Source organism: Shinella yambaruensis (genome assembly GCF_050859155.1).
Taxonomy (GTDB): Bacteria; Pseudomonadota; Alphaproteobacteria; order Rhizobiales; family Rhizobiaceae; genus Shinella; species Shinella yambaruensis.
The window spans coordinates 586463-642976 of sequence record NZ_CP150638.1; the positions used below are offsets into that span (position 1 = coordinate 586463).

Sequence of the window (56514 nt, forward strand, 5' to 3'; positions counted from 1 at the left end):
GGCGGTGGTCACGACGGACCTTCGCCTCAACGAGCCGCGCTATGCCTCGCTGCCGAACATCATGAAGGCGAAGAAGAAGCCGCTCGACAGGAAGACGCCCGGCGACTTCGGCGTCGACACCACCCCGCGCCTGAAGGTGCTGAAGACCGAGGAGCCGTCGGGCCGCAAGGCGGGCGTCAAGGTCAAGAGCGTCGCCGAGCTGGTCGACAAGCTCAAGACCGAAGCCGGCGTGCTTTGATCGGCGAGATTTGAGGAGATTACGAACATGGCCATTCTTCTTCTGGCAGACCACGACAACGCACACCTTTCCGACCAGACCGCCAAGGCGCTGACGGCAGCGAGCAAGATCGGCCCCGACGTGCATGTGCTCGTCGCCGGCAGCAATGCGAAGGCTGCGGCCGAACAGGCGGCGAAGCTGTCGGGCGTGACGAAGGTGCTCGTCGCCGACGACCAGACCCTCGCCAACAACCTCGCCGAGCCGCTGGCCGCGCTCATCGTGTCGCTCGCCGGCAGCTATGACGCCATCGTCTCGGCCGCGACCTCGGTCGGCAAGAACGTCCTGCCGCGCGTTGCCGCCCTGCTCGACGTGGCGCAGGTCTCGGAGATCGTCGAGGTCGTTTCCCCCGACACGTTCAAGCGTCCGATCTATGCGGGCAATGCCATCCAGACCGTGCAGTCCACCGATGCGAAGAAGGTGATCACGGTGCGCACGGCGTCCTTTGCCGCGGCAGGCGAAGGCGGCAGCGCCGCGATCGAGACGGTCTCGGCTGCTGCGAACCCCGGCCTTTCCACCCATGTCTCCGACGCCCTCTCCTCGTCGGATCGTCCGGAGCTGACATCCGCCAAGATCATCATCTCGGGCGGGCGGGCGCTCGGCTCTTCGGAGAAGTTCCAGGAGGTGATCCTTCCGGTCGCCGACAAGCTCGGCGCGGCAGTCGGCGCAAGCCGCGCTGCGGTCGATGCGGGCTATGCGCCGAACGACTGGCAGGTCGGCCAGACGGGCAAGGTGGTCGCGCCGCAGCTCTATATCGCCTGCGGCATCTCGGGTGCGATCCAGCACCTTGCCGGCATGAAGGACAGTAAGGTGATCGTTGCGATCAACAAGGACGAGGAGGCGCCGATCTTCCAGGTCGCAGACTACGGCCTCGTCGCAGACCTCTTCGACGCCCTGCCCGAACTCGAAAAGGCGCTTTGACCGGATGGCGGCGATGGCGGAAGACCTCCCCGAACGCGAGAGCATGGAATTCGACGTTGTGATCGTGGGTGCGGGTCCGGCGGGCCTTTCCGCGGCGATCCGGCTGAAGCAGGTGAACCCGGAGCTCTCCGTCGTCGTGCTGGAGAAGGGCGCGGAAGTCGGCGCGCATATCCTGTCGGGCGCCGTCGTCGATCCCATCGGCATCGACCGCTTGCTGCCCGGCTGGCGCGAGGACGCCGACCATCCCTTCAAGACCGAGGTGACGGACGACCATTTCCTGTTCCTCGGCCCGGCCGGCTCGATCCGCCTGCCGAACGCCTTCATGCCGCCGCTGATGAACAACCACGGCAACTACATCGTCTCGCTCGGAAACGTCTGTCGGTGGCTGGCGACCAAGGCGGAAGAGCTCGGCGTCGAGATCTATCCCGGCTTTGCCGCAACCGAAGTGCTCTACAACGACGAGGGCGCCGTCATCGGCGTCGCCACCGGCGACATGGGCATCGAGCGCAGCGGCGAGCCCGGCCCGAACTATACCCGCGGCATGGCCCTTCTCGGCAAGTACACGCTGATCTCGGAAGGCGTGCGCGGCTCGCTCGCCAAGCAGCTGATCCAGAAATTCGATCTCCAGAAGGACCGCGAGCCGCAGAAATTCGGCATCGGCCTCAAGGAGCTCTGGCAGGTGAAGCCGGAGAACCACAGGCCCGGCCTCGTGCAGCACTCCTTCGGCTGGCCGCTCGGCATGAAGACCGGCGGCGGTTCCTTCCTCTATCACCTGGAGGACAACCTCGTCGCCGTCGGCTTCGTGGTGCATCTCAACTACAAGAACCCCTATCTCTATCCCTTCGAGGAATTCCAGCGCTTCAAGACGCACCCTGCCATCAGGGGCACCTTCGAGGGCGGCAAGCGCCTCTCCTACGGCGCGCGTGCCATCACCGAAGGCGGCTGGCAGTCGGTGCCGAAGCTGTCGTTCCCGGGCGGCGCGCTGATCGGCTGCTCGGCCGGCTTCGTCAACGTGCCGCGTATCAAGGGCAGCCACAATGCGGTGCTCTCCGGCATCCTCGCCGCCGAGAAGCTGGCGGATGCCATCGCGGCCGGCCGGGCCAATGACGAGCCCATTGAAATAGAACAGGGCTGGCGCGACAGCGCCATCGGCTCGGACCTGAAGAAGGTGCGAAACGTCAAGCCGCTGTGGTCGCAGTTCGGCACGGCGATCGGCGTCGCCCTCGGCGGCCTCGACATGTGGACGAACACCCTGTTCGGCTTCTCCGTCTTCGGCACGCTGAAGCACGGCAAGACGGACGCGCAGAGCCTGGAGCCGGCGGCAAAGCACAACAAGATCGACTACCCGAAGCCGGACGGGGTGCTCACCTTCGACCGCCTCTCCTCGGTGTTCCTGTCGAACACCAACCACGAGGAGGACCAGCCGATCCACCTCCAGCTCAAGAACCCGGAGCTGCAGAAGACCTCCGAGCTCGACGTCTATGCCGGCCCGTCCACCCGCTACTGTCCCGCCGGCGTCTACGAATGGGTCGAGAAGGACGGCAAGGACGTCTTCGTCATCAACGCGCAGAACTGCGTCCACTGCAAGACATGCGACATCAAGGACCCAAACCAGAACATCAACTGGGTCCCACCCCAAGGCGGAGAGGGGCCTGTCTATCCGAATATGTGAGGCGTGGGGGCTGGATCACGGGGACGCTTGTGTTCATGTTCCTCGGCGCCGTCGCCGGGCTGCGGGAGAGCTGTTGACAGCGCGAGACGGAACATATAGTGAACATTCATGAAGAAATCGCTACAGGATCGGTTGGCCATCCTGGCGGATGCCGCCAAATACGACGCGTCATGCGCCTCCAGCGGGACAGAGAAACGGGATTCGCTCAGGTCCAACGGCCTTGGCTCCACGGAAGGTGCGGGGATCTGCCATGCATATGCGCCCGATGGGCGGTGCATTTCACTTCTGAAGATCCTGCTCACCAATTTCTGCATCTTCGACTGTGCCTATTGCATCAACCGGTCCTCAAGCAATGTGGAGCGTGCGCGTTTCACGCCGGACGAGGTGGTCTGGCTGACGCTGGAATTCTATCGGCGCAATTATATCGAGGGGCTTTTCCTGTCGTCCGGGATCATCCGCTCGTCGGATCATACGATGGGCGAGATGGTCCGCGTGGCGCGGGACCTGCGCACAATGCACGGCTTCCGCGGTTATATTCACCTCAAGTCGATCCCCGATGCCGCTCCGGAGCTGATCGAGGAGGCGGGGCTCTATGCGGACCGCCTGTCGCTCAACATCGAACTGCCGACGGACGCGGGCATCGGGCGTCTTGCGCCCGAGAAGCGGCCGGACGGCATTCGTCGTGCCATGGGCGATTTGCGCCGCAAGATCGAGGCGGCGGACGAGCCGACCTTGCAGACCAAGCGCCGCAAGCGTTTCGTGCCGGGCGGGCAGAGCACACAGATGATCGTTGGCGCCGATGGAGCCGACGATGCGACGATCCTGAGGACGAGCGCCCGGCTCTACGGCAGCTACGGCCTGAAACGCGTCTATTATTCCGCCTTCAGTCCTATTCCCGACGCCTCCCGCGCGCTGCCGCTCATCAAGCCGCCGCTGGTGCGCGAACATCGGCTCTATCAGGCTGACTGGCTTTATCGCTTTTACGGTTTCGGTGTGGACGAGATCACGGCATCGACAGGCGGCATGCTCGATCTGGACATGGACCCCAAGCTTGCCTGGGCGCTAACCCAACGTCAGACCTTTCCTGTGAACGTCAACCGTGCGGAGCGCGAAACCCTGTTGCGGGTACCGGGGTTCGGCCTGAAGACGGTGGATGCGATCCTGTCCAGCCGCCGCTTTCGCCGCCTGCGGTTGGAGGATCTGGCACGGCTCGGCGTTTCCCTGCGCAAGGTGCGCGCCTTCATCGAGGCCGAGGGATGGACACCCCGGCGTCTTGCCGACCGTGCAGATCTCAAGACGCTCTTTGCCCCGAAACCGGAACAGCTTTCGCTGCTCTGATGCATACGATCCCCCTGCTCGGCCGCGGTGATTTTTCCGAATGGCGGGATGCGGCGCGGGCGCTGGCGGCTGCCGGTATTTCGCCGCGCGACGTGGACTGGCGCATTCAGGGCGATATAGGCCTCTTCGAGGCGAGCGCCCCACCCGACCTGCCGGCGCCCGATGCCGCCGCGCCGCCGGTCGTCGTGCCGCCGTCCTTCCTGCCGCTCGCCGAAGCCGTCGCGTGCCACACCGAGCCGGGGCGCTTTCATCTGCTTTATCGGCTGCTCTGGCGGCTGCAATCTGACCGTCGCCTGCTGGAGCTGACGTCGGACAAGGATGTCGCCTGGGCGCGGCTTCTGGCCAGGAACGTCGCGCGCGACAGCCACAAGATGACGGCCTTCGTCCGCTTCAAGGAAATCGCAGGGGAGGCCGGAGGCCGCCGGCGGTTCTTCGCCTGGTTCGAGCCGACGCATTTCGTCGTCGCCCGAACCGCGCCGTTCTTCCGCCGCCGCTTTGCCGATATGGACTGGATCATCGCCACGCCGAAGGGCACGGCGAGCTGGGACGGCGAAACCCTGATCGCCGACACGCGGCCGGGTGATGATCCCGGGCACGGCGACCCGACGGACGAGCTCTGGCGCACCTATTATGCCAGCATCTTCAATCCCGCGCGACTCAAGATCAGGGCCATGCAGGCGGAGATGCCGAAGAAATACTGGCGCAACCTGCCGGAAGCCGCGCTGATCCCCGAACTGATCGCCAATGCGGAGGCCAATGTGCGCGCGATGGCCGAACGCGCCGCCAGCAACCCGCCGGCCTTTCACTATCGGCTGAAGGAAGCCGCGCAGGCCATCGCCGAACCGGGATTGGCGGAAGCCGGCACGCTGGAGGCGCTGCGCGCAGAGGCCCGCCATTGCACGCGCTGCCCGCTGCATTGCACGGCCACGCAGACCGTCTTCGGAGAAGGGCCGCAGGATGCGCGCCTCATGATGGTCGGCGAGCAGCCGGGTGACCAGGAAGACCTGAGCGGCCGCCCGTTCGTCGGCCCGGCGGGAAGGGTGTTCGACGCGGCGCTGAAGGAAGCCGGCATTGCCCGCGATACGCTCTATCTGACCAATGCGGTCAAACACTTCAAATATGAGCCGCGCGGCAAGCGCCGCATTCACCAGAAGCCAAACCAGGGTGAGATCCAACATTGCCGCTGGTGGCTGGCCAGGGAGGTGGAACTCGTGAAGCCGAAGCTGATCGTGGCGCTCGGTGCGACCGCGATCTACGCGCTGAGCGGCGAGCGCACGCCGCTGAGCCAGCTTCGCAGCAGGCCGATCGCCATGCAGGGCGATGTCGTCCTGTACCCGACCATCCATCCGTCCTTCCTGCTGCGCCTGCCGGACAAGATGGAGCGCCAACGCCAGCATGCCCTCTTTGTTGAGGACTTACGGTCGGTTCGAGCGCTTGCGTCCAGTGCAGGATGACGGATTTTCCGCCAATCGATGTGGTTGCTTATGCCTGCAGGCCTCCATGGGCTCAGGCCTCCGCAACCGGATGAGGACCCCCGCGGCACACGCCGCATCGCTCAAGAGCGGCCTTTCCGCACAAGCCCTCTTGCCGAAAGCCGCGTGGGCGCGGCAAATGCGCGCCGGTCGGCGAAAAATTGTATTGAACGTGGTAGAAGCGGCGCCGTCGATCGTCTTATCTCATGAACACAATGCCAATACCGAAAGCGCGCCTGCCGATGTCTGCCCTTCTGAAGCGTTTTGCGTCCTACTATCGCCCGCACCGCGGCCTGTTCGCGCTGGACTTTTCCTCGGCCGTCGTCGCCGGCCTCCTGGAGCTCGCCTTTCCCGTCGCCGTGACGCTGTTCATCGACCGCCTGCTGCCGACCGGCCGCCTCGACCTCGTCGCGCTCGCCGCCCTCGGCCTCTTCCTCATCTACCTCGTCAATGCCGGCCTGCAGGTCATCGTCACCTATTGGGGCCACATGCTCGGCGTGCGCATCGAGGCGGAGATGCGCCGCAAGGCCTTCGACCACCTGCAGAAGCTCTCCTTCGGCTTCTTCGACAACCAGAAGACCGGCCATCTCGTGGCCCGGCTGACCAAGGATCTCGAGGAGATCGGCGAGGTCGCCCATCACGGGCCGGAAGACCTCTTCATCGCCGTCATGACGCTCGTCGGCGCCTTCGTGCTGATGCTGTGGGTGCATGTGCCGCTCGCGCTCATCACCGCCGTCATCGTGCCGCTGACGGCCTTCGTCACCACCCATTACGGCGCGCGCATGACCACGACCTGGCATGCGCTCTACGGCCGCGTCGCCGATTTCAACGCCCGCATCGAGGAGAATGTCGGCGGCATCCGCGTCGTGCAGGCCTTCGCCAACGAGGACCACGAGCGTAAGCTGTTTGCCGAGAGCAACCGGAACTATCTCGTCACCAAGCTCCAGGCCTACAGGGTGATGGCGGCCTCCATATCGCTCTCCTACCTTTCCATGCGCTTCGTGCAGGTGGTGGTGATGCTGGCCGGCGCCTGGTTCGTGACGCGCGGCGAGCTTTCGGCCGGCGGCTTCGTCGGCTTCCTGCTCCTGGTCGGCGTGTTCTTCCGGCCGATCGACAAGATCAACGCGATCATCGAGACCTATCCCAAGGGCATCGCCGGCTTCACGCGCTACACGCAGTTCCTCGACACGGAGCCGGACATCCGGGACCGCGAGGGTGCCAGGGATGTCGGGCGCCTTGCCGGCGATATCGAATATCGCGCCGTCAGCTTCGGCTATGGTGCCGACCGGCCGGTCTTCGGCGGGCTGAACGTCTCGATCGGAGCGGGCGAGACGATCGCCTTCGTCGGTCCGTCCGGCGCCGGCAAGACGACGATCTGCTCGCTGCTGCCGCGCTTCTACGAGGTCGCATCGGGCGCGATCACCATAGACGGCATCGACATCCGCGACATGACGCTGCGGTCGCTGCGCTCGAACATCGGCATCGTGCAGCAGGACGTGTTCCTGTTCGCCGGCACGATCCGCGAGAACATCGCCTATGGAAGGCTGGAGGCCAGCGAGGCGGAGATCCTCGATGCGGCGCGCCGGGCGCGCCTCGACGACGTGATCGCCAACCTCGCCGACGGTCTCGACACGGTCGTCGGCGAGCGCGGCGTCAAGCTCTCGGGCGGGCAGAAGCAGCGCCTCGCCATCGCCCGCATCTTCCTGAAGAACCCGCCGATCCTGATCCTCGACGAGGCGACCTCGGCGCTCGATACACAGACGGAGCGGGCGATCCAGCAGTCGCTCGCCGAGCTCTCGGCCGGCCGCACCACGCTGGTCATCGCCCATCGCCTGGCCACAATCGCCAATGCCGACCGCATCCTCGTCGTCGACGACGGCCGCATCGTCGAGCAGGGAAGCCACAGCGACCTCATCGAACGACGCGACGGACGATACCGCAACCTCCACGCTGCGCAGACGCAGACCGACGGCTCCTCCCTCCATTTCATGAAAGGCAAACGGTAGGGCGGCGCCCCGGTTCCGCCCGGCTTGATGCTCGAAGCCGGCCTCCGATGCCTGGGCTGTGGGGGTCGAACCCGCATTGTCCAGCGCAGCGTGGTCGATGGCCGAATGTCCCGTTTTCTTCCGCTCTCATCGCAAGTCCATGGGTGAACGCCTGGGACAAGGTCGGGATTCAGCCCTTTTCCAAACTTATGTAAAATAACATACATAAGTTGATTGACTTATGGATACTGGTGTTGAATTTATTCGCCAAGGGAGAAGGGCGCGACGCGTAGGCGACGGCGCTTGGAAGAGACGGGTGGATGAAAATGCCTGAGACAAGCACGCCGGTTCAGCCGGAAGACGGCGCAAACGCGATTCAGGCGCTTTCGATGGATGCCGTCGAGCCCGCCGTGGCCGCAACGGTGCGCAGTTTCCCCGCTGGCGTCCGCAGGAAAAGGTTGACGGTATGAGCCGCAGCTATGTGATCGGGCTGGACTATGGTTCGGAATCCGCGCGCGGGGTCATCCTCGATGCGGTGACCGGCGAGCAGATCGACAGTCATGTCCACGCCTATCGTCACGGCATCCTGACCGGCGCGCTTCCCGGCGGAGTGGTGCTGCCGCGGGGATGGGCCTTGCAGAATGCCGCGGACTATGTCGAGGCGGCAGAGGAGATTCTCGGCCGTCTCGGACGGAACCGGAGGGTGCTGTCGATCGGCATCGGCTTCACGGCGAGTTCGCCGATGCCGGCGACGGGCGAGGGTGCCGCGCTATCGGATATCCACCCGAACGATCCGCATGCCTATGTCAAATTGTGGAAACACGGCGCCGCGCAACCCTATGCCGACGCGATCAACCGGAAGGGGGGCGACTTCCTCGACAATTTCGGCGGCAAGCTGTCCGGGGAATGGCTGCTTCCCAAGGCCGCGCAGATCGCGCAGGAAGCCCCCCATATCTGGGAGGCGGCGGCCCGCTTCATGGAAGGCGGGGATTGGCTGGTCTGGCAGCTCTGCGGAACGGAGGCGCGCAGCCTCGGCCTTGCGGCCTACAAGGCGCAGTATTCGCGCGTCTCCGGCTATCCGAAAGGCATCGTGCCGGGTCTTGAGGGCAAGCTGTCGCAACCGCTTCCCGTGGGGTCGGCGGCGGGCAGCCTCTTGCCCGCCTGGCATGCGCGTACGGGCATCGAGGGGCCTACGACCATCGCGGTCGCGGTCATCGACTCGCATGTCGTTCTGCCGGCCATCGGCGCCGTTTCGTCCGGATGCTTTGTCGGCGCGCTCGGCACGTCGGCGGCCTATCTCTATCTCGGCGCGGACTATCGCCCCCTGCCTGCGGGCATCGAAGGCGTGGCTATCGACGGCGCCGTGCGGGATCTCTGGTGCTACGAGGCCGGGCAGGCCAGCTTCGGCGACATGCTCGCCTGGTTCGTCAAGGCCTTCCCGCGGGGCGGCAGCATGGAGGAGAGTTTCGCGCTCTACAACGCGGCTGCGTCGAGGCTGCCGGCCGGGAGCAACCATCTGATCGCGCTCGACTGGTGGAACGGAAACCGTGTGCCGCTTGCCGATTCCATGCTGAGCGGCCTGTTGCTCGGCCTGACGGTTCATTCGACCGCCGACGGCATCTACCGCGCGCTGCTCGAAGCGCTCTGCTTCGGCGCGCGAACCGTTCTGGATCTCTATCGGGCGGCGGAATTCACGGTCGATCGTGTCCTGATGACCAGCGGCCTGGCGAGGAAGAACCCCCTTCTGGTGCAGATCATGGCCGACGTCATGGAGTGCGCGATCGAGGTTCCGCAGATCGCCAACGCGACGGCCGTCGGCGCGGCCATCCACGGCGCGGTCGCGGCCGGGCTCGTCGGCACCTATCGCGACGGCGCGGCGCGCTTCGGCGCCCGGGAGTTCCAGACCTACCGTCCCCGACCGGACACCGCGGAGCCCTACCGCGCGCTTTATGCCCAGTACCGGACGCTCTGCGCGAATGCGTCGCTGCGGCGCGTGATGAGGGATCTTGGCGAGGTGGCCGCGGCGCCCGGCGAGGTCAGCCTGCCCCCGCAGCCGCGTGACGGCGGGTCTGTAGCCTGACCGACGGATGTCGACGGCGAATGGGCATCCGTCTTATCGGAGAGGAATGACCGTGAGGCGGTGAGTGCGCTGTCCGCGCTGTCCGTTTTTGGCGGCAGCGTCGGCCAGATCGATGTCGCCTTCAGGCCCGAAGTGACCTGCTGTGCATGGGACGGCCGCACGCGGGGCGCGGCCGTCCTTTCAAAGTTTAGAAGCTGACGGCGCGGTCGCCGTCCTCGTCCTGGATGCGGGTCGGCAGGCCGATCCGGTTCAGCAGGTTGATGAAGGGCTTCGGCGGCAGTTCTTCCACGTTGGCCATCTTCTTCACGTCCCATTCGCCGGTGGCCACGAGCATCGCGGCGGCGACCGGCGGCACGCCGGCGGTATACGAAATGCCCTGCGAGCCGACTTCCTCATAGGCTTCCTTGTGGTCGGCCACGTTGTAGATGAAGACGGTCTTCTCCTTGCCGTCCTTCAGGCCTTTCACATAGTCGCCGATGCAGGTCTTGCCTTCATAGCCGGGGGCGAGCGACGCCGGATCCGGCAGCACGGCCTTGACGACCTTGAGCGGCACGACTTCGAGGCCCTCGGCGGTCTTGACCGGCTGCTCGGAGAGCAGGCCGAGGCTCTTCAGCACGGTGAAGACATTGATGTAGTGGTCGCCGAAGCCCATCCAGAAGCGCACATTGGCGCCGTCCATGTTCTTGGCCAGCGAATGCACCTCGTCATGGCCGCAGAGATAGGCGCGGCGCGTGCCGACGACCGGCAGGTCGTAATCCTTGCCGATCTCGAACATCTTGTTCGTCTGCCACTCACCGTTCTGCCAGGAGTAGACGACGCCGGTGAATTCGCGGAAGTTGATTTCCGGGTCGAAGTTCGTGGCGAAGTACTTGCCGTGGCTGCCGGCATTGATGTCGACGATGTCGACGTCCGTCACCTTGTCGAGATATTCGTCCTTGGCGAGCTTGGCATAGGCGTTGACGACGCCCGGGTCGAAGCCGGCGCCGAGGATGGCGGTGATGCCCTTCTCCTCGCATTCGGCCGCGCGCTTCCACTCGTAGTTGCCGTACCACGGCGGGGTCTCGCAGATCTTGCCCGGCTCCTCGTGGATCGCGGTGTCGATATAGGCGACGCCCGTATCCATGCAGGCGCGCAGCACCGACATGTTGAGGAAGGCGGTGCCGACGTTGATGACGATCCCGGACCTGGTGGAGGTGATCAGCGCCTTGGTCGCTTCGATATCGAGGGCGTCGAGCGCATGGCCTTCGAGCACGCCGGCCTGTTTCATCGCCTTCTTCTCATGGACCGACGCGATGATCTTGTCGCACTTCGCCTTGGTGCGCGACGCGATATGGATGTCGCCGAGCACGTCGTTGTTCTGGGCGCATTTGTGCGCCACGACCTGTGCGACGCCGCCGGCGCCGATGATGAGCACGTTCTTCTTCATTTCGGGGGTTATCTCCTTCTACCCGTTCAGGACGCCTCAGGAGAGGCTTTCTTCATAGTCCGCGTAGGTGAATTCGCGGACGGTCTTGATCTCGCCATCGAGTTCGCGGATGGCGATCGCCGGCATTTTCACGCCATTGAACCAGTTCTTCTTGACCATCGTGTAGCCGGCGGCATCCTGGATGGAGATGCGGTCGCCGACCTTCAGTTCGTTCTCGAAATCGAACTCGCCGAAGATGTCGCCGGCCAGGCACGACTTGCCGCAGATCATGTAGCGGTGCGGCCCGGTGTTCGGGGAAAGCTTGGCCTTCTCCCGGTAGATCAGCAGGTCCAGCATGTGGGCCTCGATGGAGCTATCGACGATGGCGAGGTCCTTGCCGTTGTTCAGAAGGTCGAGCACCGTCGTTTCGAGCGTGGTCGACCTGGTGATCGAGGCCTCGCCCGGCTCCAGATAGACCTCGACGCCGTATTCGCCGGCAAAGCGCTTCAGCCGCTCAGCGAACCTTTCCAGCGGATAGGTTTCGCCGGTGAAGTGGATGCCGCCGCCAAGGCTCACCCATTCGGCCTTCTTCAGGAGCGGCGCGAATTTCTCTTCGATCACGCGGAGCATGCGGTCGAACAGGTCGAAATCGCCGTTCTCGCAGTTGTTGTGGATCATGAAACCGGAGATGCGGTCCATGACCGGCTCGACTTTTTTCACATCCCATTCGCCGAGGCGCGAGAAGGGGCGGGCCGGATCGGCGAGATCGAAGCTCGAGGAGGAGATGCCGGGATTGAGGCGCAGGCCCCGGACGATGCCGGCGGCCTTGTCGGCAAAGCGGTCGAGCTGGGCGATCGAATTGAAGATGATCTTGTCGGCGTGGCTGACGACCTCGTCGATCTCGTAGTCCGCATAGGCGACGGAATAGGCATGGGTCTCCTTGCCGAAGCGCTCGTGGCCGAGGCGCACTTCGTTGAGCGAGGAGGAGGTTGTGCCGTCCATGTAGTCGCGCATGAAATCGAAGACCGACCAGGTGGCGAAGCACTTCAGCGCCAGCAGCGCCTTGGCGCCGGAGCGTTCGCGGAGAAGCGCGATCTTTTCCATGTTGGCGAGCAGCTTCGACTTGTCGATCAGATAGTAGGGTGTCGTCAGGGACATGCTGGACCTGTCTTCTTGGGGTGTGCCGGCCGCCGGCAAAAAGCCGGCAACGCGATAGAAACGCGAGGCGAGGGAGGTGCAGACCTCCCGCTCTCGCGTGGATTTCGGAAAGGAAAGCCGGAAGTTACGGTATCGTCGTCCGGACACGGCGATATGACAGCGCTTTTGCGCTGTTGCCCCGCTCGCGGTGCCTCGTCGGGAAAAGAGCAGGCAGGCACGGCGTCTTGGCCGGCCGCACGGGGCGGGTCGGCGCAACGGCGTCAAAGCCAGAGCGTGCCGCCGGGGCACACGTCGAAAAGCGTTCTTCCGTTCGGGGGGCGTCGACCGAGCCCATCCCCGATTGGAAGAGGGCGTCGCAAGACATGGCGTCCTCCCCAACCAGCAGATGAAACCTGCAATAAGTGGGGGCTCTGTAGCACAGCGCGGCCATGGATTTCAATGCACCTCTTTTTGCGCGATTTTGCGTTTTTCGCTCTTGCACCTCTAGTCGCTAGAGGTCGTAGAACCTCTTCACGAGACGAAAGAGGAATCTACGATGTCCGATGTGAAAGAGACCCGGTTCCGGGTGGGCGGCATGGATTGCGCCTCCTGCGCCAGCAAGATCGACACGGCGGTGCGCCGCATGCCGGGGGTTGCGGAGGTTTCCGTTTCCGTCACCGCCGGCACCATGCGCGTGCAGCACGATGCGACCAGCGACCTGGAGGCGATCCGCCGCAAGGTTTCCGGGCTCGGCTATTCGGTGACGCCGGCTGCGGGGGGCGCGGAAAAGCCCGCGGCAAAACATGTGCACGGCCCCGGCTGCAACCACGACCATGGCCACGGGCATGACCATGGACATGGCCACAAGCACGATCATGGCCATGCGCACGATCACGACCATGATCGTGCCGGTCACGACCACACGCCGAAGGCGGCGGCCGTCGAGGGGCTGCATGGCCACGACCATGGTCCCTCCGAAGGGCCGTGGTGGAAGGGCAGGAAGGGGCGGCTGACCATCCTTGCCGGCGCGGCGCTGGTCCTCGCCTACGGCATCGGCCATCTCTTCCCGGCCATCGAGACCTATGCCTTCGTCATCGCCATGTTCGTCGGCCTCGTGCCGATCGCCCGGCGCGCCATCATGGCCGCGCTGGCCGGCACGCCGTTTTCCATCGAGATGCTGATGACCATCGCCGCCGTCGGTGCGGTGATCATCAACGCGACCGAGGAGGCCGCCGCCGTGGTCTTCCTCTTCCTCGTCGGCGAACTGCTGGAGGGCGTCGCCGCCGGCAAGGCGCGGGACAGCATCCGCTCGCTCTCCGCCCTCGTGCCGAAGACCGCGCTTCTGGAAGAAGGCGGCCGGACGACGGAGGTGCCGGCCGAGGGGCTGGCCGTCGGCGCGGTCATTCTCGTGCGCCCCGGCGACCGCATTTCCGCCGACGGCACGATCATCGACGGCGAGAGCGCCATCGACGAGGCGCCCGTGACCGGGGAAAGCACGCCGGTGCGCAAGGAGGTCGGCGACACCGTCTTCGCCGGCACGGTGAACGGCGAAGCGGCCCTGCGGGTGCGCGTCACCGCGGCGGCGGCGGACAACACCATCGCCCGCGTCGTCAAGCTGGTCGAGGAGGCCCAGGAATCCAAGGCCCCGACCGAGCGCTTCATCGACCGCTTCTCTAGATATTACACGCCCGGCGTCGTGGTGGTCGCCGCGCTCGTCGCGATCATCCCGCCGCTCTTCTTCGGCGGCGTGTGGAGCGAGTGGGTCTACAAGGGCCTTGCCGTGCTGCTGATCGGCTGCCCCTGCGCGCTGGTCATCTCGACGCCGGCGGCGATCGCCGCCGCGCTCTCCGCCGGCGCCCGCCGCGGCCTCCTGATGAAGGGCGGTGCAGTGCTGGAAGGCCTCGGCAAGCTCACCGCCATCGCCTTCGACAAGACCGGCACGCTGACCGAGGGCAAGCCGAAGGTCACCGACATCGTCGCCTTCTCGGCTTCGTCCGGCGAGGTGCTGCGCCTTGCCGCCGCGCTGGAGGCCGGCTCCAGCCATCCGCTGGCGCTCGCCATTCTCGGCAAGGCGGCGGAAGAGGGCATCGTGCCGCCGGTCGCAGGCGGCGCGCGGGCGCTCGGCGGCAAGGGTGTTGCCGCCACCGTCGAGGGCAGGGAGGTCTTCCTCGGCTCGCCCAGGGCCGTCGCCGAGACGGTGACGCTTTCCGACGAGGTGAAGGCCGCCACCGCCGCGCTCAACGACGACGGCAAGACCGTCTCCATGCTGGTGGTCGACGGCGTGCTCGCCGGCGCCGTCGCCATGCGCGACGAGCCGCGCCCCGACGCGGCCGCCGGCCTCAAGGCACTGAAGGACGCCGGTATCCGGACGGTCATGCTGACCGGCGACAATGCCCGCACGGCAAAGGCCGTCGGCGCGGAACTCGGCATCGAGGTGCGCGCCGAGCTGATGCCCGAGGACAAGCAGCGCATCGTCGGCGAGTTGCAGCGCGAAGGCTATGTCGTCGGCAAGATCGGCGACGGCATCAACGACGCCCCGGCGCTCGCCGCCGCCAATGTCGGCATCGCCATGGGCGGGGGCACCGACGTGGCGCTGGAGACGGCCGATGCCGCCATCCTGCACGGCCGCGTCGGCGACGTCGCGCTGATGACGGACCTGTCGCAGCGCACCATGCGCAACATCGTCCAGAACATCGCCCTCTCGCTCGCCCTCAAGGGCGTGTTCCTGGTGACGACCGTGGTCGGCATCACCGGCCTCTGGCCGGCGATCCTCGCCGATACCGGCGCCACCGTGCTCGTCACGCTGAATGCGCTCCGTCTCCTGAGGCCGATCAGGGGATGAGGCGCCGGGCGCTCCTTGCCCTTGCCGCAGGTCTTGCCGCGATCGTCGCCGTGACGGTTGCGGCGAGGGCGCCGTCCGGCGAGGCGGCAAAACGGCGTGTCTTCGAACTTGAGACCGTCGACGGCCAGCCCTTCCGCTCCGCCGATCTGGCCGGAAAACCCTATCTGGCCTTCTTCGGCTTCACCCATTGCCCGGATGTCTGCCCGACCGCGCTCTTCGAACTGTCGGGTCTCTTGCATGATATCGGCCCGGCGGCGGATCGCATCACGCCGCTCTTCATCTCCATCGATCCCGAGCGCGACACGGCGGATCTCCTGAAGCTCTACATGACGTCCTTCGATCCGCGCATCATCGCGCTTCGCGGCGACGCGGCCCAGACGAAGGCGGCGGCGGATGCCTTCTCGGCCTTCTACAGGAAGGTGCCGACCGCCTCGGACAGCTACACGATGGAGCACACCGCCGGCCTCTTCCTCATCCGTGCGGACGGCCGGCTGCAGGGCATGCTGGACATGCACGAGCCGCGCGAGACCCAGCTTCGGAAGCTGAGGCTGCTTGCGGGCGCCTGAACGCGCTCAGTCGTGATCGTCGTGGCAGAGGTCATGGTTGGCGAGCGCCCGGATGACATAGCAGTCGCTGATCTGGTCGGAATGGCAATGGCTGGTGATGCGCTCCAGCTCGGCCTCCAGCTTGCGCAGCCGGGCGATCTTGCGCCGCACGGTGGCGAGCTGTTCGGCGGCGATGCGGTCGGCATCGCGGCAGGGGCGTTCGGGGTGCTGGCTGAGGTCGATCAGCTCGCGGATGGCGTCGATGGTGAGGCCGAGATCGCGCGCGTGGCGGATGAAGGCAAGGCGCTCGCGCTCCTTGCTGGAATAGCGCCGCTGGTTGCCTTCCGAGCGCTCGGCATGGGAGAGCAGGCCCATCTGCTCGTAGTAGCGGATGGTCGGAACCTTGACGCCCGTGGCCTTGGAAAGATCGCCGATCGTCAGCATCGCCTCTGCCTCATCGAATGTGCCCGTCGAATGTATCTTCGCCACAGATGTGCCGGGATTGTGGGCAAATCAAGTCTTCTTTGCCGCCTGCCCGGTGCCGCGCGCCGGAAAGGGGCTGCTGACGATTTGTTGTTCGCCGCGTGATCGCCGTGCGAGGAAAATCGCCGGACGAGGCCTTGATGCGCAGGCGGCTTGAGGTTTTATGCTCGCCCGCAGCGGCGGGTGCCTTGGATTCGGTGCTTGCCGGGGCATGATGCCGCGCTGGAGCCGGTCGAGGCCACAAGATTAACGAAGTTCTAAGCAATCGCTTGGAATCTGTACCCCGAGATGCGCCGCCCTCGAACCGGCGCGCCCGGACCTCCAACAACCGAAAACGACCCATGTTTGCGCTTCGCCATCGTCTTTCCCGAGAAACCGCCCGCCTGCGCCTGCCGCTTCTGGCGCGGCTTGCCGCCGCCGCCGTCGCCGGCGGCCTGCTTGCCGGCTGCATGGCCATGGATGTCGCCTCGCTGGCCGAGGCGCCGCAGCTCTCCAACAAGGTGAAGGCGGAGATGGCGAAGAAGAAGATGCGGCCGGAAAGCCCCGTGCTGGTACGCATCTTCAAGCAGGAAAGCGAGCTGGAGGTCTGGAAGGTCGATGCGAGCGGCCAGTATGCGCTGTTCAAGACCTATCCGATGTGCCGCTGGTCCGGCAAGCTCGGCCCGAAGAAGAAGAGCGGCGACCGCCAGGCGCCGGAAGGCTTCTACCATGTCTCGGCCGGCATGCTGAACCCGAACTCGCAATATTACGTCTCCTTCAACCTCGGTTATCCGAACAGGCTGGAATCGGCGCTCGGCTATACCGGCGAGGCGCTGATGGTGCATGGCGCCTGCTCCTCCTCCGGCTGCTACGCGATGACCGACCAGGGCGTCGGCGAGATCTACGCCATCGTGCAGCGGGCGCTGGAGGGCGGGCAGCAGCGCTTCCAGGTGCAGGCCTATCCCTTCCGCATGACGACGCAGAACATGGCCAAGCACCGCGGCGATCCGAACATGCCGTTCTGGCGCACGCTAAAGGAGGGCTACGATGCCTTCGCCTTCACGCGCAAACAGCCGAAGGTCTCCGTCTGCGGCGGCCGCTACGTCTTCAACAAGGAGTTCGACGGCGGCGAGCCGAGCGATCCGCTGGCGCAATGCCCGGCGGCACTGAGCGAGCCGGCGACCGATCTCGTCGCCAAGCTCGGCGCGGAACAGAAGAAGCTGGAGGCGGCGCTCGCCACCACCACGACGGTGTCGAGCTTTGCCTATATGGACGGCGGCATGCATCCGAGCTTCCGCACGCTCCTGAAGCAGCAGGGTGCGAAGGGCCTGGCGGCCCGCATCTCGCGCACGAAATATCCGGTCAGCCGGCCCGAAGCCGCGCTGGCCGATCCCTATGACGATTGACGCGAGGACATGCATTGACTGGTGAAAGCGTAAGCCGCCGATCCTTCCTGCTTGGCGGGGCAGGATTGGCAACCACCGTTCTGGCCGGCTGCACGACGCCGGTGCGCGAGCGGGTCGCCGTCGAGCCCGAACCGGTCGATACCAGCATCTACGCCGCCATGTACGGGCCGAAGCCGGACGAGCAGTTCCCGCTGCCGGCCATTCCCTACCAGAAGATCGACCGGCGCTTCTATCGCCAGATGGTGCCGAACCCGACCGGCGAGCGCCCCGGCGTGATCGTCGTCGATACGGCGAACCACTTCCTCTACCTCACCTACGAGGACGGACAGGCCATGCGCTATGGCGTCGGCCTCGGCCGCGCCGGCTTCGAATGGGCCGGCCGGGGCGTCATCCAGTACAAGCGGCAATGGCCGCGCTGGACCCCGCCGGACGAGATGGTCGCCCGCCAGCCGGAGCTGGAGCCCTACAGCATCGCGAACGGCGGCATGGAGCCGGGCCTGAAGAACCCGCTCGGTGCCCGCGCGCTCTACATCTTCCAGAACAACGAAGACACGCTCTACCGCATCCACGGGTCTCCGGAATGGTGGACGATCGGCAAGTCCGTCTCCTCCGGCTGCGTGCGCATGCTGAACCAGGACGTCATCGATCTCTACGACCGCGTGCAGAACGGCACGCCCATTCTGGTGCTGGGTGCTGCCGCCGTTGCCGCGGCCTATTGACTGCATACGATTTTCGCGCCTTATTGCGTACAATATTTGACCTGCCTGCAACCGGGCGGGTCAGGTCGTATGCAGATGGAGACGCGATGCCATGGCCGAGATCGAGACTCTTTTCACCCGTGCGACGCTGTCGGACGGTTCGCTGAACGATATCGGCGTTGCCGGCGGCCGCATCGTCGCCATCCAGCCGGCGGGCACGCTTGCGGCCGCGGCCCGGCAGGTGGACATTGCCGGCGCGTTGCTGGTGCCGGCCTTCGTCGAGGGGCATATCCACCTCGATACCAGCTTCTACGGCGACAAATGGATCCCGCACAAACCCTGCACCAACGGCTTTGACGTCCACGAGCGCGTCGCCTTCCAGGCTCAGAACATGGCAGAGGCCGCGCCGATGGACGAGCGCGCCCGCAAGCAGCTGGAACTCTGCGTCTCGAACGGCTCCCTCCAGATGCGCAGCCACGTCATGGTGGATGGCTCGGTCGGGCTGAAGTCGCTGGAGACGATCCTCGGCATCCGCGAGGAATACCGCGATATCATCGACATCCAGCTCGTCGCCTTCCCGCAGAGCGGCATCCTGAAAAGCCCCGGCACGCCGGACCTGCTGGACGAGGCGATCGCGCTTGGCGCCGATCTCGTCGGCGGCCTCGATCCGGCGAGCTTCGACCGCGATCTCAAGGGCCATCTCGACGTCGTCTTCGGTGTCGCTGAAAAGCGTGGCGTCGGGGTCGATATCCACCTGCACGATTTCGGTTCGCTGGGCGCCTTCACGGTGGAGGAAATCTGCGCGCGCACCGTGGCGCTCGGCTTGCAGGGCAAGGTGGCGATCAGCCATGCCTATGGCCTCGGCGATCTCGATGCCGACGCCGCCCGCCGCATCGGCGCGAAAATCGCCTCCACGGGCGTCTCGATCATGACCAACGCCCCGGGCGACCACGTCTTCCCGCCGGTTGCGCTGCTGCGCGCGGAAGGCGTCAACGTCTTCGCCGGCAACGATAATATCCGCGATTCCTGGTGGCCCTACGGGGACGGCGACATGCTCGCCCGCGCCATGATGATCGGCTACCGCTCCGGCTTCTACACGGACGATGATCTCGCGGCCGCCTTCGACGTGGTGACCGCCGCGGGCGCGAGGGCCCTCGGCCTCGAAGGCTACGGCATCGCCCTCGGCGCCAGGGCCGATTTCGTGACGCTCGCCGCCGAGCATGTGCCGGAGGCCGTCGTGGCGGTGCCCAAGGGGCGGCGGGTGTTCAAGGCAGGGCGGCTGGTGGCGGAGAACGGGGCGCTGGTGCGGTAGAGCAGGTTTTCGCGCGGGCAGGGGGCGTGGAAGGTGGCCGACCGTTGCCCCGTCTCCTCCGTTCTCCATGTTCGTGTCTGCCGCTGCACACCCCGCTATCCTGTCTCCCAAAATCCGACCGCTCTTCCTGACCCGTCTGCCTTCTGCCGCCCAAATTCCATTGGTTCGTCCACCTCTCCTCGTCATCCTCGGGCTTGACCCGAGGATCCACGCGCCAAACTCAAGGCGCGCCGTGTGGCTTGGATCCTCGGGTCAAGCCCGAGGATGACGAGGAGAGGTGGGCGGGTGAAGATGAGAGCAGAGGCAGGGGGCGGCGATGGAATGCGAAGAGACAAGAAGAGCCTCGCGTAGACCGACCAAGCAAAAGGGCGTGTCCGCTTTCGCCGGCACGCCCTTTCCTTTTTGACGTCCCCGAACCCGCTTACGTGCGCGGCTTCAGGTTCTCGGGATCATAGAGCGGCTTGTAGCCGATGCCGACCACCTCGACCGGGTAGGTCTCGGCGAAATACTCGATCTCGAGCTTGCGGCCTTCCTGGCAATAGGCGTGCGGCAGGTAGGCCAGCGCGATGTTCTTGCCGATCGTCGGACCGAAGGCGATGGAGGTCGTGTAGGAACGACGGCCGAGCTCGTCGACCAGCACCTCGCCGGTTTCCGGGTCGATGACGGGCAGGTTGCCGAGCGGGTAGCGCTTGACGCCGTTCCTGTCGGTATTGTCCGTCATGACGAGCGTGCAGAGCATGGCGGGCTGATGGTCGCGTGCCTTGTATTCCAGGTGCTTCGCCTTGCCGCGGAAATCCGCTTCCTTGACCTTCGGGCGGGCAAGGTCGGCCTCGATGAGGTTGTACTGGGTGAGAAGGTCGGCGTTCTGGAGACGCAGGCTCTTTTCCATGCGGCGCGAATTGGCATAGGTCTCGACGCCGAAGGCCATGACGCCCGTTTCGCGCAGCGCATCCCAGACGGCAAGGCCGTCCTCGTATTTCATGTGCAGCTCCCAGCCCTGCTCGCCAACATAGGAGATGCGGAAGGCGGTGACCGGCTTGCCGGCGATCTCGATCTGCTTGATGGCGGCGAAGGCGAAGTTCTCCAGGTCGAGCCCGGCCGGGTCCGCCACCACCTTCTTCAGCGTCTCGCGGGCGTTCGGGCCCCAGATGCCGATGGTGATGAACTTCTCCGAGACGTCGGTGATGGTGACGTCGAGCCCGCGGTCTTCAGCGACGCGCTTCATGTAATGGAAGTCGCGCGGGCCGGCATCGGCGCCGTTGACGAGGCGGCAGCGGTCGGCCATGCGGAAGACGGTGAAGTCGGCGCGCACCATGCCCTCGTCGTCGAGGAAGTGGGTGTAGATGCCCTTGCCGATATTCGCGTCGCCGCCGATCTTGGCCGCGCAGAGCCATTCCAGCAGTTCGACATGGTCAGGCCCTTCGATGTCGACCATGTGGAAATGCGACAGGTTGACGATGCCGCAATCCTCGCTCATCGCCAGATGCTCGGCATTCGACACGCGCCAGAAATGGCGGCTGTCCCATTCGTTCTCGCGCACCGGCACACGGTCGCCGTACTTTTCCAGCAGGTGCTCGTTGGCCTTGTAGCCATGCGCACGCTCCCAGCCGCCGAGCTCCATGAAGTAGCCGCCGAGCTCCACTTCGCGCTCGTAGAAGGGCGAACGCTTGACGTTGCGGCCGGTGGCATAGGGCTCGCGGGTGTGCACGGCCGGGAAGTAGATCTTCTGGGCAGCCTCGTAGGTACGGCCCTCGATGAACTTTTCCTCCAGCTGGTGCGGGTAGAAGCGGGCATAGTCGATCGAGTTGTGGTCGATCTCGGTGCGTCCGTCCGTCATCCAGTCCGCGATCAGCTTGCCGTAGCCGGGGCCGTCCTTCACCCAGATGGCGACGCAGTACCAGAGGCCGCGCACCTTCTGGCTCTCGCCGCAGGAGGGTCCGCCGGCGGCGGAAACCTGCAGGAGGCCGTTGAACGAGTGGCCTTCGTTATAGCCGAGCTCGCCGAGGATCGGCGTCAGCTCCATGGCCTTTTCGAGCGGCTCGAGGATCTGCTCCATGTCGAGGTCGCGCTGCGAGGGGGAGAGGCGTGCCTCGTGCTTTTCGAGAATGTCGCGCGGATGGCACAGGCGCGGATTGGTGGTCTCGTAATAGCCCCACTCGATCTGGCCGCCCTCGGTGGTCTTCGGATCGCCCGTGTCGCGCATATAGGCGGAATTGCCCTGATCGCGCAGCAGCGGGAAGCCGATCTCCTTGCCGGTGCCTTCGAATTCGTTGTACGGGCCGAAGAAGGTGAGCGGGTGATCGACCGGCATGACCGGCAGGTCCTCGCCGACCATTTCGGCGATCAGGCGGCCCCAGATGCCGGCGCAGACGATGACATGGTCGGCCATGATCGTGCCGCGATGGGTGACGACGCCCTTGATGCGTCCGCCCTCGACGATCAGCGACTGGGCCGGCGTGTTGCCGTAGACCTGCAGCTTGCCGGATCTTTCGGCGGCGTCGACCAGCTTGCCGGCAACCGTCTGCGAGCGCGGGATGACGAGGCCGGCGTCCGGGTCGAACAGGCCGCCCATCACCTGGTCTTCCTCGATCAGCGGGAACTTCTCCTTGATTTCGGCCGGCGAGACATAGTGCGCGCGCGTGCCGAAAGCCCGGGCGGAGGAGAGCTTGCGCTTGATCTCCTCCATCCAGGCATCGTCGCCGGTGCGCGCGACCTCCAGGCCGCCGATGCGGGCGTAGTGGCCCATCTTCTCGTAGAAATCGATCGAATACTGGGTGGTCCAGACCGAAAGATAGTCGTGGCTCGTCGTGTAGCAGAAGTCCGAGGCATGCGCCGTCGAACCGATATCGGTGGGAACGCCCGACTTGTCGATGCCCACGATGTCGTCCCATCCCCGCTCGATGAGATGATGGGCGATCGATGCGCCCACGATGCCACCCAAACCGATGATGACGACCTTCGCCTGTTGCGGAAACTCTGCCATGTGCTGGACCCCGATGAAATGTTGCTGCCGATTTTAGGGCCTGCTTTCCCGCCAGTGCAGCCTGTCTGCGACTCGCCAGCGACCAGTTCCGACAGTCGCCGGAACCGGACCCGTCGCAAGGCCTCACGCCGGCGGCAAGACCCTAGCGGATCGTCGGGCGGGCGCAACGCTTTTCCTCAAGGCTCAGGCGGCTCCGCCCAGTGGTGCGACACCCTCCTTCGCCAGCGCTGTCCTCACCGCCGGCCGCGCCTCTATCCGGCCCGCCAGCGCCTGCAGCGTCTCCGGCGGGGTGATGGCGCACATCGCGGCCCAGCGCGCCATCACGTAGAAGAAGGCGTCCGCGGCCGAAAAGCGCGCGCCGAAGAGATAGTCACCCTCGATGCGCGTGGCGATCCAGCCGAAGCGGCGGGCGAGCGTTTCGGTCAGCCAGGCCTTCTCCTCCTCGTTCTCGGTGAAGAACAGCCGCACGAAGGGCTTCTGCAGCTCCGTCGAGAGGAAGGCGAGCATCTGCAGGTGGCGCGTGCGGCCGAGCGGCCCGTCCGGCACGAGGCCGTCGCCGGCAAGGGCGATCCAGTCGAGCAGCGCGACGTTTTCCGTCAGGAGGAGGCCGTTATCGAGGCGAAGAGCGGGCACGTAGCCGTTCGGATTGACCGCCTCATAGCTGCTGCCGTCCTCCAGCGTGTGCTGGAAGATGTCGACCTTGTGCGGCCGGAAGGAAAGGCCCGCCTCGTGCAGCAGGATATGGGAGGCCTGGCTGCAGGCGGTGGGGGCGTAATAGAAGTCCATGTCGCGTCTCCTCGTGTTCAGATGAGGCGAGTGTGCCGGCGACGGGGCTTGAAGGTCAGAGGCAAACGGGCTGGTTTCGGGGCAAACCGGCCATCGTCAGCCGAGGGTGCGAAGGCGGTTGCGCTGGCGGTACTGTGCCGGCGTGACGCCGACGCGGCGGCGGAAGAGCTTTCGGAAGAAGGTCGGATCGCCGTAGCCCACCGCGACGGCGATGTCCTCGATGGCGTCCGGCCCGGTCTCCAGCATCTGCTTGGCCTCCTCGATGCGCATGGCCTGCACATAGTCCACCGGCGCATAGCCGGTGGCGGCCTTGAACTGGCGCTTGAAGGTGCGCTCCGCCATGCCGGAGCGCGCCACCATGGCGGCCACCGGATTGGGGGCGGCATAGTTGTCGGCAAGCCAGGTCTGCACGTCGGCGATCGCGGCATTGCCGTGCTGGCGCGGCCGGGCCATGGAGGCGAAGGGGAGTTGCCCGTGGCCCCGGTCGCCGATCAGGAAGAGCCGGGCGACGCGCGTCGCTTCCTCGGCTCCGCAGAAACGGCCGATGAGGTAGAGCGCGAGATCCTGCCAGGAGGTGGCGCCGCCGGTGGTGATCAGCCGCCCGGCGCGGCCGCTGTCGCAGAGAATGCGCTCCGGCCGGAAGGTGACCTTCGGATAGTGGTCGCGGAAAAGATCCGCCATGATCCAGTGCGAGGCGGCCTCCGTGCCGTCGAGCAGTCCGGCTTCGGCCAGCAGCACCGCGCCGCTGCAGGCCGAGCAGACCAGCGCCTCCGCCTCGATATGCCGCCGTACCCAGGCGATCTCCCGCCGCCAGCGGCCGGCCGGCGACAGGCCCGGATCGAGATGGATGTCGCAAACGACGACGATATCGGCAAGGCCGCCGGCAAGCCCCTGCTGCGGGGTCACGCTGAGGCCGCTGCCCGTCGCGCGGGTACGGGTCTCTGCGGCGACGAGCACCGGATTGAGGGGACGCAGCGCCTTCGGGCCGCGGCCGGCCTCGCCGAGGATCTCGTGCAGGCCATAGGGTGCCATGGTGCCGCTTTCCGGCAAGGCGAGGATGGCGACGGTGAGGGGGCTGGTCGGCTTCGGACGTGTCGGCATGGCGCAAGATTGGCACATCCGCCCCGAAAGTGTCGAGAACGTCTCTACCGGCCGGGCCAGGAGCCGGCCATGCTCTTCCCCGTTCCACCAACAGGAAGGAGAAGACCATGTCCATCGAACACGGCACCGTCGACATCACCAGAACCTTTGCCGCGCCGGCCGCGGCGGTCTTTGCGGCCTGGTCGCAGCAGGCTGCGCAGGAGGCCTGGGGCGATCCCGGCCCGGACTGGCAGATGCGCTTCGAGCGCTTCGGCTTTGCAGTCGGCGAAAGCGATCTCTGCCGCTTCGGCCCCAAGGGCGGGCCCGTCTATCTCAACGAGAACCGCTATCTGCAGATCCGGCCGCAAGAGCGCATCGCCTATGCCAGCCTGCTCCGGGAGGACGGCACGCTCACCTTCGCCGGCACGGTCGTCGTGGCCCTCGAGGCGGTCCCGGACGGCACGCGCATGCGGCTTGTCGAGCAAGGCACCTATTTCGACGGCCGCGACAAGGCTGAAGACCATCAGGCCGGCTGGCAGGCCATGCTGGAGGCGATGGACCGCTACCTCCGGCAGCAGGCCCACGCGGCGTGAGGTCAAAGATGGGCGTGGTGCGGCGGCGGGTTCTCGTAGTCGTCCACCATGCCGTTCTCGTAGATGACGGGTGCGGCGCTGAGATCCTCTTCGGACACGTCGTCCAGCGTGCCGGCATTGATGCAGTAGAAATGCCCCATGAAGGTTTCATGGTAGCCGCGCGAGAAGGAGCGGACGCCGCAGTTCCCGCAGAAATAATGGTCGACATCGCCGTCCGGCCAGCTCGAATCGGCGGCGCGGTAGGTGAGGAGCCGGCCCTCGCCGGACAGCAGCTTGAAATCCTCGCGCTTCGTGAAGGTCTTCAGCATGCGCGTGCGCCGGCAGAAGGAGCAGTTGCAGCGCCTCAGGCCCTCGTCGAGGTCGAGCAGGCATTCGTAGCGGACGGCGCCGCAATGACAGCTGCCGTGATAGGTCCTTTTCATCGCTCTTCTCCTCCGCTGCGTTCTTGCAGGATGCAGGCGACCAGCCGGTCGAGGCATTCGCCCCAGCCCTCGGCATGGCTGTCGCGGGACTGGATGGTGCCGAACGGCGTCTGGGCGAAGGTCAGCCGGGTCTTGCCGGCAAGGTCCTTGAAGGTCACGGTCACCAGCGTGTCCAGCCCGTCCTCCGCCGTCCAGCGGAAGGTGAAGACGAGGCGGCGGTTTTCCGTGATCTCCCGGTAGACGCCGCCCATCGGGTAGTCGTCGCCGTCCGGCGAGCGGATCACCGCCGACCACACGCCGCCCGGGCGAAAGTCCATGCGCACCGCATGGGCCGTGAAATCCTTCGGCCCCAGCCAGCGGGCAAGGTGCTCCGGCGCGGTCCACAGCTTGAAGACGAGGGCGACGGGCGCCTCGATCAGGCGCTCGATGGCAAGGCCGATGGGCTCTGCGGTTCCGGCTGTGTGTTGCATGGTGGTCGTCCTCCTCAGCTCTTCTTGTCCGGCTCGCCGGCCTGCAATTGCCTGACGTAATCGTCGAGCCGGTCGAAGCTCTGGTCCCAGAAGCGCCGGTAATGGGCGATCCAGCCGTTGGCCTCCTTCAGCGGCCCCGTCTCCAGATGGCAGGGGCGCCACTGGGCGGTGCGGCTGCGGGTGATGAGGCCTGCCGCCTCCAGCACCTTCAAATGCTTCGAAACGGCGGGCAGGCTCATCGCGAAAGGGGCGGCGATCTCGTTCACTGTCGCATCCCCTTCGGAAAGCCGTGCCAGGATCGCCCGGCGAGTCGGGTCCGCAAGGGCGGCGAACGTCATGCTCAGCGGATCGCTCACATCATTTATCCATAAGGTTAATTAACTAATGAGTTTAATAATGCCAACATCCTCATCCGTCAAGCCCTCCCGCGCCTTGACAGGGCAGGGGACGGCTGCGATCGATCGCGACCGCAAGGGGGAAGGACATCCGATGAACGATCATGCGGCATCGCCGCCACAACCGCCCGGCACCGAAGGGCACGGCGTCCCCCTCGGCGAGGCGCTTCGCGTCTGGGTGCGCGTGGCCGCGCTCAGCTTCGGCGGCCCCGCCGGGCAGATCGCCGTGATGCACCGCATCGTCGTCGATGAGAAACGCTGGATCGGCGAGAAGCGCTTCCTCCACGCGCTCAACTACTGCATGCTCCTGCCCGGACCGGAGGCTCAGCAACTCGCCGTCTATATCGGCTGGCTGATGCACCGCACGGCGGGCGGCCTTCTCGCAGGCCTGCTCTTCATCCTGCCCGGCTTCCTGTCGATCCTCGCACTGAGCTATGTCTACGTCCTCTTCGGCGATGCCGGCGTGGTCGAGGGCCTGTTCTTCGGCCTCAAGGCGGCGGTGCTCGCCGTCGTCGTGCAGGCGGTGTTCCGCATCGGCAGCCGCGCGCTCGTCAATCCGGCGATGATCCTTCTGGCCGCCGGCGCCTTCGTCGCCATCTTCGCCTTCAAGGTGCCGTTTCCGCTCATCGTTCTCGTCGCCGCCATTGTCGGCTATCTCGGTTCGCGATCCGGCTCCCGCCTCTTCCGCACGGCAGGCGGCCATGCGGCGTCGGGTGCGCAGGTTTTGCGGGACGAGGATTCGCTGCTCGGCGAGGCGACGCCCGCCCATGCGCGGCCCCATCCCGGCTGGTCGATGAAAGTATCGGCGGCGCTGCTCTGTCTCTGGCTCGGCCCCGTTGCGGCGATCTGGTTCTTCGCCGGCGGCAACGATGTCTTCGCGCAGGTCGGCATCTTCTTCAGCAAGATGGCGGTCGTCACCTTCGGCGGCGCCTATGCGGCGCTTGCCTATGTCGCGCAGGAGGCCGTTCAGCACTATGGCTGGCTGCGGCCCGGCGAAATGCTCGACGGCCTCGGCATGGCCGAGACGACGCCGGGGCCGCTCATCATGGTGCTGCAATTCGTCGGCTTCCTCGCCGCCTATCGCGATCCCGGCAGCCTCAATCCCCTGGTGGCGGCGACGCTCGCGGCGACCCTCACCACCTGGGTCACCTTCGTGCCCTGCTTCCTCTGGATCTTCCTCGGCGCGCCCTTCATCGAAAAACTGCGCGGCAATGCGGCGCTGTCCGGCGCCCTGTCGGCGATCACCGCCGCCGTGGTCGGCGTCATCCTCAACCTGGCGGTCTGGTTCGCCTTGCACACGCTGTTCGGGGAGGTCAGGGTTCTCGCCGCAGGCCCGCTGCGCCTCGAGCTGCCCGATCCGTCGACGCTCATCCTGCCGTCGGCCCTGCTCGCCGCCGCCGCGGCCTACGCCCTGTTCCGTCTCGGGGCCTCGGTGCTGCTGACGCTCGCGCTTTCGGCGCTCGCCGGCATGGCCTGGATGCTGGCGGCGGGCTGAGGGTCAGGAGATCACGTTGCGCACGAAGCGCACGGGCACGGTGCCGGGATTGGCATAGGCATAGGCCTGGTCGGTCGCATAGATGGTGAAGCTGCCCGCGGCGAAATCCCTGGCGACGCCCGAAAGCTCGAGCCGCAGCGTGCCCTCGGTCACGAACAGCATTTCGTGCCAGCCGGTCGGGTCGGGTTCGGCCGCATAGCGCTCGCCGGGGCCGAGCGACCAGAGCCACATCTGCGCCTCCGCCGTCGCCGGCGCCGTGCCGAGCAGCACGGCGGTGCTTTGCGCATCGCTTCCCCGCCAGGTCACCTCGTTGATCTCCGCCGAGGGTGCGCGGGCCGGATCGCGCACGAGATCGACGAAGCGCACGCCCATGGCGGCGGCCAGCTTGTCGAGGCTCGACAGGCTGATATTGGCATCGCCCCCCTCGACCGCCACGATCATGCGCCGGCTGATGCCGGAGGCCTGCGCCAGCGCCGCCTGGCTGAGCCCGGCCGCCTGGCGAAGGCGGCGCAGGTTGCCGGAGACATGGGCGAGCACGTCGCCCCGTTCTTGACCCTGCAGATTGTCGCTCATGTCGTTCCGTCATCGAAAGGGCGGCGCTGCCGCGGGACGCCTTCTTAGAGCAAGTCCGGCAAAAGTGCGAAGCGCTTTTGCTGTGGAGATTTGCAAAGGACCGGGTATGGCAAGGGTAGGCATTTTTGACGCCCCGGACAGCGAAATGGGCCTCTTTCGTCCGGTTTTGCCGTGGCGCACGCCAAAAGATCGTATTTTTTGCAGAAAACAGCCTCGCATTCGCCCTCTGAGCCGCGTGCAACCTTAACAGAAGATGACCAGACCCATGCGCCGTTTGCATGGGTGACGTGCCAGCTTAGCGCTGTTCCGCATTGCAACATAAGCCTATAAGACGGTCATCGAAAGACGCGGCGCCACGGACCGGTGCCGAACAGAGAGCCTCCGGAAAGGGGATCATCATGAACATGGCACGTTCCTTCAGCAATTGGCGCAAGTACCGTCAGACCGTCAACGAACTCGACCGCATGACCGCCCGCGAACTGCGCGATCTCGGCATCGAGCGTTCGGAGATCAAGGCCGTCGCGCGCGCGGCCGTCGGCTTCTGAACGACACGCCGCCAACCGGCAGAATTCGAAGACACCCGCCTCCGGCGGGTGTTTTTGCGTGTGCGAAGAGAATCCGGCACGAGCCGGCGGCCTGGCGATATTGAGACATACGCTACGCGCATAACGCATAGCTGCCTTGCAAAACGATGCCTATCAAATAATCAAGAATCAGCTATAGTCATACTTATCGAAGCAACGTACCTCCTCCCACGAAGCTTCGATGATTGCAGAAGGTCCACTCCTCCTCCCAGGGCCGACTGCGGGAATGGCGGCACTCCTCCTCCCAGTCGCCATTCGGTTCTATCGGAAAGCCTGCCGCACCTCCTCCCGCGGCAGGCTTTTCCATTTCCGGACCCTGTTTTCTTCCTTATGAAAAAGGCCGCGCGATCCGCGGCCCCTGCAAGAAAGAGCAAAGCCTCAGGCGACGTTGCTCAGCCTCTCCGCCCCGGTCGGGCGCAGGGCTGCTGGGATCTGCTGGAGCACTTCCAGCGCAAGCGCCCTCGCATTCTCCTGCGCCTTGTCCAGATTGCTGACGCGCCGGCCGTCCATCGTATAGAGCGTGCCGCCGCAGCCGAAGATGTCGCGGAAGGCCGAGCGTTCGATGATCGGCGTCTGCAGGAGGTGCACGCGGCGGGCGGCGAGCAGGTCCTTGACCGCATGCATGGCGCGCGTCGTCACCATGGAGTTGACGCGGGTGAGCACGACGGAATGGCGGATGCGGATATCGGCCTTGTCTTCCAGATATTGCAGGAGTTCGATGACATTCGCGCCGCCCTGCGCGTCCATGGCGGAACCCTGCACGGGAATGAGCACGTAGTCGGAATGGCCGACGGCCTTGGCGAGCAGCGAACTGCGCGAACCCGGCAGGTCGATCAGCACGAAATCGGCGCGCGCCTTCTCGTCGGCCAGCTGCCGGTCGATCGTGCCCATGGTGACATAGGGCACCACGCAAAGGCGGTTGCCGAGCACGCCCTCGGAATTCTCGTGCCAGCGGGTGATCCAGTGCTGCGGGTCGGCGTCGAGCACCGAGACGCGAAAGCCGAGGCGGGCAAGCTCGGTCGCAAGCAGCAAGACGGCCGTGGTCTTGCCGGCGCCGCCCTTGGTATTGGCGAAGGTGATGACGGGCATGGGGCTCCCCGGAGCGGTTCTTGAGCCGGTCATCGCTCGCAAAGCACCCTCGCATGGTGCTTCGTCATCCTCGCCGGTCATGGTTAATGGCCGGTGAAAACACGCGAAAACCGTGGCGTTTTCATCTCCGCCGGTCGGCGGCGAGGATCTCGCGGGCGATCTGGTCGAGCGGTAGGACCCTGTCGACGCCGCCATGGGCGATCGCCTCCTTCGGCATGCCGAAGACGACGGAGCTCGCCTCGTCCTGGGCGAGCGTATAGGCACCGGCCTGGTGCATCTCGTTCATGCCGCGCGCGCCGTCGTCGCCCATCCCTGTGAGGATGACGCCCATGGCATTCGCCCCGGCCGAACGGGCGGCGGAGCGGAAGAGCACGTCGACGGATGGCCGGTGGCGCGAGACGAGGGGGCCTTCGCGCACGGCGACATGGTAGCGCGCACCCTGCCGCTCCAGCATCATGTGGCGGTCGCCGGGCGCGATCAGCACATGGCCGCGCAGGACGGGATCGCCATGCACGGCTTCCTTCACCGCCACCTCGCACAGGCTGTCGAGGCGCCTGGCGAAGGCCGCGGTGAACTTTTCCGGCATGTGCTGCACGATGACGATGCCTGGCGAATTGGCCGGCAGCTGTTCCAGCAGCACGCGCAGCGCCTCCGTGCCGCCGGTCGAGGCACCGATGCAGGCGACCATCTCGGTTGTCTTGGCCATGGCGCGGCCGGAGGGCGGGGGCAACACGGCATCGGCGGTGAGCTTTGCGGTCGGCCCGCTTGCCGCCGCCGTGCGCCGGTTCTGGCCGAGCCGGGCGACCGCGGCGCCCTTGACGGCCTCGCGGATGCGGGTGCCGGATTCGGCGAGATGGTCGGCCGCGCCGATCTTCGGCTTCAGGATGATGTCGACGGCGCCGGCCTCCAGCGCCTGCATCAGCGTCTCCGAGCCCTCCTCGGTCAGCGAGGAGCACATGACGACGGGGATGGGCTTCTGCGCCATGATCTTGCGCAGGAAGGTGATGCCGTCCATGCGCGGCATCTCCACGTCGAGCGTGATGACGTCGGGGATTTCCTCCTGGATCTTCCTGGCCGCCATGAAGGGATCGGAGGCCGCGCCCATCACCTCGATTTCCGGATCCTGCTCCAGGACATGGGTCAGCGCCTGGCGCACGCTCGCCGAGTCGTCGATGATGAGAACGCGGATCTTCTTGCCGGGAGGGACCATCAGATCTTCTTGAAAACCGTGTTGGCGACCTGGCGCACCGGCAGCGAAATGCCGGTCACCGTTTCGGAATGGCCCACATAGAGGAAACCGCCGGGCACCAGGCAGTCGCAGAGCCGCGACAGAACCTTGGCCTGCGTCGGCTTGTCGAAATAGATCAGCACGTTGCGGCAGAAGATCATGTGCATCGGCTCGCCCACCCTGTAGGCGCTGTCCATGAGGTTCATGCGGGCAAAGCCGATCGTCGAGCGCAGGCGCGGATGGATGCGCACCTCGCCGCGCCCGGCATCGCGCGAGACCATGACGTAGCGGCGCTGCATCTCCGCCGGTACGGGCTGGATCATGTCGCGCGGATAGACGCCGCGCCGGGCGGCGGCAAGCACGTCGGTCGAAAGGTCGGTGGCGAGGATGCGGTAGTCGAGGCCGGAAGCCGCATCGACGAAATCCTGCATCACCATCGCCATCGTATAGGGCTCGGCGCCGATGGAGCAGGCGGCGCTCCACAGCCGCAGCCGCTTGTGGCCGGCCGCCACCATTTCCGGCAGGCCGGTCGCGGCCATGTGGTCGAAATGCTTCGGCTCGCGGAAGAAGTCGGTCTTGTTCGTCGTCACGGCGTCGATGAGGAAGATCGCCTCCTTCTCGATGCCGCCATGCTTGAAGAGATAGTCGCAATAGTCGTTGAAGCTGGTAATACCGGTCGCCCGCAGGCGCCGGCGCAGCCGGCCCTCCAGCATCGTCAGCTTCGTGATCGGCATCTTGATGCCGCTGTAGTCGTAGATGTAGCGCGACAGGGCCTCGAAGTTCCGGCTGCTCAGCCCGTCTTCCGCCCCTTGCATCCGCAATGCAGCTCCCACGCCGGTCCTCCCGAAATTATGCCGTCGCGGCAAGGCGACCCGCCGAGCCCATCATCGCCATCTCGGCGCCGGAGAACAGGCGCGCGAGGTCGACGATGACGACGAAACCGCCGTTGCGGCGCACGACGCCGGCAATGTAGTCGGACGGCCAGCGCACGCCGATATCCGGCGCGCCTTCGATTTCGTCGTCGCGGAAGGGGATGACCTCGAAGACCCGGTCGGCGACGAGGCCGAGGGTGAGGGTCTTCTCGCCGATCGGCACGTCGAGCACCAGGGCGCGCGTGTGCGGCGTCTTCTCGGTCCTCGTCATGCCGAGGCGAAGACGCAGGTCGATGACCGGCACGCCCTGGCCGCGCACGTCCCTGAGACCGAGCAGGTATTCCGGCCCGTGCGGGATCTTGAAGGCATCCTCGTGGTCGAGGATTTCCCGGACGACCGAGACAGGCACCGCAAAGACCTCGTTGTCGAGGCTGAAGGTGACGAACTGGGATTCGGAGGACGGACCGGCCATGATCAAGCGCTTTCCCTGAAATCGGCGTCGTCCGCATCCGGGCCGCCCATCGACATGTCGAGGGCAAAGCCGCGGGCGCGGGCCTGCTGGCCGTTGACGCTGTTGTCGGACTTGCGAAGCGGCGCGGCGGCCGCCTTGACGACCGGGCGCGAGACCGGTGCCGGGCGGCGCTGCTGGACGACCGGGGCACTCGACGCACGATCGACGCGGAAGAAGGCGATCGAGGTCTGCAATTCCTCGGCCTGGGCGGCAAGCTCTTCAGAGGTTCCGGACATTTCCTCCGAGGCGCCGGCATTCTGCTGGGTCACCTTGTCGAGCTGCTGGATCGCCTCGTTGATCTGCGAGGCGCCGATATCCTGCTCGCGGCAGGCGGCGGAGATCTCCGAGACGAGTTCCGCGGTCTTGCGGATATCGGGCACCAGCCTGTTCAGCATCTCGCCGGCTTCTGTCGCGACGGAGACGGTCTGGCCGGACAGCGTGCTGATCTCGGCGGCGGCCGCCTGACTGCGTTCGGCGAGCTTGCGCACTTCCGAGGCGACGACGGCAAAGCCCTTGCCGTGTTCGCCGGCACGGGCCGCCTCGACGGCGGCGTTGAGGGCGAGGAGATCGGTCTGGCGAGCGATTTCCTGCACGATGGAGATCTTCTCCGCGATGGTGCGCATGGCGCCGACCGCGCGGCCGACGGCCTCGCCCGAAGCCTCGGCATCCTTGGCGGACTGGCGGGCGATCTTCTCCGTCTGGGCGGCGTTGTCGGCGTTCTGCTTGATGTTGGAGGCCATCTCCTCCATCGAGGCGGAGGCCTCTTCGGCGGAGGAGGCCTGTTCCGTCGCGCCCTGCGACAGCTGTTCCGAGCTTGCCGAAAGCTCCTGGCTGCCGGAGGAGACATTGTCGGCGGCCGAAAGCGCATCGGCGACGACGCCGCGCAGGCGCTCCACCATGCTTTCCAGCGACAGGCCGAGCGTGTCCTTGCCGGAGAGCGGTTTTGGCGTCACGGTCAGGTCGCCATTGGCGATCTGGTCGGCGATGGCGGCCGTTTTGCGCAGGTTGCCGGTCATCACGTTGATCGTGTCGACCAGGTCCTTGATCTCGTCGTTCGTCTTGATCTCGACCGTCTGGTCGAGATCGCCGACCGCGACAGCCTCCGCGACAGTCTTGATCTTCTTCAAGCCGCTGTTGATGCCGAGCGCGAGCCAGACGGCGGCGCCGACGGCGAGCAGCAGCGCGGCACCGGCAATCGTCACGATCAGGTTGCGCGTATGGGCATATTGCGCGTCGGCGTCCTCTTCCGCCGTCACCAGCAGCGCCTTGTTGTTTTCGATGCGGGCGTCGATCGTCTCCTCGATCGCGTCCATCAGGCGGCGGCTCTCGGTCGTCGCAAGGCGGAGCGCCTCGGCCGAATTGCCTGCGCCGGCGAGCGCGCGGACCTGGTCGTCGATGCGGATGAGCTGCTTTTCCCTTTCGCCGATGGCCTGCCATTGCTGGAGGGCGGCCGGATCGCTCGACAGCTGGACCAGCGTATCGAGGGTTTCCTCGAAGCCCTTGCGATAGCGGTCGCCGGCCTCGATGGCGGTGGCGACGTCGCGGGGATTGGCGGCGGTCGCGAGGTTCATCTGCGCCCGCGCCAGGCGGAGCTGGTAATTGGCGAGGTTTTGCGCGGCCTCGAGGCGCGCGGCGGGACCGGCGATCAGGTCGGAGATCGCCTGATTCAGCGAGGAAAGGCTCAGAATGGCGTAAACGGACGTGCCGGCCATCATCAGGATGATGACACCGAAGGCCGCCGCCAGCTTCAGTTTGATGGTTGCGCGCATCTTTGGGCTCCTTTGGTAGCAGATGCCGTTCGGGCGGGGCACCGGAAGCCGGGGCCCGTCATGCGAGAAGACCGATACACTCACCCTTTCGCGGGCCGCAGGCGGCCCTTGTGCCGGCGCCTACACGCGCCGGGTCGATCATGCGGCGCATCCGTTGCTGGATGCGCCGCGATCATTCGTTCGCTCAAGCGCTTTCGCGGAAGTCCGCGTCGTCGGCATCCGGGCCGCCCATCGACATGTCGAGGGCAAAGCCGTTGCCGCGCGTCGCCCTGGCGGCCGGGGCCGGGCGGTAGGCCGGCGCTGCAGCCGGACGCTTGATGGTCACAGGAGCGGCCATCTTCGCCGCCGTCGCGCGCAGCTTCTCGGCGTGGTTCGGCTCCTTGCGGGCCGAATTCTCCACGCGGAAGAAGGCGATGGAGGCCTGCAGCTCTTCCGCCTGGGCGGCCAGCTCTTCCGAGGTCGCCGACATTTCCTCCGAGGCGCCGGCATTCTGCTGGGTCACCTTGTCGAGCTGCTGGATCGCCTCGTTGATCTGCGAGGCCCCGATATCCTGCTCGCGGCAGGCGGCGGAGATTTCCGAGACCAGTTCCGCGGTCTTGCGGATATCGGGCACCAGCCGGTTCAGCATCTCGCCGGCTTCCGTCGCGACGGAGACCGTCTCGCCGGAGAGCGCGCTGATCTCGGCGGCAGCGGCCTGGCTGCGCTCGGCGAGCTTGCGCACTTCCGAGGCGACGACGGCAAAGCCCTTGCCATGCTCGCCGGCACGGGCCGCCTCGACGGCGGCATTGAGGGCGAGAAGGTCGGTCTGGCGGGCGATTTCCTGCACGATGGAGATCTTCTCCGCGATGGTGCGCATCGCGGAAACGGCGCGGCCGACGGCCTGGCCGGAGGCTTCCGCGTCGCGCGAGGACTGGCGGGCGATCTTCTCCGTCTGGGCGGCGTTGTCGGCGTTCTGCTTGATGTTGGAGGCCATCTCCTCCATCGAGGCGGAGGCTTCTTCGGCGGAGGACGCCTGTTCCGTCGCGCCCTGCGAAAGGGTCTCGGAGCTGGCCGACAGTTCCTGGCTGCCGGAGGAGACGTTGTCGGAGGCCGAAAGGGCGTCCGCGACGACGCCGCGCAGGCGCTCGATCATCGTATTGACGTGGCCGAGCAGGTCGCCGATCTCGTCCCTGGTGGAGATCTCGGCAAAGCGGGTAAGGTCGCCGTCCGCCACGTTCTGCACGACGCCGACGGCCCGGGAGATGCCGCGGTTGATCGACATGACGATCCACAGGGCCGCGCCCGTGGCGACGAGGAGCGCGATGGCCGCGACCGTCACCATGATCGTGCGGGTGCTCTGGTACTGGGCATCGGCCGCCAGCTCCGCCTCGGTCAGGCGGCTCGCCTCGAGCTTGACGACCTCGCCGAGCAACTCGTCGATCTCGTTGGTGGCAGCGCGGGCGTCATTGGTCGAAACGCGGGTCGCGCCCGCCATGTCGCCGGCAAGCGCCAGCGCGCGGATTCGGTCGTCGTCGCGGCGGAAGTCCGTGGTGAAGCCGTCGAGCTTGTTCCACAGCACCTTGCCCTGTTCCGTCGCCTTGCCGAGAACCTCCTGGAAGGTCGTGTCGAATTCCTTGCGGGCCTCGTCGCTGAGCGCGATGTAGCGGTTGGTCTCGGTGGGGCTTGCCGAGGACAGCATGTTCTTCTGCTGGCGGATCTGCTGGAGCTGCAGGTTGTTCAGCGTCTGGGCGAGTTTCAGCCGCTCGGCCGGGCCGTTCAGCACGTCGCCGAGCGTGGTGTTGAGGCCGCCGAGGCTCAGGATGCCGTAGGCCGCCGTGCCGACGAGCACGGCCAGCATGAAGGCGAAGGTCAGGAACAGCTTGAGTTTGATGGTAAAGCGCATGGGTCTCTCCTGGTGTCCTAGGTCGGCGCTTGTGCCGGGCGCTCTTTCTGGGAGGAAAAGATCGCGTGCAGGTTCGGGACGATGATGAACTCGCCGCCCCGCTTGACGAGGCAGCTGATGTAGTCGGCGCGCCAGCGCATGCCGACGCTCGGCGGCGGTTCGCTGGCGACCTTGGGAAGCGTGGTGACTTCGTTGACCTTGTCGGTGCGAATGCCGATCAGGGTCGGCTCGTCGCCGAGATCGAGCTCGATGACGACGATACGGCTGTCGATGGTGGTTTCCGTCGCGTCCATGCCGAAGGCGAGGCGGATATCGGCGAGCGGGATCACCTTGCCGCGGAAGTTGATGACGCTGGAAACGAAGGGCTTGCTGCCGGGCACACGGGTCTCCGGCAGAAGGTCGAGGATTTCCTGCACGACGATCGCCTCTATGGCGAAGGTCTCGCCGTTGAGGTTGAAGGTAAGCACCGAGAGGTCTTCCTCCGCACCCCAGATCGCGTCGTAGTCGCGTTTTCGTGCCGCTTCGCTCATCCTGCCGCCCGCAATTGCGCCTCCTGCTGCTGTCCGGCCGCGACCAGATGGGTGACGTCGAGGATCAGCGCGACGCTGCCATCGCCGAGGATGGTCGCGCCGGAGAACGTGTCGACGTCATGGTGCAGCTTGGACATGGATTTGATGACCGTCTGGTGGTCGCCGATGATCTGGTCGACGACGAGGCCGACGCGTTCCGATCCCGTCGAGATGACGACGACCTTCTGGTGCGGGTCGGGCGGCGTGCCGGTGCGGAACAGTTCGCGCAGGCGCAGGAACGGCACCAAGCTGTCGCGCAGCGAGATGAAGCTGCGCCCGCGCGAGCGCAGGTCGTCTTCGAGCGAGAGTTCCAGGCACTCTTCCACCGCCGAGAGCGGGATGACGTAGCAGCCCTGGCCGACGCGTACGAGCAGGCCCTCGATGATGGCGAGGGTCAGCGGGATGCGCAGCGCCACGACCGAGCCTTCGCCCGGCTTGCTGGCAATGTCGATCGTGCCGCGCAGCGCCTCCACCGTCTTCTTGACCACGTCCATGCCAACACCGCGGCCGGACAGGTTCGTCACCGCCTGGGCGGTCGAGAAACCCGGCTGGAAGATCAGCTGGAGCAGGTCCTGATCGGAGAGCGTCGCGCCCGGCTGGATGATGCCCGACGATTCCGCCTTGGCGCGCACCCGCTCGCGGTTGATGCCGCGGCCGTCGTCCTTGATGGTGATGATCACCTCGCCGCCCGTCTGGTGCGCGGAGAGGATGACCCGGCCCTTCGCCCCCTTGCCGGCGGCGATGCGCTCTTCCGGTTTTTCGAGGCCATGATCGATGGAATTGCGCACGAGATGCACGAGCGGGTCGGCGAGCCGGTCGATGACCGTCTTGTCGACCTCCGTGCTCTCGCCCTCGGTGATGAGCTCGATTTCCTTGCCCGTTTCGCGCGACAGGTCGTGCACGAGGCGGCGGAAGCGGCTGAAGAGGCTGGCGACCGGCATCATGCGCAGCACCATCATCGTGTCGCGCAGCTCGCCCGAGAGGCGTTCGATTTCTTCGGAGACGGAGCGCAGGCCGAGATCGGCCGCCGTGCCGGCGAGCTGGGTGAGGCGCGACTGGGCGATGACGAGCTCGCCGACGCGGTCCATCATCTCGTCCAGCCGCTCGGCCGGCACGCGCACGTTCTCCGCGGATTTCGCCTGTTTGGAATCATTGGCCGCCTGCACCGCGGGAGCGTCCCGCTCGGCAACGACCACGGCCTTGGCGATCGGTGTTACGGCGGGCTTTGCTTCGGCGGCGGGTCGTTCGACGGCGACCTCGGTGATTTCGAGCTCCATGTCGTCCATGACGAAGATGAAGACGTCCTCGATATCGGCACGCGGCCGTTCGGTCTTCAGCGTCACGTCCCAGCTGATATGGATGTCGCGCGGCTCCAGCGCGGAAAGCTCCGGCACCTTCGCCGTATCGGCGACGATCCGGCATTCGCCGAGGTCGCGCATCTCGTCGAGCAGGCCGAGCGGATTGGTGCCGTTCGCCATGGCATTCACCGGCAGGCTGAAGCGGATGCGCCATTCGCTGAGGCCGCCGGCCGTCTCGGCAACCGGCGCAGCCGCAACGGCGGCCGGGACAGGGGAGCCCGCGCCGTTGACCGCCCGGTGCAGGCCGTCGAGCAGCGCGGCGCTCATCGCGTCATGGTCGCCGTTCGGCGTTTCGAGCAGCGCGCGCATGTGGTCCTGCGCGGAAAGAACCGCCGAGACCAGTTCGTGCGTGGCGGCCACGTCGCCCTTGCGCACCCGGTCGAAGGCGGTCTCGCAATGGTGGGTGAAGGCGGCGAGCGCGTCGAAGCCGAACATCGCGCCCGACCCCTTCAATGTGTGCAGGCTCCGGAAGACCGCATCGATCCGGTCGCGGTCGTCGAGGCTGCGGGTGAGGTCGAGGAGGCCGGACTCGATCTGCTCCAGCAGTTCGGCCGCTTCTGTCCGGAAGACGGAGATCGGGTCCGGGTTCGTCATTTTCCGAGGACCTTCCTGGCGATCTTGACGAGGCTTTCCGGATCGAACGGCTTTGTCAGCCAGCCGGTGGCGCCGGCGGCTTTCGCCTGCGCCTTCAGTTCGCCGTCGGATTCGGTGGTGAGGAAGATGACCGGAACGCCGGTATGGGCGGGCAGCTTGCGCAGCTCGCGGATCATCGTCAGGCCGTCCATGTTCGGCATGTTGAGGTCGGTGACGACGAGGTCGTATTCGCCGCCCTTCAGCTTGTTGAGGCCGTCGAGCCCGTCGACCGCCTCGGTCACGCTGTAGCCGGCATTGCTGAGGGTGACGCGCGTCGTCAGCCGGATGCTGGCGGAATCGTCGACGGTCAAGATCTTCGCGGTCATCAATTCTTCTCCTGGTGCAGCCAGAAATGCGCGGCGCCGGGTGTCATCCCGTCGAGAAAGCCGCCGCGTTCCAGCACGTCGTAAAGGTCGCCGGAGGCGGGCCGGGCAAGTAGAACGCGCCCGGCCCTGGCCTCGGCCTGTTTGCGGGCTGCCGTGACAAGCTGGACAAAGCTGAGGTCGACCTGCGCCGCCTCGTCGATATCCAGTACAATGGCAGGATTCTTGTTCAGGAAATCCAAGATAAACTCTTGAACGGACAATATAGTCTTGATGGTGAGCGTCGCAGGTAAGGTTAACGACGCGTCACCGGACAGGGTCGACGACATGGAGGCCTCGATAATCGTTTCGAGAGAGAGTATTTCCCGCGCCAGAATCGCCAGTCACGCTTAATGAAGAGTAAAGTGCGGTTGCTAATTTCATCCACTGGTAGTTCGGTCATCGTCGATACACTGCCTCACCCTACGACAGGAAATAGGGATAAATGATTGTATGTAAACGTTAATTTATACAATTAGATATAAGTGATATTATTTATAAATCCCTAATTCTAGGGATGTCTGCAGCCACGGGTGGTGGCGTTGGAATCGCCCTGGGTTTGCGGGATTTCATTACATGAGGAAGAGCGAATTTACTGCGCGTTACATTGTTGGCCCTAGGGTTCGGTCACGGGTTCTTGCAGATGGGGTATGGCGTGTCAGGAATAGCGGGCGCAGTGCGCGTGGAGCGGCAGACGGCGGAGGTGGAGCTTGTCTCCCGCCTCGAAGGGGCCCGTTCCCGCATCGAGCAGCGGTTCCTCGATGGCGGCGTCGTGCTGCTTTCGGTGCTGGACGTACTCAACCGGCTGGTCGCCTCGCTGGAGAACCTTTCCGGCTCGCTCGGCGACGAGGTGGCGGAGGCGACGATCGGCCGGCTCATCGCCACCGTCGATCAGCTGACCGCGCTGCCCGGCATCGAGGAGCAGCGCCAGAAGCGTCTTGCCCATGTCGCCGTCACGGAAAAAACGCTCGGCGCCCATATCGCCGACATGCAGGAGACGCTGCGCTACCTGCGCACCTTCGCCACGACCGCCAAGATCACCGGCGCCGCCATTCCCGATTTCGCCGGCTTTGCGGAAGAAATCCTCGAGCGCATCCAGTTCGGCACCGGCGAGGTCAATGCGCTCGGCGCGAAGATCGGCACGCTCGGTGCCGTCATCGGCACCGCCTCGGCCGGGGGCGGGGAGGCGCTGGAGCGCTTCCGCCGCTCCGTGCCCGACATTGCGGGCAACCTCTCGCGCAATGCCGCGGACCTGACGGCGCAGCGCCGCCACCTCTCGCAGCTTGCCGCCAAGGTGGGTGCGGCGGCGCGTGGCGTGCAGGGCAAGGTCGCCACGACGCTGTCGGCCATGCAGATCGGCGACATCACCCGCCAGCGCATCGAGCATTGCCAGTCCGCCTTCACCTTCCTCAACGAGTATCTTGCGGCCGGAACGCTCGATGCGGAGGCCGCCGGCCGCCTGACGGCGCTGGTCCGCCATCTCGTGCACGGCCAGCTCGTCGAGATCACCCGCGATTTCGCACGTGAATGCAGGACGGTGGTCGGCACGATCCGCAGCTTCGGGGCCGATATCGATGGCCTGATGGCGCTCTACGGTGACATGGACGCCGCCGACGGCCGCTCCGCCGATCGCGCCATGCGAACCCTGGAGGCCGACATCGCCGCCGCCCGCGCCGTCGTCTGCGATATCGAGCAGGCGGCCGACAAGGCCAACGTCCTGGGTGCAAGCACCGTCGAGACCGTGCAGGGCCTCCTGAAGGGCGTGAAGACGATCCAGCTCGTGCGCACCGACATCCATTACATGGCGCTCAACACGAACCTGCGCTGCAGCAAGCTCGGCGAAGAGGGGCGGGCGATCAATGTGGTGACGGCAGAACTGCGCCTGTTCTCCAGCCAGCTCGACGAGACGGCGGAGCGTATCCTTATCGCCCTGCAGTCGCTGGAAGAGGATGCCGGCAAGCTGCGCGAGGCGGGCACCGCCGCCGGCGGCTCGCTCGATGCGCACCTTGCCGAGGCGCTGGAGCATATCCGCCGGGCGGGCGACCGCATGGAGGAGGACATGACGGCCCTGCGCGCCTGCGGCGTGGATGTCTCCGCCAAGGCGGGCCGGACGGTCGCCGACCTCGATTTCAACGCCGAGCTCGGCGACGTGCTGGCCGATTGCTCCGCCAGTGCGGGCGAACTCGTCGGCCGCGACCTGCCGGATATGTCGGGCCTTGAGGAGGCGATGGCCGACCTCGGCAGCCGGATCGCGCGCACCTATACGATGGTCTCCGAGCGCGAGGTGCATGCCCGCGTCTTCGGAACAGCCCTTGAGGCGCCTGTGACAGCTGTGGCTGCGCAAAGCGACGAAGACCTCTTCGACGACGCGCTGTTCTAGGATCATCGATATCCCGCTCCGCCGGCCTGCAAGCGCCTTTTGGGGCGCCGCCGTTTTCCGCAGGATACGTGCGGGTGCCGGTCGTTTCAGGGCCGCGTTCGGCCTGGCGTCACCGCTCTGGTCATTCCACGCGAATGGCCATCGGCTGTTTCCCTGTATTTTTGATAATATAGCGCTGGCAAAGCCGCAAGTGCCGATATATTCAAGAGGATATCACGCTGCCTTCAGGCAGGAAAAGGGAGAACAGGAATGAACCGTCGTCTGCTTCTGAAACTCGTCGTCGCCGCCTTCGCGTCGCTGCCGCTCGCCCTGCCGGTCGCGGCCGCCGAGAAGGTCACCGTCTTTGCCGCCGCAAGCCTGAAGAACGCGCTCGATGCGGCGAATGCCGCCTGGTCGAAGGAAACCGGCAACGAGACGACGGTCTCCTATGCCGCAAGCTCGGCGCTCGCCAAGCAGATCGAGGCGGCCGCCCCCGCCGATCTCTTCATCTCGGCCGACCTCGCCTGGATGGACTATGTCGCGGAGAAGAAGCTGATCAAGGACGACACCCGCTCCAACCTTCTCGGCAACCGCATCGTGCTGGTCGCGCCGAAGGACAAGGCGTCCACCGTCGAGATCAAGGACGGTTTCGACCTCGCCGGCCTTGTCGGTGACGGCAAGCTTGCCATGGGCGCGGTCGACAGCGTGCCGGCCGGCAAGTACGGCAAGGCGGCGCTCGAAAAGCTCGGCGTCTGGTCCTCGGTCGAAGGCAAGGTCGCGGGTGCCGAGAGCGTGCGCGCCGCGCTCGCCCTCGTCTCGCGCGGCGAGGCGCCCTACGGCATCGTCTACCAGACGGATGCCGCGGCCGATCCGGGCGTCGCCGTCGTCGGCACCTTCCCGGAAGACAGCCATCCGCCGATCATCTACCCGGTCGCCATCCTCACGGAATCCGAGAGCGCCGCGTCTGCCGCCTATCTCGACTTCCTGAAGTCCGACAAGGCCGCGCCCTTCTTCACCGAGCAGGGCTTCACCATCCTGAAGTAAGACGAGCCTCGCGACAGGCCGGGGCGCTATACTGGTCTTGATTGGTTAAGGGCCTTGCCCCACCCGCAACGTCATCCTCGGGCTTGACCCGAGGATCCACTCCCCACGGCACGCCGGAGGGGCGCGCGTGGATCCTCGGGTCAAGCCCGAGGATGACGGAGGAGGGGTTCTGGGCCTTGTCGACGTCTTGCCCGGTCTCGATGCCCCGGGGTTTTCGCCTTTCAAAGGAACACGCGTGGACTGGCTTGCCTTGAGCAACGAGGAATGGACGGCGATCCGGCTCAGCCTTCGGGTCTCGACGGTCGCGGTCCTCGTCAGCCTGCCGCTCGGCATCCTCGCCGCATTGGCGCTGGCGCGGGGCCGCTTCTGGGGCAAGTCGCTGCTGAACGGCCTCGTGCACCTGCCGCTGATCCTGCCGCCCGTCGTCACCGGCTTCCTGCTGCTCATCCTGTTCGGCCGGCGCGGCCCCATCGGTTCGGTGCTGGATGAATGGTTCGGCATCGTGCTCTCCTTCCGCTGGACCGGCGCGGCGCTCGCCTGCGGCGTCATGGGCTTTCCGCTGATGGTGCGCTCGATCCGCCTCTCCATCGAGGCTGTCGACCGCAAGCTGGAGGAGGCGGCCGGCACGCTCGGCGCAAGCCCCGTCTGGGTCTTCCTCACCGTCACCCTGCCGCTCATCCTGCCCGGCGTGCTCGCCGGCATGATCCTCGCCTTCGCCAAGGCGATGGGCGAGTTCGGCGCCACCATCACCTTCGTCTCCAACATTCCCGGCGAGACGCAGACGCTGTCGGCCGCCATCTACACCTTCACCCAGGTGCCGGGCGGCGATGCCGGTGCGATGCGCCTCACCCTCGTCGCCATTGCCATCTCCATGGTCGCGCTCATCGCCTCCGAGGTGCTCGCCCAGCGCCTCGGCCGCAAGGTGCATCTCGAATGAGCCTTGTTGTCGAAGCCCGCCACCGGCTAGGCGATTTTTCGCTGGAGGCCGCCTTCACCTCGGATAGGGGGGTCACCGCCCTGTTCGGCCGGTCCGGCTCGGGAAAGACCTCGCTGGTCCGCATCATCGCCGGCCTGACGCGCCCGGCAGAAGGCCGCGTCCTGCTCGGTGACGAGGTGCTGGTCGATACCGCCCGCCGCGTCTTCGTGCCGGCCCACCGCCGGCGCTTCGGCTATGTCTTCCAGGAAGCTCGCCTCTTCCCGCACCTTACCGTGCGGCAGAACCTCAACTACGGCCGCTGGTTCTCGCAAAAGGGCGCGCGCACGGAAAATCCGGACCGCGTGGTCGATCTGCTCGGCATTGCCGGCCTGCTCGACCGTCAGCCGGCCAACCTTTCCGGCGGCGAGAAGCAGCGTGTCGCCATCGGCCGCGCGCTGCTCGCCTCGCCGCGCCTGCTGCTGATGGACGAGCCGCTCGCCGCGCTCGACGAGGAGCGCAAGGCGGAGATCCTGCCCTATCTGGAGCGCCTGCGTGACGAGGTCGGCATTCCCATCGTCTATGTCAGCCATTCGGTGGCCGAGGTCGCGCGCCTTGCCGACCGGGTCGTGCTGATGGCGGACGGGCGCATCGAGGCGATCGGCGCGGCATCGGACGTGCTGGGCGGCCCGCGCCTCTCCTCCGCCGCCGAACGCCGCGAGGCCGGCAGCGTTCTTGCCGGCCGCGTCGAGGCGCGCGATGCCGCGCACGGCCTCGCCACCATCCGCCTTGTGGGCGGCGCGACGATCCTCGTGCCGGATGCGGCCGTCTCGCCGGGAGAAACGGTGCGGCTGCGTATCCCCGCCCGCGACGTCATGATCGCGACGGTGCGCCCGGAAGGCCTGAGCGCGCTCAACATCCTGGAAGGCGCCGTCGAGGCGATCGAGCCGGACGGCGAGGGCATGGCGAGCCTGCGTATCGCCTGTGGGGGCGATGTCGTGCGCGCCCGCATCACCGCGCTTTCCGTCGAGCGCCTCGGCCTTGCACCGGGCCTGCCGGTGCATGCCGTCATCAAGACGGTGGCGCTGGAATAGGTCTCAATCGGCAAGGTTTCCGACGATCCAGCCGATATCCTCGGCCAGCGCCGCGCGCGCCTTCTCCTCCATGGCATGGTAGTGGGCGATCAGCGCCTCGCCGAAGGGCGTCACGACGGCGCCGCCGCCCTGTTTGCCGCCGCGCTGCGATTCCACCACCGGCGTGCGGAACAGCCGGTTCATCTCGTCGACCAGCAGCCAGGCCCGGCGATAGGACATGTCCATCGCCCGCCCGCCGGCCGAGATCGAGCCGGTCTCCCGGATATGCGCGAGAAGCTGGATCTTGCCGCGCCCGATCCGGCCCTCCGGCTCGAACTGGAGGCGGAAGATGAGTTTCGGTTCGGTCTTGGCGGATGCTGACATGAAACTGGGCCCGTATGGATACGGGCCCAGATATAACAGCGTTTTCCGCGATGTGCAGTGCCAAGCCGCTTCCGGCAAGGCCCGAATTCAGGCGGCGCGCTTCAGCGCGTCGCCGAGGATCGAGACGATATCCTCGAAATGCTTCTTCTCGGCGATCAGCGGCGGCGAGAAGGCGATGATGTCGCCGGTGACACGGATCAGGAGACCCTTCTCGAAGCAATCGACGAAGACGTCATAGGCCCGTGCGCCGGGTGCGCCGTCGCGCGGGGCAAGCTCGATGCCGGCGATGAGGCCGATCGTGCGGATGTCGATGATGTGCGGCAGGCCCTTCAGCGAATGCATCGCGGCATGCCAGTCGTCCTGCAGCGCCGCGCCGCGGGTGAAGAGGCCCTCGTCGCGGTAGATGTCGAGAGTCGCGATGCCGGCGGCGCAGGCCACCGGATGGCCGGAATAGGTGTAGCCGTGGAAGAGCTCGATGGCGTTTTCCGGCCCGTGCATCAGCGCGTCGTGCACCTTGCGGCTGGCGAAGACCGCGCCCATCGGGATGGCGCCGTTGGTAAGGCCCTTGGCGGTGGTCACGATGTCGGGCGTCACGCCGAAATAGTCGGTGGCGAAGGCCGCGCCGAGGCGCCCGAAGCCGGTGATGACCTCGTCGAAGATCAGCAGGATGCCGTGCCTGTCGCAGGTCGCGCGCAGCTTTTCGAGATAGCCCTTCGGCGGGATCAGCACGCCGGTGGAGCCGGCGACCGGCTCGACGATGCAGGCGGCGATGGTTTCCGCGCCGTGCAGCGCCACCAGCCGCTCCAGGTCGTCGGCAAGCTCGGCGCCGTGCTCAGGCTGGCCCTTCACATAGGCGTTCTTCGCAAGGTCATGGGTGTGGCGCAGGTGGTCGGAGCCGGGAAGCTGCGGGAAGACGCGGCGGTTGTTGAGAATGCCGCCGACCGAAATGCCGCCGAAGCCGACGCCGTGATAGCCGCGCTCGCGGCCGATGAGGCGCGTGCGCGTGCCCTGGCCGATGGCGCGCTGGTAGGCAATGGCGATCTTCAGCGCGGTATCGACCGATTCCGAGCCGGAGCCGGTGTAGAAGACGCGGTCGAGCTTGGCGCCGTCGGGGCCGGGGGCGATCTCGGCAAGCCGCTCGGCGAAATCGAAGGCGACCGCATGGCCCATCTGGAAGGAGGGCGCAAAATCCATCTCGGTGAGCTGGCGCTCGACCGCCGCGGCGATCTGCCGGCGGCCGTGGCCGGCATTGACGCACCACAGGCCTGCGGTGCCGTCGAGCACCTGGCGGCCGTCCGCGCTGGTGTAATACATGCCTTCGGCGGCGGCGAGCAGGCGCGGCGCGGCCTTGAACTGGCGGTTGGCGGTAAAGGGCATCCAGTAGCTGTCGAGCACCGGTGCATTGGGCTTGTTGTGAACGTTCATGGCAGATCTCCTCTGGCTGGCGGGATTGACGCCATGATTTGCGATGCCGAACAAGTCCTTTTCTTCTTGACGTCAACTGATTGAAAATAAAGGATACGGAGAAGCCGGTTTTCGATATTTCGAACATCTAGAACAGGAAATGGCCATGTCGGTCGATATCGGGGGCAGGCTGCGCCATCTGCGCATGGCCCACAATCTCTCCCAGCGGGAACTTGCCAAGCGCGCCGGCGTCACCAATTCGACGATCTCGCTGATCGAATCGAACGCCTCCAACCCGTCGGTCGGCGCGCTGAAGCGCATCCTCGACGGCATCCCGATCGGTCTTGCGGAATTCTTTGCCTTCGAGCCGGAGCGCCCGAAAAAGGCCTTCTACCGGGCGGACGAGCTTGTGGAGATCGGCAAGGGTCCGATATCGTTCCGCCAGATCGGCGAGAACACCTTCGGCCGCAGCCTGCAGATCCTGAAGGAGTGCTACCAGCCCGGCGCCGACACGGGCAAGGTGCTGCTGGTGCACGACGGCGAGGAGGGCGGCATCGTGCTCTCCGGCCGGCTGGAGGTGACGGTGGACGACGAGCGACGCATCCTCGGCCCGGGGGATGCCTATTATTTCGAGAGCCGCCGCCCGCACCGCTTCCGCTGCGTCGGCCCGGTGCCCTGCGAGGTCATCAGCGCCTGCACCCCGCCGACCTTCTGACATGCGGAAGGCCCGCCGACGGAACCGGCGGGCCTTCGCAAGGAATGGGACCGGTCAGGCCTGCGCGGTCGTGTTGTCCTCGACGGGCGCGCCGGGGCCGTTCTTCTTGATCGAATCGATGGCGTTCTGCGCGCTGGCCTTGCTGGAATAGCCTTCCGTGGAGAACATCACTTCGCTGTTGTACTTGAAGCGGACGCGAAACTCGCCGGCCTTGTCCTTGTAGATCTCGAACTTGTGCGCCATGGGCTTTCCTCCACGCAGATGGGAATCAGACAAAAGCAACGTGCCAGCCGGGAAAACCGCTGGCAAGAGGCGCCCGGCCTCCATCCGCTACAAAGCGACACCGGCCGTGCCAGTTGTAGCCGAGTTCGTTGACGAGCGTCGCGCGCAGGTCCCGCCGTAAATCTATAGCCAGAATGGCGGCAAGGCCTGCTCCGCCACTGGTGGGATCGCAGCAGGCTGCCGTTCGGCGGTGCGCAGACGGCGCGATCACGGGAAAGCCCGGAATGACGATGTGCACGATCCCGGCACTAAACATCTGCCGGATGTCTTCCAGGCAGCCGATTTACTGAGAAAGGGAGAATTGGCTGGGGAACCTGGATTCGAACCAAGATTAACGGAGTCAGAGTCCGTCGTTCTACCGTTGAACTATTCCCCAGCAGGGGCGATACCGGCTTGGCCGGCGCCTGTGAGGCGGGCTTATAAACAAAAGGCGGCGAGATGCAAATGGTTTTTTTGGGAAAAATGCAGGCGCTGTGTGCATGGCCGGGTTTGCGGCGGGGTGTCGCCGGATCGTCATAAAAAGAATTTGGCGAACGGGCCGGGCGCTGGTAATGTCGCGGCAACGAAGATCGAGAGAGCGCCTGCTTGCAGCTTTGAAGCTTTGCGCGGCGCCATAGGCAGTAACGTGAACGACCCCGACAGCGGCGTGAAGCCGCCCGTTTCCGGGGCGCGAGATGCGGGCGATGCGGGGCGGCCGAAGCGGTCGCGCCGCCGCAAGGGCAAGCAGAAGGGCGCGACAAGTCCCTCTGCCGTCTCCCTGTCCGCAGGCCAGGCGGCCGGTTCGTCCGGATCGGCTGAGCGCCCCAAGGCCACCGACGGTGGCGATACCGCGCGCAGGAACAAGCGTCGCCGGCGTGGCAAGGGTGCCGGCGGCGAGAACGTGCGCCCGCTTGCGCCCGTCGGCCAGCGGGAAGCCCCCGGCGAGGACCAGCGCCAGGCGGAAGGCCGCAGGAACCGCCGCAAGCACCGGGGCCGCAAGACCGGCGCGCGCGCCGTGCCGGCGTCTGCCGAGGCGGCCGTCACGCATCCCGCGGCCGAACAGGCCGTCGAGGCACGACCCGTTCCCCACGCCCCGGAGCCACGCCGCGAGATGCAGGCCCCCCTTCGCCCGGCCGAGCGCGAGGGATACGACGTGCCGCTCTATGCCGCGCTCGACCTCGGCACCAACAATTGCCGCCTCCTCATCGCCCAGCCGACCCGACCCGGCCAGTTCCGCGTCGTCGACGCCTTTTCGCGCATCGTGCGCCTCGGCGAGGGGCTTGCGGCGAGCGGCCGGCTTTCCGACGAGGCGATGGACCGCTCCGTCGAGGCCCTGAGGATCTGCGCGGCCAAGCTGAAGAACCGCAACATCCGCCGCGCCCGGCTGATCGCCACCGAGGCCTGCCGCGCGGCGGCCAATGGCGAGGCGTTCCTGGAGCGGGTGCGGCAGGAGACCGGTCTCGACCTCGAGATCATCAACCGCGAGACCGAGGCGCGGCTTGCCGTGTCCGGCTGCTCCTCGCTGGTCGGGCGCGAGGCGAAATCGGTCGTGCTCTTCGATATCGGCGGCGGCTCCTCGGAAATCGCGGTCATCCGCATCGGCGAGAACCGCTCCAGCCGGCTTGCCAACCACATCACGCACTGGACCTCGCTGCCGGTCGGCGTCGTCACGCTGTCCGAACGCCATGGCGGGCGGGACGTGACGCCCGAGAGCTTCGCGGGCATGGTGTCGGAGGTCGAGGCCATGCTGGCGGATTTCGATTGCCCGGGCGATGTGGTGCGCGTGGCGCCGGAGGATTTCCATCTCATCGGCACGTCGGGCACGGTGACGACGCTCGCCGGCGTGCATCTCGACCTGCCGCGTTATGACCGGCGCCGGGTGGACGGCGTCTGGCTCTCGGACGACGAGGTGACGGCCATGCAGGCGCGGCTCCTCTCCTGGGATTTTTCCGCCCGCGCTGCCAATCCCTGCATCGGGCCCGACAGGGCGGACCTCGTGCTCGCCGGCTGCGCCATCCTGGAGGCGATCCGCAAGCGCTGGCCGTCGCGCCGCATGCGCGTCGCCGACCGGGGCCTGCGCGAAGGCCTGCTCACCGACATGATGGCCGACGACGGCGTCTGGCGCCGCGGCCGCCACCGTCGCAACCACCGCGGCGGTCCCCGCAACCCGGCGAAGCCCGAAGGACAGGCGTCATGACCAAGCCCCCCGTCGGCGGCAACCGCACCGGCCGCAAGCTCGGCCAGAAGGTCAAGAAGGGCAAGCTGAAGGCCTCCTCGCGCCGCTGGCTCGAACGCCACATCAACGATCCCTATGTGCAGCGCGCCAGGCTGGAGGGCTATCGCGCCCGCGCGGCCTTCAAGCTCCTGGAGATCGACGAGAAGCACAACATCCTCGCCGGCGCGAAGCGCATCATCGATCTTGGCGCGGCGCCCGGCAGCTGGTCGCAGATCGCCGCCAAGGTGACCGGCTCGAGCGATGCCGATCCGCGCGTCGCGGCGATCGATTTCCTGGAAATGGACCCGCTGCCGGGCGTCACCATCCTCCAGATGGACTTTCTCGAGCCCGACGCGCCGGAGAAGCTGATCGCGGCGGTCGGCGGCACGCCGAACCTCGTCATCTCCGACATGGCCGCCCCGACGACCGGCCACCGCCAGACGGATCACCTGCGCACCATGCATCTGTGCGAGGTTGCCGCGCATTTCGCCGTCGAGGTGCTGGCGGAAGGCGGCCATTTCCTCGCCAAGACCTTCCAGGGCGGTACGGAGCGCGAGCTGCTGAACATGCTCAAGCAGAATTTCAAGCAGGTCATCCATGTGAAGCCCGGCGCCTCGCGCGCCGAATCGGTGGAGATGTTCCTGCTCGCCAAGGGGTTCAAGGGCCGCACGGCCAGGGACGGGACGGCCGGGGCGGAAGAGGAGGCCTGATGCTGCTCTACACCACCGTCGGCACGAACGATCTGGAACGCGCCGGCCGCTTCTATGACGCGGTGCTGCCGCCGCTCGGCTATCGCCGGCTGAAGCAGGCGCCGGGCGAGATCGGCTATGCGGCGGACGAGGATGTACGCGGCCGCTTCTGGGTCGTGGAGCCCTTCAATCGAGAGCCGGCCACCTTCGGCAACGGCGTGACCATCGCGCTTGTCGCCCCGACGCGTGCCGCCGTCGATGCCTTCCACGCCACGGCCCTTGCTGCCGGCGGCACCGACGAAGGCGTCCCCGGCCTGCGCCCGTTCCACGCCAGCTTCTACGCCGCCTTCATCCGTGACCATGACGGCAACAAGCTCGCCGCAGTGTGCGAAAGGCCGGAATAGGCCGCACCGGGCCGAAGCGCACCGCCTCGGCAAAGATCCAGCCCATACCGGCGCCGGCCTTTTCCTCCCCGTTTCTGTGGGGAAGCGACGCGCGAACTCGTCGCCCCGCCCATGCGGCAATGGGTTTCAATCCACGCCTCCGTGAGGAGGCGACTGGGGGTAGATGTAATGCATTGTTCGCGCGGGCAAAAGGTGGGAGCCGGTGCGTGTCGGCGGTAGGGTGCGCGCCTGGGAGGGCGTCGTGGTTTCCCGGAAAGGGGAGGTGAAGGATTTCAAGGGGATGCGGTGGGTGCGAACCGGCCGGGGATTGCGGCACGCTTGGGTTCGCGCCGATTCGCGGGATGGGGCGGGGTTATTTTACCGCCGCCGTTTCTTCCTCCCGCGCCGGCAGGCGGTGGCCGGAGACGGTGGCGCCGGCGTTCCTCGCCATGGTGATGAACGGCAGGACGGCGGCGAGCGTCAGGGCGGAAATGATCATGAAGGCGATCTGGAAGTCCCCGAGCTCGAGCGGCGAGCCGGTGAGCAGGGTTTCGATCTCCAGGATGGAGCCGGCGACGGCGACGCCCAAGGCCAGGCTGATCTGCTGAAGCACGGCGCTCATCGCGGTCGCCTTGCTGGCGTCGGCGTCGGGGATATCGGCAAAGGAGAGCGCATTGACGCTGGTGAAGAAGAAGGAACGGGCGAAACCCGCGATCAAGAGCACGCCGGCCATGAACCAGAAGGGCGTCGCGGGCGTGAAGAGGCCGTTCACGAAGGTCAGGATCGCCCCGCAGATGCTGGCGACGATCAGTGTGGTGCGGAAGCCGGCGAAGGTCAGCACGCGCTTGGCGAGGAATTTCGTGGTGATGGCGCCGATGGCGCCCGTGAAGGTGACGAGGCCGGACTGGAAGGGCGAGAGGCCGAAGCCGACCTGCAGCATCAGCGGCATCAGGAAGGGCACCGCGCCGACCGAGATGCGGAACAGCGTGCCGCCGATGGCCGCGGCGCGGAAGGCATTGTCGCGGAACAGCGCGAGGTCGAGCAGGGGCGTCGGATGGCGGCGGGCATGGCGCACATAGAGCACGCCGCAAAGCAGGCCGATGGCGGTGGCGACGACGCCGATGACCGGCGGCAGGGCGGGCAGGCTGACGACCGAGAGGCCGAACATCGTGCCGGAGGCGGCGACGGCGCTCAGGAAAAAGCCGAGCCAGTCGAGCGGCGGCGGGGCGGCGGCGCGGATGTCCGGCAGGTAGACGCCGGACAGGATGTAGCCGGCGATGCCGACCGGCACGTTGATCAGGAAGATCCAGTGCCAGGAGAAGTAGGTGGTGATGAAGCCGCCGAGCGGCGGACCCGCGAGCGGGCCGACGAGCGCGGGGATCGTCAGCAGCGCCATGGCCGAGACGAGCTCGGAGCGCGAGGTGCTGCGCACCAGGACGAGGCGCGCGACGGGCGTCATCATCGCCCCGCCCATGCCCTGCAGGAAGCGGGAGACGACGAAGGCGACGAGGCTGTCGGCGATCGCGCAGAGGATGGAGCCGGCGACGAAGACGAGGATGGCGAGACGGAAGACGCGTTTTGCGCCGAACCGGTCGGCCATCCAGCCGCTGAGCGGAATGAAGGTCGCGAGCGACACCATGTAGGAGGTGAGCGCCAGCTTGAGCGTGATCGGTCCCACGCCGAGATCGGCCGCGATGGCCGGCAGCGAGGTGGAGATGACGGTGGAATCCATCTGCTCCATGAAGAGCGCGACGGCAAGGATGAGCGGGACGATACGGTTCATCGGCAAATCGGGGTACGAGGCCCTTGCGCAGGCCCGCCCGTCTTCTGCGCTCCTTGCTGCGATCTGTCAAATCGCGAGGAAATCGCCTGCGACGCACGGGGCGTAAAAGTGTGCCGCGGCCGGCGTGCAGAAAGCGCGGGACCGGAGCGCGGGGCATGCCGAAGGTCGGCCGGCGCTTCGGCATCACAAGCCCGTGATGGCATGTGCCCGGATTGTGACAGCGCCCTAGATGGACGCGTGTCATCTTCATGCGGGCGCCGGCCGTCGTGCCGGCGCGGCAGCTTTTCACCAGAGAGGATAGAGCCATGGGCGACCCTTCGACAATCTCGCGCAGATCCCTGTTTCTCGCCGCCGGCATCGGCACGCTGGCCGCGCCCCTGGTGCTGAACCGCGCCGCCGCTCTTGCCCAGTCCGCAAGCGATGCCACCGATATGCGCGTGAGCCCGCTGGAGGCCCGCAGCTTCAAGCTCGGCAGCTTCCGCGTGCTGACGGTGCGCGACGGCATGCGCCCCTCCGGCGCGCCGAACGAGACCTTCGGCACCGACCAGTCCGCCGAGGCGGTCGGCGCGCTGCTGACGGAAAATTTCCTTCCGGCCGACAGCTTCGTCAACAGCTTCACGCCGACGCTCGTCGATACCGGCGCGGAGGTCGTGCTCTTCGACACCGGCATGGGGGAGGGAGGCCGCGAGGCGGGCATGGGGCGCCTTCTCGAAGGGCTCGATTATGCCGGCTACACGCCGGATCAGGTCTCCGTCGTCGTCATCACCCATATGCACGGCGATCATATCGGCGGTTTGATGGAGGGCGGCAAGCCGGCCTTCCCCAATGCGCGCTACGTCACCGGCCGCACGGAATATGATTTCTGGGTCAATCCCGAGCGCATGGGCACGCCCGCCGAACAGGGCCACCAGGGTGTGCTCGCCAAGGTGCAGCCGCTCGCCGAAAAGCTCACCTTCATCGAGGACGAGGGCGAGGTCGTGCCCGGCATCCGCGGGCTCAACGCCTTCGGCCATTCGCCGGGGCACATGATCTTCCGCGTCGAATCGGAGGGCAAGGCGCTGCTGCTGACGGCCGATACCGCGAACCACTACGTGCTCTCGCTGCAGCGGCCCGACTGGGAGGTGCGCTTCGACATGGACAAGGCGGCGGCCGCCGCGACGCGCAAGAAGGTCTTCGACATGATCGCCACCGACAGGCTCGCCTTCATCGGTTACCACATGCCGTTCCCGGCGGCGGGCTTCGTTGAAAAGGCCGGCGAGGGCTATCGCTTCGTGCCGATGAGCTATCAGTTCGATATCTGACGCGACCGCCGCACAGCGGCAGCCCGGCCGTGCAGCGCCGGCGCGAGGCCCCTCATCCGCCTGCCGGCACCTTCTCCCCGCAAGCGGGGCGAAGGAGGATGTTGCAGCGCCTTGCCACAGGTCCCTTCCCCCCGCTTGCGGGGAGAAGGTCGCGGCAGCGGGATGAGGGGCGAGCCCTGCCAATGCCCTGTCGACAAGCCGCGCGCGAAAACGATAGCGGGCTTTTTGCTATTCCCAATCCGTCATGAACGTGTTACCAGCCCTCGCCAACTTCCAAGAATTTCTTGCAAGCGACCGAGGCGGACAACTCCCAATGTTCCCCTTGGTGCGCAAGCTTTACCCTCAAAGGAACTTGGCCCATGGCGCGCATCATTGAAACGGCAACCGGTCTCGAAGCCCTGACCTTCGACGACGTTCTCCTGCAACCCGGCCACTCCGAGGTCATGCCGGGCCAGACGAACATCGCCACCCGCATCGCGCACGATTTCGACCTCAACCTGCCGATCCTCTCCTCCGCCATGGACACGGTGACGGAAAGCCGCCTTGCCATCGCCATGGCCCAGGCCGGCGGCCTCGGCGTCATCCACCGCAACCTGACGCCCGCCGAACAGGCCGAGGAAGTCCGCCAGGTGAAGAAGTTCGAGAGCGGCATGGTCGTCAACCCGGTGACGATCGGCCCGGATGCGACGCTCGCCGAGGCGCTCTCGCTGATGAAGGCGCACGGCATTTCCGGCATCCCGGTCGTCGAGAACGGCGGCAGCGGCAAGGCCGGCCGCCTCGTCGGCATCCTGACGAACCGCGACGTGCGCTTCGCCTCCGACCCGACCCAGAAGATCTACGAGCTGATGACCCGTGAGAACCTCATCACGGTGAAGGAAACCGTCGACCAGCAGGAAGCCAAGCGCCTCCTGCACCGCCACCGCATCGAGAAGCTGCTGGTGGTCGACGGCGACGGCCGCTGCGTCGGCCTCATCACGGTGAAGGACATTGAGAAGTCGCAGCTCAACCCGAATGCCTCGAAGGATGCGCAGGGCCGGCTCCGCGCCGCCGCCGCCATCTCCGTCGGCGATGACGGCTTCGAGCGCGCCGAACGCCTCATCGAGGCCGGCGTCGACCTCATCGTTGTCGACACGGCGCATGGCCATTCGCAGCGCGTCCTCGACGCCGTCGCCCGCGTGAAGAAACTGTCGAACTCCGTGCGCATCATGGCCGGCAACGTCGCAACCTCCGATGGCACCAAGGCGTTGATCGACGCCGGCGCGGACGCCGTCAAGGTCGGCATCGGCCCGGGCTCGATCTGCACCACGCGCATCGTCGCCGGCGTCGGCGTGCCGCAGCTTGCGGCGATCATGGCCTCGGTCGAGTCGGCGCAGGCTGCCGACATCCCGGTCATCGCCGATGGTGGCATCAAGTTCTCCGGCGACCTTGCCAAGGCGATCGCCGCCGGCGCTTCGGCCGTCATGGTCGGCTCGCTGCTCGCCGGCACGGATGAAAGCCCGGGCGAGGTCTTCCTTTACCAGGGCCGCTCCTTCAAGGCCTATCGCGGCATGGGCTCCGTCGGTGCCATGGCGCGCGGCTCGGCCGACCGCTACTTCCAGGCGGAAGTGCGCGACACGCTGAAGCTGGTGCCGGAAGGCATCGAAGGCCAGGTGCCCTACAAGGGCCCGGTCTCGGGCGTGCTGCACCAGCTCGCCGGTGGCCTCAAGGCCTCCATGGGCTATGTCGGCGGCAAGGACCTCAAGGACTACCAGGAGAAGGCGACCTTCGTGCGCATCTCCGGCGCGGGCCTGCGCGAAAGCCATGCCCATGACGTGACGATCACCCGCGAAAGCCCGAACTATCCGGGCGCCGTCTGATTGTTCGCCGATTGCTGATATGCCTTTGAATGCCCGGCCTTGCCGGGCATTCCCGTCTTCCGGACCCGCGCGAATCCTGTTTTGTTTTTCCACGTATGCGCTAGGATTGGCGACCGGCAATCTCGCCGGTTTTCGCTGGGGGACAACATGAAGACGATACTGGCTGGCGCCCTTCTGGGCCTGGGGCTGGTCGTGCCTGCGCATGCGCAGACGGTCAATGCCGGCACCTACACTGTCGAAGGCACGAACCTCGACGGTTCGCCCTACAATGGCACCGCGACGATCGTGCTGACGAGCGAGACGACCTGCTCGATCGAATGGAACACCGGCGGGACCACCTCGAACGGCATCTGCATGCTCTATGACAACGCTTTCGCCGCCGGCTACGTGCTGGGCGATGCGGTCGGCCTCATCGTCTACCAGGTGAAGGACGACGGTTCGCTGGAAGGCGCCTGGACGATCAGCGGCAAGGACGGTTCGGGCACCGAAACCCTGACGCCGCAATAACACGCATCCTCCTTCGGCTTGTCGTGGTGTCCCTTTGTGGTTGAGGCTTCCGCCGGAAACCCCTAAACCGGTTCGAAACGACAAGTCGAAGGACGATCATGTCTCCCACGGAAGCCACGCTCTGGCCGATGATCGCGCATGTCGCGCTCGTCTTCTGCCTCTACCTGCTGCTCTCCACGCGCCGCATGCGCGCGGTCAAGGAGGGCAGGGCACGCCCGGAACAATTCCGCGAGAACCGCGAGGAGCCGGCCGAAAGCCTCCTCGTCAGGAACGCCATCGCCAACCAGTTCGAGCTGCCGGTGCTGTTCTATGCTGTGAGCATCCTTCTCTACCTCGTCGATGCCGACAATCCCGTGACCGTCGCCGGCGGCTGGCTGTTCGTGGCGCTGCGTTATGTCCATGCCTACGTGCATGTCACCAGCAA

Annotated in this window: 51 protein-coding genes and 1 tRNA gene (2 of these 52 only partly in view); 27 read left to right on the top strand and 25 right to left on the bottom strand. The window is 66.2% G+C overall.

The window, feature by feature from the left end; translation table 11 throughout:
- From WMC41_RS02825 to WMC41_RS02855, 7 genes are all read left to right on the top strand, one after another.
- Positions 1–238, top strand: partial view of an electron transfer flavoprotein subunit beta/FixA family protein gene (locus tag WMC41_RS02825; protein ID WP_432346966.1) — the 3' portion only. Its footprint begins 512 nt before the window's first position; only the last 238 of its 750 coding nucleotides appear in the window; its start codon lies off the left edge, out of view; its stop codon occupies positions 236–238.
- Between the two features lie 27 nt (positions 239–265).
- Positions 266–1195: an electron transfer flavoprotein subunit alpha/FixB family protein gene (locus WMC41_RS02830; protein WP_432346967.1), complete on the top strand. Its 930-nt coding sequence runs from the start codon at positions 266–268 to the stop codon at positions 1193–1195.
- A 13-nt stretch (positions 1196–1208) separates the two neighbouring features.
- On the top strand, positions 1209–2867 hold the full coding sequence (locus WMC41_RS02835; protein ID WP_432346968.1) for a 4Fe-4S dicluster domain-containing protein: 1659 nt from the start codon (positions 1209–1211) through the stop codon (positions 2865–2867).
- A 108-nt stretch (positions 2868–2975) separates the two neighbouring features.
- Complete coding sequence (locus WMC41_RS02840; RefSeq protein WP_432346969.1) at positions 2976–4205, top strand: putative DNA modification/repair radical SAM protein; 1230 nt, start codon at positions 2976–2978, stop codon at positions 4203–4205.
- Positions 4205–5659, top strand: a complete 1455-nt coding sequence (locus WMC41_RS02845; protein ID WP_432348238.1) for a UdgX family uracil-DNA binding protein — start codon at positions 4205–4207, stop codon at positions 5657–5659. The genes WMC41_RS02840 and WMC41_RS02845 overlap by 1 nt, the downstream gene beginning before the upstream one ends.
- A gap of 260 nt (positions 5660–5919) precedes the next feature.
- Positions 5920–7683, top strand: a complete 1764-nt coding sequence (locus WMC41_RS02850) for an ABC transporter ATP-binding protein (RefSeq protein WP_432346970.1) — start codon at positions 5920–5922, stop codon at positions 7681–7683.
- Positions 7684–8128: 445 nt separating this feature from the next.
- The gene (locus WMC41_RS02855) at positions 8129–9742 is read left to right on the top strand and encodes an FGGY-family carbohydrate kinase (RefSeq protein ID WP_432346971.1); all 1614 of its coding nucleotides are present in this window, start codon (positions 8129–8131) and stop codon (positions 9740–9742) included.
- Positions 9743–9929: 187 nt separating this feature from the next.
- On the opposite strand, the gene WMC41_RS02860 is transcribed toward WMC41_RS02855, so the two are convergent.
- Both WMC41_RS02860 and WMC41_RS02865 read right to left on the bottom strand, forming a co-directional pair.
- Positions 9930–11168 carry a saccharopine dehydrogenase family protein gene (locus WMC41_RS02860; protein ID WP_432346972.1) on the bottom strand — a complete coding sequence of 413 codons (1239 nt, stop codon included), beginning with the start codon at positions 11166–11168 and terminating at the stop codon, positions 9930–9932.
- 36 nt (positions 11169–11204) lie between these two features.
- Positions 11205–12305, bottom strand: a complete 1101-nt coding sequence (locus WMC41_RS02865; protein WP_432346973.1) for a carboxynorspermidine decarboxylase — start codon at positions 12303–12305, stop codon at positions 11205–11207.
- Positions 12306–12840: 535 nt separating this feature from the next.
- On the opposite strand from WMC41_RS02865, the gene WMC41_RS02870 reads away from it, so the two are divergent.
- Positions 12841–15126, top strand: coding sequence for a heavy metal translocating P-type ATPase (locus WMC41_RS02870; RefSeq protein ID WP_432346974.1), 2286 nt, complete (start codon positions 12841–12843; stop codon positions 15124–15126).
- Positions 15123–15692, top strand: a complete 570-nt coding sequence (locus tag WMC41_RS02875; RefSeq protein ID WP_432346975.1) for an SCO family protein — start codon at positions 15123–15125, stop codon at positions 15690–15692. Before WMC41_RS02870 ends, WMC41_RS02875 begins: the two co-directional genes overlap by 4 nt.
- A 6-nt stretch (positions 15693–15698) precedes the next feature.
- Here WMC41_RS02875 and WMC41_RS02880 read toward each other — a convergent pair whose 3' ends face one another.
- On the bottom strand, positions 15699–16115 hold the full coding sequence (locus tag WMC41_RS02880) for a MerR family transcriptional regulator (RefSeq protein WP_432346976.1): 417 nt from the start codon (positions 16113–16115) through the stop codon (positions 15699–15701).
- Between the two features lie 380 nt (positions 16116–16495).
- Between WMC41_RS02880 and WMC41_RS02885 the strand changes: the two genes are divergently transcribed.
- The 3 genes from WMC41_RS02885 to WMC41_RS02895 all read left to right on the top strand — a co-directional run bounded on the left by WMC41_RS02885 (position 16496) and on the right by WMC41_RS02895 (position 19549).
- Positions 16496–17539 (top strand): L,D-transpeptidase family protein, encoded by a 1044-nt coding sequence (locus tag WMC41_RS02885; protein WP_398432391.1) that lies wholly within the window; start codon positions 16496–16498, stop codon positions 17537–17539.
- Positions 17540–17604: 65 nt separating this feature from the next.
- Entirely contained in the window at positions 17605–18258 is a 654-nt protein-coding gene (locus WMC41_RS02890) for a L,D-transpeptidase (protein ID WP_432346977.1), read from the top strand.
- A gap of 91 nt (positions 18259–18349) precedes the next feature.
- Positions 18350–19549, top strand: a complete 1200-nt coding sequence (locus WMC41_RS02895) for an amidohydrolase family protein (protein WP_432346978.1) — start codon at positions 18350–18352, stop codon at positions 19547–19549.
- Positions 19550–19970: 421 nt separating this feature from the next.
- Here WMC41_RS02895 and WMC41_RS02900 read toward each other — a convergent pair whose 3' ends face one another.
- From WMC41_RS02900 to WMC41_RS02910, 3 genes are all read right to left on the bottom strand, one after another.
- The gene (locus WMC41_RS02900; protein ID WP_432346979.1) at positions 19971–22532 is read right to left on the bottom strand and encodes a GcvT family protein; all 2562 of its coding nucleotides are present in this window, start codon (positions 22530–22532) and stop codon (positions 19971–19973) included.
- Between the two features lie 183 nt (positions 22533–22715).
- On the bottom strand, positions 22716–23318 hold the full coding sequence (locus WMC41_RS02905; protein WP_432346980.1) for a glutathione S-transferase family protein: 603 nt from the start codon (positions 23316–23318) through the stop codon (positions 22716–22718).
- A gap of 96 nt (positions 23319–23414) precedes the next feature.
- A complete protein-coding gene (locus tag WMC41_RS02910; RefSeq protein ID WP_432346981.1) occupies positions 23415–24419 on the bottom strand; it encodes a GlxA family transcriptional regulator in 1005 nt (334 codons plus the stop codon).
- A gap of 107 nt (positions 24420–24526) precedes the next feature.
- On the opposite strand from WMC41_RS02910, the gene WMC41_RS02915 reads away from it, so the two are divergent.
- Entirely contained in the window at positions 24527–24991 is a 465-nt protein-coding gene (locus WMC41_RS02915; RefSeq protein WP_432346982.1) for an SRPBCC domain-containing protein, read from the top strand.
- A 2-nt stretch (positions 24992–24993) separates the two neighbouring features.
- Here WMC41_RS02915 and WMC41_RS02920 read toward each other — a convergent pair whose 3' ends face one another.
- Genes WMC41_RS02920 through WMC41_RS02930 form a run of 3 tightly spaced genes read right to left on the bottom strand, consistent with a single transcriptional unit; the run spans position 24994 to position 26221 of the window.
- Positions 24994–25413: a GFA family protein gene (locus WMC41_RS02920; protein WP_432346983.1), complete on the bottom strand. Its 420-nt coding sequence runs from the start codon at positions 25411–25413 to the stop codon at positions 24994–24996.
- Positions 25410–25883, bottom strand: a complete 474-nt coding sequence (locus WMC41_RS02925) for an SRPBCC family protein (RefSeq protein WP_432346984.1) — start codon at positions 25881–25883, stop codon at positions 25410–25412. Before WMC41_RS02925 ends, WMC41_RS02920 begins: the two co-directional genes overlap by 4 nt.
- A gap of 14 nt (positions 25884–25897) precedes the next feature.
- The gene (locus tag WMC41_RS02930; protein ID WP_432348240.1) at positions 25898–26221 is read right to left on the bottom strand and encodes an ArsR/SmtB family transcription factor; all 324 of its coding nucleotides are present in this window, start codon (positions 26219–26221) and stop codon (positions 25898–25900) included.
- A 151-nt stretch (positions 26222–26372) separates the two neighbouring features.
- On the opposite strand from WMC41_RS02930, the gene chrA reads away from it, so the two are divergent.
- Positions 26373–27773: a chromate efflux transporter gene (gene chrA, locus WMC41_RS02935; RefSeq protein WP_432346985.1), complete on the top strand. Its 1401-nt coding sequence runs from the start codon at positions 26373–26375 to the stop codon at positions 27771–27773.
- Positions 27774–27776: 3 nt separating this feature from the next.
- On the opposite strand, the gene WMC41_RS02940 is transcribed toward chrA, so the two are convergent.
- Positions 27777–28346, bottom strand: coding sequence for a helix-turn-helix domain-containing protein (locus tag WMC41_RS02940; protein ID WP_288080553.1), 570 nt, complete (start codon positions 28344–28346; stop codon positions 27777–27779).
- 398 nt (positions 28347–28744) lie between these two features.
- Between WMC41_RS02940 and WMC41_RS02945 the strand changes: the two genes are divergently transcribed.
- A complete protein-coding gene (locus WMC41_RS02945; RefSeq protein WP_244767979.1) occupies positions 28745–28891 on the top strand; it encodes a DUF1127 domain-containing protein in 147 nt (48 codons plus the stop codon).
- 417 nt (positions 28892–29308) lie between these two features.
- Here the strand turns inward: WMC41_RS02945 and WMC41_RS02950 are convergent, their stop codons facing one another.
- The 10 genes from WMC41_RS02950 to WMC41_RS02995 form a co-directional block, all read right to left on the bottom strand.
- Positions 29309–30019, bottom strand: coding sequence for a ParA family protein (locus WMC41_RS02950; RefSeq protein ID WP_244767978.1), 711 nt, complete (start codon positions 30017–30019; stop codon positions 29309–29311).
- A 121-nt stretch (positions 30020–30140) separates the two neighbouring features.
- Positions 30141–31229 carry a protein-glutamate methylesterase/protein-glutamine glutaminase gene (locus tag WMC41_RS02955; RefSeq protein ID WP_432346986.1) on the bottom strand — a complete coding sequence of 363 codons (1089 nt, stop codon included), beginning with the start codon at positions 31227–31229 and terminating at the stop codon, positions 30141–30143.
- A complete protein-coding gene (locus WMC41_RS02960) occupies positions 31229–32062 on the bottom strand; it encodes a CheR family methyltransferase (RefSeq protein WP_244768118.1) in 834 nt (277 codons plus the stop codon). Before WMC41_RS02960 ends, WMC41_RS02955 begins: the two co-directional genes overlap by 1 nt.
- Before the next feature lie 34 nt (positions 32063–32096).
- Complete coding sequence (locus tag WMC41_RS02965; RefSeq protein WP_288080557.1) at positions 32097–32591, bottom strand: chemotaxis protein CheW; 495 nt, start codon at positions 32589–32591, stop codon at positions 32097–32099.
- 2 nt (positions 32592–32593) lie between these two features.
- Positions 32594–34399 carry a methyl-accepting chemotaxis protein gene (locus tag WMC41_RS02970; protein ID WP_432346987.1) on the bottom strand — a complete coding sequence of 602 codons (1806 nt, stop codon included), beginning with the start codon at positions 34397–34399 and terminating at the stop codon, positions 32594–32596.
- A 184-nt stretch (positions 34400–34583) separates the two neighbouring features.
- The gene (locus WMC41_RS02975) at positions 34584–36281 is read right to left on the bottom strand and encodes a methyl-accepting chemotaxis protein (RefSeq protein WP_432346988.1); all 1698 of its coding nucleotides are present in this window, start codon (positions 36279–36281) and stop codon (positions 34584–34586) included.
- A gap of 17 nt (positions 36282–36298) precedes the next feature.
- Complete coding sequence (locus WMC41_RS02980) at positions 36299–36811, bottom strand: chemotaxis protein CheW (protein ID WP_432346989.1); 513 nt, start codon at positions 36809–36811, stop codon at positions 36299–36301.
- Entirely contained in the window at positions 36808–38802 is a 1995-nt protein-coding gene (locus tag WMC41_RS02985; RefSeq protein ID WP_432346990.1) for a chemotaxis protein CheA, read from the bottom strand. Before WMC41_RS02985 ends, WMC41_RS02980 begins: the two co-directional genes overlap by 4 nt.
- Entirely contained in the window at positions 38799–39167 is a 369-nt protein-coding gene (locus WMC41_RS02990) for a response regulator (protein ID WP_244767971.1), read from the bottom strand. Before WMC41_RS02990 ends, WMC41_RS02985 begins: the two co-directional genes overlap by 4 nt.
- Positions 39167–39493, bottom strand: a complete 327-nt coding sequence (locus WMC41_RS02995) for an STAS domain-containing protein (RefSeq protein ID WP_288080562.1) — start codon at positions 39491–39493, stop codon at positions 39167–39169. The genes WMC41_RS02990 and WMC41_RS02995 overlap by 1 nt, the downstream gene beginning before the upstream one ends.
- A gap of 365 nt (positions 39494–39858) precedes the next feature.
- On the opposite strand from WMC41_RS02995, the gene WMC41_RS03000 reads away from it, so the two are divergent.
- From WMC41_RS03000 to modC, 4 genes are all read left to right on the top strand, one after another.
- Positions 39859–41583: a chemotaxis protein gene (locus WMC41_RS03000; RefSeq protein ID WP_432346991.1), complete on the top strand. Its 1725-nt coding sequence runs from the start codon at positions 39859–39861 to the stop codon at positions 41581–41583.
- A 249-nt stretch (positions 41584–41832) separates the two neighbouring features.
- The gene (modA, locus tag WMC41_RS03005) at positions 41833–42606 is read left to right on the top strand and encodes a molybdate ABC transporter substrate-binding protein (protein ID WP_432346992.1); all 774 of its coding nucleotides are present in this window, start codon (positions 41833–41835) and stop codon (positions 42604–42606) included.
- Between the two features lie 235 nt (positions 42607–42841).
- The gene (gene modB / locus WMC41_RS03010; protein WP_432346993.1) at positions 42842–43543 is read left to right on the top strand and encodes a molybdate ABC transporter permease subunit; all 702 of its coding nucleotides are present in this window, start codon (positions 42842–42844) and stop codon (positions 43541–43543) included.
- Positions 43540–44613, top strand: coding sequence for a molybdenum ABC transporter ATP-binding protein (gene modC, locus WMC41_RS03015; protein WP_432346994.1), 1074 nt, complete (start codon positions 43540–43542; stop codon positions 44611–44613). Before modB ends, modC begins: the two co-directional genes overlap by 4 nt.
- A gap of 3 nt (positions 44614–44616) precedes the next feature.
- Here the strand turns inward: modC and WMC41_RS03020 are convergent, their stop codons facing one another.
- Both WMC41_RS03020 and WMC41_RS03025 read right to left on the bottom strand, forming a co-directional pair.
- The gene (locus WMC41_RS03020) at positions 44617–44976 is read right to left on the bottom strand and encodes a winged helix-turn-helix domain-containing protein (RefSeq protein ID WP_432346995.1); all 360 of its coding nucleotides are present in this window, start codon (positions 44974–44976) and stop codon (positions 44617–44619) included.
- Positions 44977–45063: 87 nt separating this feature from the next.
- Positions 45064–46401 carry an aspartate aminotransferase family protein gene (locus WMC41_RS03025; protein WP_133035986.1) on the bottom strand — a complete coding sequence of 446 codons (1338 nt, stop codon included), beginning with the start codon at positions 46399–46401 and terminating at the stop codon, positions 45064–45066.
- Between the two features lie 145 nt (positions 46402–46546).
- Between WMC41_RS03025 and WMC41_RS03030 the strand changes: the two genes are divergently transcribed.
- Positions 46547–47095 (top strand): cupin domain-containing protein, encoded by a 549-nt coding sequence (locus WMC41_RS03030; protein ID WP_064328967.1) that lies wholly within the window; start codon positions 46547–46549, stop codon positions 47093–47095.
- Positions 47096–47149: 54 nt separating this feature from the next.
- On the opposite strand, the gene WMC41_RS03035 is transcribed toward WMC41_RS03030, so the two are convergent.
- Together WMC41_RS03035 and WMC41_RS03040 are read right to left on the bottom strand one after the other, a co-directional pair.
- Positions 47150–47338 carry a YegP family protein gene (locus tag WMC41_RS03035; protein WP_244767963.1) on the bottom strand — a complete coding sequence of 63 codons (189 nt, stop codon included), beginning with the start codon at positions 47336–47338 and terminating at the stop codon, positions 47150–47152.
- A gap of 341 nt (positions 47339–47679) precedes the next feature.
- Positions 47680–47753 (bottom strand) — tRNA-Gln (locus WMC41_RS03040).
- A gap of 249 nt (positions 47754–48002) precedes the next feature.
- Here WMC41_RS03040 and WMC41_RS03045 point away from each other — a divergent pair.
- From WMC41_RS03045 to WMC41_RS03055, 3 genes are read left to right on the top strand one after another with little or no spacing between them, the layout of a single operon-like run.
- On the top strand, positions 48003–49553 hold the full coding sequence (locus tag WMC41_RS03045; protein ID WP_432346996.1) for a Ppx/GppA phosphatase family protein: 1551 nt from the start codon (positions 48003–48005) through the stop codon (positions 49551–49553).
- Positions 49550–50281: an RlmE family RNA methyltransferase gene (locus WMC41_RS03050; protein ID WP_272804551.1), complete on the top strand. Its 732-nt coding sequence runs from the start codon at positions 49550–49552 to the stop codon at positions 50279–50281. Before WMC41_RS03045 ends, WMC41_RS03050 begins: the two co-directional genes overlap by 4 nt.
- The gene (locus WMC41_RS03055; protein WP_432346997.1) at positions 50281–50664 is read left to right on the top strand and encodes a VOC family protein; all 384 of its coding nucleotides are present in this window, start codon (positions 50281–50283) and stop codon (positions 50662–50664) included. The genes WMC41_RS03050 and WMC41_RS03055 overlap by 1 nt, the downstream gene beginning before the upstream one ends.
- A 352-nt stretch (positions 50665–51016) precedes the next feature.
- On the opposite strand, the gene WMC41_RS03060 is transcribed toward WMC41_RS03055, so the two are convergent.
- On the bottom strand, positions 51017–52426 hold the full coding sequence (locus WMC41_RS03060; protein ID WP_272804553.1) for a DHA2 family efflux MFS transporter permease subunit: 1410 nt from the start codon (positions 52424–52426) through the stop codon (positions 51017–51019).
- Positions 52427–52731: 305 nt separating this feature from the next.
- Here WMC41_RS03060 and WMC41_RS03065 point away from each other — a divergent pair, with 305 nt between their 5' ends.
- The 4 genes from WMC41_RS03065 to WMC41_RS03080 all read left to right on the top strand — a co-directional run.
- Entirely contained in the window at positions 52732–53727 is a 996-nt protein-coding gene (locus WMC41_RS03065) for an MBL fold metallo-hydrolase (RefSeq protein ID WP_432346998.1), read from the top strand.
- A 359-nt stretch (positions 53728–54086) separates the two neighbouring features.
- A complete protein-coding gene (gene guaB, locus WMC41_RS03070; RefSeq protein WP_432346999.1) occupies positions 54087–55583 on the top strand; it encodes an IMP dehydrogenase in 1497 nt (498 codons plus the stop codon).
- A gap of 147 nt (positions 55584–55730) precedes the next feature.
- A complete protein-coding gene (locus tag WMC41_RS03075) occupies positions 55731–56090 on the top strand; it encodes a hypothetical protein (protein ID WP_432347000.1) in 360 nt (119 codons plus the stop codon).
- A 98-nt stretch (positions 56091–56188) separates the two neighbouring features.
- Positions 56189–56514, top strand: the 5' portion of a protein-coding gene (locus WMC41_RS03080) for an MAPEG family protein (RefSeq protein WP_244767938.1). Its footprint extends 94 nt past the window's final position; only the first 326 of its 420 coding nucleotides appear in the window; its start codon is at positions 56189–56191; its stop codon lies beyond the right edge, outside the window.

Coding starts and splice junctions, on each gene's coding strand:
- WMC41_RS03055 (WP_432346997.1), top strand. CDS start 50,281: ATGCTGCTCTACACCACCGTCGGCACGAACGATCTGGAACGCGCCGGC.
- WMC41_RS02990 (WP_244767971.1), bottom strand. CDS start 39,167: ATGACCGCGAAGATCTTGACCGTCGACGATTCCGCCAGCATCCGGCTG.
- guaB (WP_432346999.1), top strand. CDS start 54,087: ATGGCGCGCATCATTGAAACGGCAACCGGTCTCGAAGCCCTGACCTTC.
- WMC41_RS02850 (WP_432346970.1), top strand. CDS start 5,920: ATGTCTGCCCTTCTGAAGCGTTTTGCGTCCTACTATCGCCCGCACCGC.
- WMC41_RS02900 (WP_432346979.1), bottom strand. CDS start 22,532: ATGGCAGAGTTTCCGCAACAGGCGAAGGTCGTCATCATCGGTTTGGGT.
- WMC41_RS02915 (WP_432346982.1), top strand. CDS start 24,527: ATGTCCATCGAACACGGCACCGTCGACATCACCAGAACCTTTGCCGCG.
- WMC41_RS02835 (WP_432346968.1), top strand. CDS start 1,209: ATGGCGGAAGACCTCCCCGAACGCGAGAGCATGGAATTCGACGTTGTG.
- WMC41_RS02920 (WP_432346983.1), bottom strand. CDS start 25,413: ATGAAAAGGACCTATCACGGCAGCTGTCATTGCGGCGCCGTCCGCTAC.
- WMC41_RS02970 (WP_432346987.1), bottom strand. CDS start 34,399: ATGCGCGCAACCATCAAACTGAAGCTGGCGGCGGCCTTCGGTGTCATC.
- WMC41_RS03030 (WP_064328967.1), top strand. CDS start 46,547: ATGTCGGTCGATATCGGGGGCAGGCTGCGCCATCTGCGCATGGCCCAC.
- WMC41_RS03050 (WP_272804551.1), top strand. CDS start 49,550: ATGACCAAGCCCCCCGTCGGCGGCAACCGCACCGGCCGCAAGCTCGGC.
- WMC41_RS02995 (WP_288080562.1), bottom strand. CDS start 39,493: ATGTCGTCGACCCTGTCCGGTGACGCGTCGTTAACCTTACCTGCGACG.
- WMC41_RS02830 (WP_432346967.1), top strand. CDS start 266: ATGGCCATTCTTCTTCTGGCAGACCACGACAACGCACACCTTTCCGAC.
- WMC41_RS03075 (WP_432347000.1), top strand. CDS start 55,731: ATGAAGACGATACTGGCTGGCGCCCTTCTGGGCCTGGGGCTGGTCGTG.
- WMC41_RS02955 (WP_432346986.1), bottom strand. CDS start 31,229: ATGGTCCCTCCCGGCAAGAAGATCCGCGTTCTCATCATCGACGACTCG.
- WMC41_RS02840 (WP_432346969.1), top strand. CDS start 2,976: ATGAAGAAATCGCTACAGGATCGGTTGGCCATCCTGGCGGATGCCGCC.
- chrA (WP_432346985.1), top strand. CDS start 26,373: ATGAACGATCATGCGGCATCGCCGCCACAACCGCCCGGCACCGAAGGG.
- WMC41_RS02985 (WP_432346990.1), bottom strand. CDS start 38,802: ATGACGAACCCGGACCCGATCTCCGTCTTCCGGACAGAAGCGGCCGAA.
- WMC41_RS02930 (WP_432348240.1), bottom strand. CDS start 26,221: ATGACGTTCGCCGCCCTTGCGGACCCGACTCGCCGGGCGATCCTGGCA.
- WMC41_RS02980 (WP_432346989.1), bottom strand. CDS start 36,811: ATGAGCGAAGCGGCACGAAAACGCGACTACGACGCGATCTGGGGTGCG.
- WMC41_RS03020 (WP_432346995.1), bottom strand. CDS start 44,976: ATGTCAGCATCCGCCAAGACCGAACCGAAACTCATCTTCCGCCTCCAG.
- WMC41_RS02925 (WP_432346984.1), bottom strand. CDS start 25,883: ATGCAACACACAGCCGGAACCGCAGAGCCCATCGGCCTTGCCATCGAG.
- WMC41_RS02880 (WP_432346976.1), bottom strand. CDS start 16,115: ATGCTGACGATCGGCGATCTTTCCAAGGCCACGGGCGTCAAGGTTCCG.
- WMC41_RS02855 (WP_432346971.1), top strand. CDS start 8,129: ATGAGCCGCAGCTATGTGATCGGGCTGGACTATGGTTCGGAATCCGCG.
- WMC41_RS03060 (WP_272804553.1), bottom strand. CDS start 52,426: ATGAACCGTATCGTCCCGCTCATCCTTGCCGTCGCGCTCTTCATGGAG.
- WMC41_RS02860 (WP_432346972.1), bottom strand. CDS start 11,168: ATGAAGAAGAACGTGCTCATCATCGGCGCCGGCGGCGTCGCACAGGTC.
- WMC41_RS02960 (WP_244768118.1), bottom strand. CDS start 32,062: ATGCAAGGGGCGGAAGACGGGCTGAGCAGCCGGAACTTCGAGGCCCTG.
- WMC41_RS02895 (WP_432346978.1), top strand. CDS start 18,350: ATGGCCGAGATCGAGACTCTTTTCACCCGTGCGACGCTGTCGGACGGT.
- WMC41_RS02950 (WP_244767978.1), bottom strand. CDS start 30,019: ATGCCCGTCATCACCTTCGCCAATACCAAGGGCGGCGCCGGCAAGACC.
- WMC41_RS02870 (WP_432346974.1), top strand. CDS start 12,841: ATGTCCGATGTGAAAGAGACCCGGTTCCGGGTGGGCGGCATGGATTGC.
- modC (WP_432346994.1), top strand. CDS start 43,540: ATGAGCCTTGTTGTCGAAGCCCGCCACCGGCTAGGCGATTTTTCGCTG.
- WMC41_RS02865 (WP_432346973.1), bottom strand. CDS start 12,305: ATGTCCCTGACGACACCCTACTATCTGATCGACAAGTCGAAGCTGCTC.
- WMC41_RS03065 (WP_432346998.1), top strand. CDS start 52,732: ATGGGCGACCCTTCGACAATCTCGCGCAGATCCCTGTTTCTCGCCGCC.
- WMC41_RS02975 (WP_432346988.1), bottom strand. CDS start 36,281: ATGCGCTTTACCATCAAACTCAAGCTGTTCCTGACCTTCGCCTTCATG.
- WMC41_RS02910 (WP_432346981.1), bottom strand. CDS start 24,419: ATGCCGACACGTCCGAAGCCGACCAGCCCCCTCACCGTCGCCATCCTC.
- WMC41_RS02905 (WP_432346980.1), bottom strand. CDS start 23,318: ATGGACTTCTATTACGCCCCCACCGCCTGCAGCCAGGCCTCCCATATC.
- modA (WP_432346992.1), top strand. CDS start 41,833: ATGAACCGTCGTCTGCTTCTGAAACTCGTCGTCGCCGCCTTCGCGTCG.
- WMC41_RS02875 (WP_432346975.1), top strand. CDS start 15,123: ATGAGGCGCCGGGCGCTCCTTGCCCTTGCCGCAGGTCTTGCCGCGATC.
- WMC41_RS03025 (WP_133035986.1), bottom strand. CDS start 46,401: ATGAACGTTCACAACAAGCCCAATGCACCGGTGCTCGACAGCTACTGG.
- WMC41_RS02845 (WP_432348238.1), top strand. CDS start 4,205: ATGCATACGATCCCCCTGCTCGGCCGCGGTGATTTTTCCGAATGGCGG.
- WMC41_RS02945 (WP_244767979.1), top strand. CDS start 28,745: ATGAACATGGCACGTTCCTTCAGCAATTGGCGCAAGTACCGTCAGACC.
- WMC41_RS02940 (WP_288080553.1), bottom strand. CDS start 28,346: ATGAGCGACAATCTGCAGGGTCAAGAACGGGGCGACGTGCTCGCCCAT.
- WMC41_RS02885 (WP_398432391.1), top strand. CDS start 16,496: ATGTTTGCGCTTCGCCATCGTCTTTCCCGAGAAACCGCCCGCCTGCGC.
- WMC41_RS03035 (WP_244767963.1), bottom strand. CDS start 47,338: ATGGCGCACAAGTTCGAGATCTACAAGGACAAGGCCGGCGAGTTTCGC.
- WMC41_RS02965 (WP_288080557.1), bottom strand. CDS start 32,591: ATGGCCGGTCCGTCCTCCGAATCCCAGTTCGTCACCTTCAGCCTCGAC.